The sequence below is a fragment of the Paraburkholderia sp. BL6669N2 genome (assembly GCF_003387275.1).
GTDB lineage: Bacteria > Pseudomonadota > Gammaproteobacteria > Burkholderiales > Burkholderiaceae > Paraburkholderia.
In genome coordinates this window covers 403,700-457,506 of sequence record NZ_QUNA01000001.1, presented here as the reverse complement: position 1 = coordinate 457,506, position 53,807 = coordinate 403,700, and the positions used below count along the sequence as shown (strand labels likewise).

Sequence of the window (53,807 nt, the reverse complement as noted above, 5' to 3'; positions counted from 1 at the left end):
TTTTTCCACACCCGCCACGGCAAAGAGCGCGAGGCCCGCCGCGTCGAGCATGGTGACGAGCGCAACGGGAAACTGCTGCGCCGTCGAATGGAACATAAAGGTCAGCAACCCGGTGACGAAGGTCAGCGCCGGATAGCGCCAGTCACGGATCGCGTTCGGCGGTGAATCGCCGATCAGCAGATCGCGAATCACGCCGCCGCCGAGCGCCGCGACAAACGAAATCACCATCACGCCCAACAGGTCGAGACCGCCGCGGATCGCGCTGAGCGCACCCTCGACCGCGAACACCACCGTACCCGCCAGGTCCGCTGCCAGCACCAGTGTTTCGACGTTCAGTCTGATTTTTCGTATCGACAATGTCGGCATCGACGCTTCACCCTTTCTGCTTTCGGTCTACGAGAAATCGAAACGGTATAGGGAAACGCCGCGCGCGGGGTGAAAAATCTGCGTGTACAGTCACGCGCTGCGTGGCGCGCGACGCTTCAGGACGAAGCGCGCTGGCCGCTTAGACGCCCCGTCGCGACCAGATGCGCAAGCAGGCGATCGACAGACTCGTCGATCGGCATCCGGTCGCTCTCGATCACGACATCCGACGCGAGCGGTGCTTCGAAAGGTCCGGAAATGCCTGTGAAATGCGGGATCTCGCCACACCGCGCGCGAGCGTAAAGCCCTTTGGCATCGCGCGCTTCGCAGACACTCAGCGGAGCATTCACGAACACTTCCACGAAACCGTCGCCGACGATTTCACGCGCCGAGCGCCGATGCCGATGCTCAGGCGAAATCACCGCGGCAATCACAACGAAGCCCTGCTGCATGAACAGCGCCGCGACATGCGCGACCCGCCGCAAGTTCTCGGTACGGTCCTCGGGCGCGTAGCCGAGGTCGGCGTTCAGCCCGCGCCGCAGCACGTCGCCATCGAGCACGATCGCGGCGTGCCCCGCTTCCTTCAGGCGGTCATGCAAGGCGTTGGCGAGCGTCGATTTGCCCGCGCCGGAAAGCCCCGTCATCCAGATCACGGCGCCACGCGATGCGCTCATGAGCGATGCTCCGTGACGCTTGTCCCGACCTCGCCGGCCCCTTGGCGATGCGCCGGCGCCAACACCGGTCCGAGGCCGTCGAACAACGGCTGCAGCAAGGCGTGACGCGGCTGCCAGCGTTGCAGCGAGGTCTTGTATAGCGGACGCCGCACCTGCGCGGAACTGGCCGTATTCACCTGGCGCGCGGTCTGATAAAACGACAGACAGCGTTCGTCCCAGTCGAGCCCGCAATGCGCGAGCAGGCGGCGCACATTGGCTTCGAAATCGGCGACCAGTTCCTCATACTTGACTTCGATCATCACACCTTCGGGGAGCATGCGTTGCCAGTGCGCCATTAACGCGTCGTACGCGCGATAGTAGCGGCCCAGTTCGCCGAGATCATAGCTGAACGGCACGTCGTGAAAGATCCGCGAGAAAATCGACAGACAGGTTGGCAACGGCGCGCGGCGGCTGTGAATGAAGCGGGCGTTCGGCATCGCGAGATGGATCAGGCCGAGGTTGATGAAGTTGAACGGATACTTGTCCGTGAAGTGCGTGTAATTCGCAGCCGGATTGCGTTCGTCGTTTGGAGTCGGGCTCTGAAGTTCCGGCAGCGCGTTGCGCATGCGACGCAGATAGTCCGCGCCGAGCGTGCGCAACGGCGCGGCGCCGACGTTTTCCAATGCTTCGATATCGATCCGCAACGGATCGCCCGGATCGCGGCGAATGCAGCCCACCAGCGCCTCGCCGAATTCCGTGCGCTCGCCCGCGCCGAACACCTGAGGATGGCTCGCGAGAATCTGCTCGATCAGGGTCGAGCCCGAGCGCGGCATGCCGACGATAAAAACCGGCGTCTGCCATACGTCGCCGAGACCGCGCTTTGCCGCCAGCAGACCGGAAGTCATCAACTCAGGCAAATGGGCGAACAGGCCTAGCGTTTCCGCTTCGTTGTAACGCACGCCGGCGCGGTGCAGCGCATTGCCCTTCAGGAAGTGATCGAACGACGCGTCGTTGCGGCCCACATCGGACAGCGCCTGGCCGTACGCGAAGTGAAGCTCCGCCTGATCGGCCGGCGTGAACGAAGCGGCGTCGCCGACGAGACGCTCCATCGCGAGGAACACCGGATCGTCGGCGGCGAGGCGCCTGGATTGCACGAAGTTGCGGTAGTACAGCGGCACTTGCGGCGCGGCTTCGATAGCGCGGCGATACGCTTCGTGCGCCTCGTCGAAGCGGCCGAGTGCCTGCAGGCAGTTGCCCATGTTGTTGTACGAGCCGTCGGCTTGCGGATTCACACGCGTCGCCTCGCGATAGGCATCCACCGCCTGTTCGAGCCGATGCATCTGCTCGAGCGTCCAGCCGAGGCCGTGGTGCGAATCTGTGTCGCGCGGATCGAGCGCGATCGCTTCGTGATAGCGGACCACGGCTTCGGGAAAACGGTTCAGCGCGGCGAGCGTGGCCGCGAGGCGCTGTTGGACGAGCGCGTCGGTGGGATCGAGCGCGCGGGCGGTTTCGTAATGTTGGAGCGCGCCGTCGAGTTCGCCGCGCGCAGCGCAGGCGTCGCCTTCGGCGCGCAATTCCGATGCGGCAGCCGGCTGTGGATCTTGCTTCATTGACGGCTGGATTCTTGCAGGCTGCGCATCGAGCGATCCTGACAGTGGCGAGTGCGATCTTTTCATCCAGCCCGGCATTGGCGCGGTCGGGAGTCGAAGGTAATTGTCTGAAGCAAACTTAACAGTCGCGCCCTACAGTTTCGTTTCGAAAATTTAACTAACTGTTACAGCGCGGTGTACAAGGAAAGTTCTAGAACGCTTGGCGCCGCGCCTCACTGCTACGGTCTTCGATCGCCATGCATCGCGAATCGGCACGCCATAGCATGCGCAAACCGTAATTTGCGGACACAAATGCCGCTGAACTCTTGAGCACGCGTTTTTTCTCAATCACATACGAAGGAGAAAATCGTGAGCAGGCTCATTGCATCAATGGCACTGTTGGCGGTGACGGCCGGTTTGACCGGATGCGCAGTCGCGCCGGGATACGACTACGGTTATGCACAACCTTATTACCCTGACTACGGCTATGCGTACGGGCCACCGTATGCGCCGGTTTATGGCAGCGTCGGCATTTATGGCGGCTGGGGTGGATCCTGCTGCTATCACGGCGGCTATTGGCACGGCGGCCATGGGTGGCACGGCGGCGGCGGTGGCTGGCATGGCGGCGGATATGGCGGATCTCACGGCGGCAGCAGCGCCAGCGGCGGGGGAAGTTCATGGAGCAGCAGCGGTGGCGGCCATGGGGGACATGGGCGTTGAACTCGCAAACCCGAAAACAAAAACGGCGCTGTGATTTCTCACAGCGCCTCAGACGCAAGAAGCGAAGTTTGATCGGATTAATGGATTCGGCTTGGATCAATCATGACATGTTTTATGTGAATCTTTTTCCATGTGTACGTGACGTGAACCAGCCCGTCCGGCGACTGGATAACCGCCGGATAAGAAAATTCCTGATTTGCCTCGTTCTCGAGATCCAGAACTTCGTGATAAGTCTGGTGATCAGATGAAATGAGGACCGTCAGTCTGTGGCGGTCCCAACGACCTTCGACATAAGGTAGCGGATTGGCGACGATCAGGTCACGCCCGTCGATCAGGGTCACGGCGTCCAAGCCCGAATTTGAGTTGGGAATATCCACCGGCGAGTGAGCAGTCCACGTCTTTCCCCAATCACTCGACCTGGTGCTGAATACAAAGCCGTTTTTTGTCCGGACTAGCGCCTGCAACTGGCCGTGACGATGGTCGAGAATTGTTGGCTGGATTGCCTGAATTGCACGCGGGCCGGCCGCCGGATATTCGACTTCCCAGGTAGCTGCCCCATCCGTGGACCGTTCGAAATGAACTTTCCATCCGTCATGTTCGGTACTACTCCCGGCTATTACAATTCCATTTGATAACTCGACGGGTTTATCTTTTGCCGGCCCGGATATACCAGGGCCAAGAGCAGCCGGCTTCGACCATGAGTTTCCCCCATCAAGCGAGGTCATCCGGAAAGGATGCCAATCCGCCGGCAATTTCCCGCGACTATAAAACAGCATCAACGGACCGTGCCTGGGAGAAAAAAGAATTGGATTAATTACCGTTAGAGTCTCACCGTCAGGCGAACGTCCGTCTGCGACCCGGACTGGCGCACCCCATTGTTTTCCGGAGTATTGCGCTACCCAAACACCAACGTCACTAGCGGCCTCTTTGCTGCCAGCCAGCCACGCCGCTACCAAATGCCCTTTCGAAAAGGCAATCGTCGAAGCATGACAAAACGCGATTTTCTGCGGAGGATTTATAATATCCGCTGAAAGGATTGCGTCAGAATTATTTTCACGGCCAGCGGTCGATTGAATTAGCGAAAAAGAAAGGATAACGAAAGTTATATGTCTGAAATATGACAACAGATGAAAATTCATACGATTAAACCGCTGGCATGGTTAGCAACTGGTATTTTGAGACGGCGAATGTAACCGATCCGAATATTTTTTTCGAAATAAGCTGGATTTATTTTCGGAAATTTATTTGTAATGTCGGCGGTTTAAACTGAAGTATTGCAGTGTCAGCGTGTTTCTCCACGCTGACGTTGTGGCGGCGTGGCCGTCGTCAAACAGCGTTTGCCGGATTTCGGGTGGCATTTTCGATCGAGTGGGCGCGCCTAGACGGCCTGCGAGCGAGTAACGGTTGCGCTGTTCTTCGGATCGAGGCCGACGTGCCGAATCGTTCGTAGCTGGTATCAGTTCGCTGATTGGTGGCGCCGGTGCGCGCAAGCTATGGGCGGTCGGGTGAAGCGCCGTGTCATTGGATACGGATAGATATCGCGGGCCTGCGGCATGTCGTCGACGGCGAGGTCGTCCTCGTACAGCGTCCCCATTCGGGTACACCCGTCTCGCACAAGATCCTCCGCATATCGACGCGGGAGGTTATTTGTAAAGCGTCACTTCAAGGTCCATGGGGCACGGTAGGCCGCAGTGCCGCGGTCGATGCCTCAACCAGTGGGCTTAGAACTAATATTTTCCCGCGCCCTTCAACGCTCCCGAGCAGACTTTTTTGCCGAAAACCGAGTGGGCTCGGCACGCCTCGAATACCGCTTTCCGCGAAGTTTTTAGTGGTTATACGCGGCATTTTCTTTCCGCCTATCCGGCGCCCGTTCCGAAAACAAAAAAGCCGTTCCGAATTTTTAATCCGGAACGGCTTTCAATCTTCAACTGCCTTATATCGCGAAACGATACTGCAAAATTCTTTGGGGTGGCTGATGGGGCTCGAACCCACGACAACAGGAATCACAATCCAGCCGTCAAAACCCTTCCGCGCCTTTTCTGGCAACGGATTGCCACTCCGACTTCGGAACGAAACAGGGTTTTCACCCCACGAGTTTATGCGGTTCTCAGGGCGATCGTTCCGAAATTGGTAGCGCTCACCCACGGCGGCTATACTGTTCATCCATACAGTGTTTTTGTGCTCGACCATGCGCCACCGTCCGCCCCTCACCGCCGCAGAATTGGTTGAGATTTACGATCGTGAGCCGACCCCGACCGTGCTTCGTTTGCTACAGGAGATTCACCGCCTGCGCTCGACTGTTCTTCGCGCCGACCAGATTCGGCGGATGATCGGCAAGCATGGCAGTGCGTACGTGGCTGGAACGGTGTGGGAGTGCTTCGAGAGGGAATTGGACGAAGAGCCGTGCCTGACAGATCCGCAGACGCCAAGGCAGGAAAAGAGGGTCGAGGCGACGATGCGCCGCCTCGATGAGTGGCGAAAGAACGGCCGGCGGGATTGATGCGCGCCGGCGGGCGCGGAGATGGGCGACGCGCAATACAAGACACAAGTTGTAAGTGGAAAATACAGACGATGGGCTGTTAAGCGACAACGCCGCCCCAATGTTTCCCACCACCGCCGATGCGTACGCCGACCCACATCAGCCAGCGGCGCCACGCCGGCACACCGGTGACCGCCGACGCCTCGCGCAGCACCGCATCGGCGATGTTGCGCGGTACCGGATGCGTCGAGTAGATGAAGTCGTGCACCACGCTGGCTTCGTTCGACGTACCGCCGGCGAGCAGATACGCAATCGGAATCCGTGGCACCGATGCCAGGTCTGTGACGAAACCAGCCGGCACCGTGAACGTCATCTTGGCGACGTCAGACTGATAGATGAGCGGCGCCGTGAGACGCCAAAGACCATCATCGCGCGGCGTGGCGTTCTCCATCTGCAGTTCAGTCAGGAATGCACTCACGATGGCGTCGCTCCGGACGCTGGCGCCGGCGCGGCCGTCGGCGTGCCGAACTGGGCGAGCGCCGCGGACAATGCGACCTGGAACGCCATCAGACCGATCTGCGCACTCGTCTTCGCTGCGTCATCGATCGGCAATAATCCCACCACCTGCACGGCTGCCGGTATTGACGTATTCACGAGATTCGATACGGTCGACGGGTCGATCGACGCGCTCGCGGCGCACAGCGCGGCGTTGTCCTTCACCAGCTCGCCGAGAATGAGTTGCTGGGCCGGATCCGATGCCGTCATTGCCTTGACCGACAACAGCGTGGGCTGAACGACCGCGCAGGCTTTCGTCACCTGCGTCTGAAAATCGGTCGCAACCGTCGTGGTGACGGCGCAGCCGGAGAAAAAGAGAGCGGACAGCACAAGGCCTGCCGCGAGCAGCATGATTCGTTTCATAGTGGTGATTTCCTGAGGGAGAGAGCCGCGACGCGCGGCGGGTTACTGCTGGACGGGTGCTGCGGGTTCAGGCGATGGTGCAGGGGCCGCGGGCGGCGGGACGAACTCGCTAAGTGTTCCGGCAACGAGCGTCGTTCTATTTGCAGCCGACGTCGCGACGTGCGTAGCGCCGAGCGCAGCGATCGCGCCGACGATGATCGTCAGCAGGCCGCCGAGCTGCGAGATGAAACCATCGACTGGCGTGCGGCCGTAGAAGGCGAAGAGGCCCCAGACGGCGATGATCAAAGCGCACGCCAGCGCGAGCGCCGCGTACGCGACGAATTTCGCGTTATTCGAGTTCATTGATGCTCCTGAGTGTCGGCGGCGGCAATGGCGCTGAGTTCGTCCGCCGTGAACACGAACCCAGCCTTACGCGGATAGCCCTGAAAAACGAACGTCGGCCACGGGCGGTGATGGACGCCGTGCGTCGGCGACCGATGGAACTTCGGATGCAGCGGCAGCATGTTTTGCATCGAGTCGACGAAGGTCTCCGGCTTGGCCGGGTCGAACGCCTTCCAGTCGAAACCGCGCAGCGCCGCGAGATTGCACACGATCCAGATCAGCGACTGCTCGACGGGAAAGGTTTCGCCGGTCGGCTGATCGGTGATCAGGTCGAGGATGGGAATCTCGGTGATCTCGCCAACGGCGATCGCCTTCACGATCATCCAGTCGACTGCGTCGGCGTCCGCCCACTCGCAAAACAGGTGGTGGTATTCAGGCGCTGGCTGGCCGCTGACTGCACAGCGCAGACCGGCCTTATGACCTTCCGCTTTGGTGTGGCGGAACGTGGACGTTTCACCGCGCGGCGCGGCGTGGTCGGGGTAGTACTCGCCTTGCACGATCGTCTCGACAACGAAGTGCTCGTGCGGGATAACGGGGGCTTTGTCGGTCATGTCCGTAAACGCAAAAAAGCCGCACGGCGGCGGCTTGTGGGGTGAGGGTGGATAGCGACAGGCGCTACGTTAAACCGTCCGGCGGCGACCACGCGGCCCCAATCACCGCGCTGGCTACGTCTCCGACCTGCAGACCTGAAAAGCTGGTCGGCGCCGCGCCAGGTGCATACATGAGCCCGTCGACAGTTCCGTCATCGTGAACGACCGCGACGACGCCCAATGCGACCGTGGTCTCGTCGACGCGAACTGCGATGCTCGAACCTTGCGTCGCTATGCTCATCTGAAGCCCCTGTGCGCGCGTTGCAGATCCGGCTGGATGATCACGCCCGCGCGCGCCCAACCAGCGTCATTCGGATGGTTGGTGTCGGTGGTATAGATCGGCAGGTACCGCTCAGGCCGCGCACCGTCGCCGAGCCCGGAGGGTCGGATCGTGAAGTACAGGTTGCTCTGGCCGTCGAGCGCCGCCATCCGTGCGTTCTGATCCTGCCGGTAAGCGTCGCCGGACACGGTCGGCACTGGATAGGTCGGCGTGATCGTGAGCGTACCCTGCTGCCAGTTGTCCGCGACCACCGAATGCGGCGCCCAGCCGCGCAGCAGCACGCGAATGCCAAGACTCCGGGCCAGGTCGGTTACCTGATCTATCAGGAAGCGGTTGGCGCGCTGCCCGGACAGTGACGGCACGCCATCATTGGGCGTGCCCACAGTCAGCACCAGCACATCCGGCTTGATGATCGGCAGCATGTAGAGCATGCGCGAAAGGTAGGTGGCTGAGTTCTGGCCACCCCAGCCTGCCGCGATATAGCCGACCGGCAGCGCCGGGTTCGTCAGGTTGATCGCCTGCATTGCGCGGTACACATCGGTCTTGCCGAGCAGCGTTTGGCCTGCGCCGGCCGCGATGCTGTCGCCGCCGAGCATGTCGCTGATACCGGGCTTCTCACATAGCGCCTCGATGCCCGCGATCGCGCCACGCGCCTGGACCGTAGAACTCGAAAACGTGCCCGGGTTGGTGGCCTGATCCCCCGCCTGATTGCGTTGAGCCCAATAGCCGCCGCTCGCCTTGGACTCCGACTCCATCCAACTCAGGTCGTAATTGTTGTTCGAGTAGTTTGGCTGCGACGGATCGAGATATGCATAGACCATCACGGGATACGTACCCGGATCGTCCACAGATTCCTGCGCGTAGACTTGGATCCACGGGCCATACACCATTGACGGCTGGTTTGTTCCCTGTGCGGCTGGGATCGTGACCGGACCGCCGGCAGTCCATTCAGACGAAGCAGCGGGGGAAAGGCTCGCGTTGTACGAGCGGCACGTGGCCGCGCCCGTCTGCGCAAACGTGACCGGGACCGCCTGGTTGTTAGAGAACACGAGCCGCACCTGTGTCGGCTTGCGCAGGAACGAATGCGCCGCACGGAACGTCAGGCCCGATGCATTGTTGGCCTGCGACACCGACTCCACTGCGGTGATGTACGAGTGCCGTCGCTGAGCCTTGGTGATCTGCACGAACGGCGCATCCAGGATGCCCATGTATTACCTCAAGCGATGGTGATGGCGGGCTGCGCCGTGACAGCGCCGTTAGCGTCGCGCGTGATGGCCGGTTGAGTGGCCGTCTTCGTGACTCGGGCGAGCACATGGGTTGCATGCCACGCATCGATAGCGCCCGGGAACGCACTCGATGCGACATCCGTTGTGAACGTCCCTGTCGCGCCATCCGGCCAGACAATCGAAGCCGTCACGATTGCTTCGTTCGCATCGCGCGTCGCGGAGACCAGCTGGAAGGCGCTCGTATATGCCCATTGCAAGAGTGCCGACTGCGCGATCGTGTTGATCGTCGTCTGCATTGACGCCAGTTGCGCTTGCGCCGCGCCGCTGAGCGATCCGACCTGCAGGACCTGCACCACGCCGTTGATGGTTATCGTCAGTGAGCTCATAGGGTCGCGCTCGGCTCAAGGTAGGCCGGTCCGGAAAACAGATAGTCGACGAGGCCGTTCGGATCGGTGTATTTCAGGTCATGCACACCGATCTGGAAGATCCCAGGTCCATTCAGGTTCGTGCCCGGCAACGGCAAGCCCGTCGGCGAGAGCGCCACCGTGTCCGCGTGCGCGAAAACCAGATCAATGACGCCGGATGTACCACCAAGAACGATGCGGCTGCCGGTTTGCGAACTGCTGTCCAATGTGAGCAGCGGCGTCGGGCCAAGTCCGATCGTCCGTATCTGCAGCCGCATCGAATAGCCCGTCAGGTTGATCGGGTTGCCGTTGTCGTCTGCCCAAACCATTGAGATCGTTTCATCGGCGCCCTGCTTCAACGGGATTGCGAAAAGAGCAACCCGGGAGGCGGCTGTGCTTGCCATTTGCGAGTCCAGTGAAAATATCCGCGAGACGAATAAACGTCAAATATTCGTGTGACAGCTAAACGAGGCCGATTGCTTTCTTCGCCGCGCCATAGAGCGCCAGCCTTGCGGAATAGCCATTCGGCGTCGCTTTCGATGTCGCACTGCCGAGGTTCACCGCGCGCGACACGCCGAGAAAATCGCCTGCGTCTGCGAGCGCATTCAGCTTGCGGTTGAACCAGTACCAGGCGGCCGACATTGCTGCGTTGTGCGGTTGCTCGAGCAACTCCGGGTGACTGAGCAGGTCGAGATCGAGGCCGACCGCTGCGAGCGTGTAATTGCGCCGGCCGGTGATTTGAATCAGGCCGCGACCGCAAAACCGAAGACCGTCGCCAGGCTGCGTGTTGCCCAGCTCGCTCGCCTTCTTCGATGGCGGCTCGTACGCGGTCTGCGCAAGCGTTGGCCCCCAGATCTCTTTCGTAAAAACTAGCCGGGCCGACTCAACGCCGACGGTCGCGAGGAATGCGGCGACGCTCAGCGGCGTACAGATCGCGTACTTGTCGCATGCTGCCTGAAGCGGCTGCACCCACTGCGATGCACGCATGACGGTCGAGCCGCACCCCGCGGCAACGATGGGAGCAGTCAGATTCATAGCACCGCCATCAGGAACTTGAAGCAGTCGGCCAGCCACGCGGGAAAGCGGTGGAATTGCGTGTAGAACCAGAGTCCGTAAAGCCCGATCACAGGCAAGACGATGGGAATGAATACCTGCTTCTGGAAGAAGCGCCACGCGGCCGCGAGACGACACATGAATCGCGCGCCGGCAGCGACGTCGCTCAGAATGCTGCGAATGAGTGCGGTGTCCTCGGCGACCTGATCGGCTGTCGCCTCTACCTTGCGAGTGACCTTGGTGTTCTCCGCAATCGCCGCATCGTGTGCAACGAGATATTCGACAACGTGCGCGCGGAACTCCGGATCGGGCATCGTCAACATGTCTTTGGCTTCCATGAATCCCCGGAAATAAAAAAGCCGCCCGAAGTGAACTGCACCCCAAAAGTTGGACATCGATCCAACCTTTGGGGTGTTTTTCATGACGAAGCACAGTGAGCAGCTAAAAGTAAAAATGGTGAAGCAGTACCTGGCCGGGGTTGCTGGGACCGGGGTGCTGGCACAACGATATGGAGTGGGTCGTTCTGTGTTGCGTCGCTGGATAGCGGCCTATGAGCAACACGGACGTGAGGGATTGCGCAAGAAGTTCAGTCATTACGATGCGCGGTTCAGGATGTCGGTTCTTGCTCACATGTGGAAGAAGGATTTGTCACATGAGCAGGTGGCAGCGGTGTTCGACATTCGCAGTCCGGCTTGCATAGCGAGGTGGGAACGCCAGTATCATATTGGCGGTATTGACGCATTGGCACCCCGCCCCCGAGGGCGACGCCCCAAGGTAATGACCCAACCCGATCACGACAAGCCGACCGAAGATGGTGCGCCGGATGAGCGCACGCGCGAGCAGTTGCTCAAGGAAAACGAATACCTGCGCGCGGAGGTGGCGTACCTAAAAAAGCTCGATGCCCTGCTTCAGGCGAAGAAGCAGGCCGCGCAAAAGAAAAAACGCAAATAGTGCAGGCACTTCGGCAGCACCACCCGGTGGCCGCCCTGCTCAAGGCCGCGGGTCTGGCGCGCAGCACGTTCTACTACCAATTGAACGTGCTGACTGCTGGCGACCGGCACGCAGATCTCAAGACCCGGATCAAGGCCGTGTATGAAAGTCATAAGGGTCGCTATGGCTACCGACGCATCACGGCATCGATCCGGCAAACCGGTCAGCGCGTGAACCACAAGACCGTGCAACGTCTGATGGGACAGCTGAAACTGAAATCGCTGGTGCGGGCGAAGAAATACCGCTCCTGGCGCGGCGAAGTCGGGCGTATTGCACCGAACCTGCTGAACCGCGAGTTCAGCGCGCAACAGCCGAACCAGAAGTGGGTCACGGATGTGACGGAGTTCAACGTGCTGGGACAGAAGTTGTATCTGTCGCCGGTCATGGATCTGTATAACGGCGAGATCGTCGCTTACCAGATGAGCGAGCGTCCAGTCTTTGAACTGGTGAGCAGCATGCTCAAAAAGGCGCTGGCAAAGCTGGGCAGGCAGGACGCACCGCTACTCCATTCAGATCAGGGCTGGCAGTATCAGATGTCTGCCTATCGAAGGTTGTTGCATCAACGCGGCCTGACCCAGAGCATGTCACGGCGGGCAAACTGTTATGACAATGCGGCAATGGAAAGCTTCTTTGGCACTCTCAAGTCGGAGTTCTTCCGGCTGAACAGATTTGAGAGCGTCGACGCACTGAAGGCCGGCATCAAACAGTACATTCATTACTACAACCACAAACGCATCAGGCTGAAGTTAAACGGCCTGAGTCCTGTGATGTACAGGACTCAGGCCTCCGCAACCTAGTACTACAGCCGTAGATCTGGGTAAACTGGAGGCACACATCCTCGTCTTCGGTAGTGGCACTGCTGGGCGCGGTACTGGTGTCGGCGCCGCCATGCCGAACAGGACAACACGTACGCGATAGAGTGGGCGCCGCGCCACAGGATGCGACAGAGCAGCCGGCGGATCTCCTGCACGCTGAGCGGCACCAAACCTTCAGGTGTTTTTTTTGCCGTGCACCCGCAGGGTGACGAGTACTGCATGGGCCAGCAGAGCCAGCGTGATGTGGCGATACCAGCCTTGCCATCGGCGCACCTCATACTGATCGAGTCCGCATTCGCCTTTGGTCGCCTCGAAGCCGGTCTCGATTTCCCACCTGCGGCCCGCGACGTTCACCAGGGTTTGCCGTGTGGCCTTGCTGCGCGGTGCGTATACGACGTAATACGCATGTTCGCGTTGCTCGTCCAGGCTGCGTCGCACCAGCAGGTAATGCCCGAAGCGGCGCTCCTCTTCGGTGATCTGCAAGCGCCACAGCGGAGTCAGCGCCCAGTCATACAGGCGCTCGCCCTTGGCGCCGGCACCCGCTGACAGGCGGCGCCATGCCCTTGCCGGCAGGGCCTCGGCGATCCGGTCTGCCCGTACGTACTCTGGACCTTTCCACCATAGGGGTTCGTTCTTCGCAACGGCCAGCACGAAAGACTGGCCGCGCGACTCGAGCCACAGCCGCAGGTGACGGTCACCGCCGTAGACTTCATCCCCCGTGACCCAGCCGCACGGCACCCCTGCGTCCAGCGCCCGCTCAAGCATACGACGCGCAAGCTGTGGCTTCGTTGCGAATTCCACCGACCCGGGAATGCCCGCTGCCTCGCAGCGCACCCGGTCATCGGTCCACACCTTGGGTACATACAGTTCGCGGTCGATGAACGCACTGCCGCCACGACCGGCATAGCAGAGGAACACGCCGATCTGGCTGTTCTCGATACGACCTGCCGTGCCACTGTACTGGCGTTGAACACCGGCCGAGTGCTGTCCCTTCTTGAGGAAGCCGGTCTCGTCCACAATCAGCACCGCGTCACGCTCGCCCAGTTCTTCCACTACATAGCTACGCAGCACATCGCGAGCGGCATCCGCGTCCCATTGCGCCCGCTCCAGCAGGTGCTGTACGCCATCGGGTGTCGCTTCGCCGATCCATTCGGCGAGTTGCCAGCCGTTCTTGCGCTCGACTGTACCCAGCAGGCCCTTCAGGTATGCGAGCGACCGCTGTCGGGGCTCCGGACGCCTGAACAGTTCCCCGAGCCGCTGGTGCAGTACCTCCAGTTCACGCTCCCACGCTTTTGCAGTCGAATGCATAGCCTTAACGTATAGTAATCCTTAATTATTTGAGTATAGTAAAAAAATCTACGGCTGTAGTACTAGCCGCAAACTGTCCAACTTTGCGGGGTCAGTTCAAAGGCGGCTGTTTGTCGAATTTTTGTTTTGCTGCTTGACACATAGGCCCAAACGTCCTACATTCCAAACCGTTGGAAGCGCAAACGCGCGGCCCGTCTATCCGAAAGGACACTGCCATGAAAGCCTGCTTTCGCATCCGCTTGGGTGCTGGACCCCGTCATGCTCTACACCCCGCCCTCTCCGCAGGACCTCGACCGACTGAAGAACGAACTGGGCCTGTCGGCATCGAAGATGGCATCCCTGTTCGGCGTATCGAGCGGGCGGCAATGGCGCAACTACACCGGTGGAGAGAAGCCGCGGGACATGAACCCGCACATGCTTTTCTTCGCCGCTGCCCGTCTCGAATTAGACGAGAAGACAATCGAGCGCGTGCTACAACGCATGCGCCGAGTCGGAGCTACGATCGACTTGAACGCAGACTCCCCGGCGCACGATGGAGAGCTGCATGCGTAGCATCAGCATTAATCCGAAAAAATCACATCACGCATAGCACGGCAGGGCCGTGCGTTAGAATTCCGCGATTCTTGTGAGGAGCAGGTTCCTTGTCCGTCTATAGCATCTGGCCATACTTTGTGACCGTGGCGGCAATCACGCTCTTTTTTGCCACTCCCGTTTTTAGGTTCCTTGACTCCGCGCCTTCGGATAGCGCCCATCGAACGTCCAACCTGGATGGCATACGTGGATTTCTTGCCCTAAGCGTCATGATTGACCATGCAATAGTGACGTATCTTTGGCTTAAGAGCGGACGATGGGTCGTGCCGCCCGTTGTTTTCTACGATCAACTGGGAACCTTGGCGGTAGCAGTATTTTTCATGATCACTGGCTTCCTCTTCTGGGGGAAGATGATCACCACTAGCGGCCGCCCCAATTTCATCTCGCTGTATATCAACCGCGTCTTTCGAATCGGCCCTGTTTACCTCTTCGCCATCGCCATGATGGCGCTGATCGTGCTGTACAGAACGGGTTTTGCGTTACACCAACCACTCCCCGACCTGATCGAGGCGATCGCAACATGGTCAGCACTCGGGTTGCTAGGCGGCCCGGATTTCAATGGATATTCGGGTGTTTGGATGATTCTCGCTGGCGTGACCTGGACTTTGAAATACGAGTGGTATTTTTATTTTTCGCTAGTTGCTACGGCTCGATTGGCGACAAAGCTACGCACAGTTTTCCCTGCAGTCGCCATAATTTTTTGCCTGGTGTGCGCGCAGATCTGGCCAGGGCGTGACTGGTATCTGGCCGCATTGTTCGGATTCGGTATGGTGGTCTCAGCGATAGGCCGCCCAGGAAGTTTTCCCATGTTCCGACAAGCCTTCAAATCTGCAGTAGCGCTGGGATTGCTGGCCTTGGTCTTCGCTGGCTGGTCCACGCCATTCGGCGTGATGCAGGTCGTGCTGTTGGGAGGCTTCTTCTACCTGATCTGTACGGGCACTACGATATTTGGCCTGCTCACGATGCGCGCGGCACAGCGTCTCGGGCACATCAGCTACAGCATTTATCTGCTTCAAGGTCTTGTCCTCACCCTCATCTACTCACGCCGGAAGATCGCAACATTTGCATTGACGTTGCCATCTCACTATTGGCTTGTCGTTTGCCTATGCGCTTTGATTCTCAGTGTCATGTCGTCGGCGACGTACGTCCTGATCGAGCAGCCCGGGATACGTGCCGGTAAGAACCTCGCCAAATTCCTTTCTCGGCGCGGCCCCGCCGCAGCGACGCAACAAAACGCATAACGGTCGGAGCACCGCCCCCGGTCCGATATTTCGAGACAGCGAGCCCCGTCTGGCGTAGATTTCCCGTGAGATAAAAATCCAGTGAAACCTCTTCCACAAATACGGAGCGCTGCAGATGGACCGTGCTGAAATCTATGAGTTTGTGAACAGATCCGTCGCAGAAGGCAAAAATCCTTATGCTGTGCTCCGCAATCTCCCTGTGGATGCGGTTGGAGACGTTCTGATGTACATACCGCCAGAATATGAAGCAGCACGTCGCGCGCTCCCGACGATGGCTCCAGACGCAATTCAGGACAGTTGGACGGGTACGCACGGCTACCCGCTGCTGCTTCAGAGTTCAGCTTTCGTTCGTGTTCTGGAAAATGGGTTCAGACGTTTTGCCGGGCGGGCGCTCGATGACACGAAAATCCTCGACTACGGTTGCGGGTGGGGACGTCTGATCAGACTCATGTACCGTTTCACTGATCCCGTCAACATATTCGCCTGTGACCCGTGGGACCGTTCCATTGAGTTGTGCCGGGAAAGCCGACTGGCCGGGACGTTCGCAATCTCGGAATACATCCCTACGAAGCCGCCATTCCCGGGTCAGAAGTTCGACCTCATCTATGCGTTCTCGGTCTTCACGCATCTGTCAGCAAGAAGCGGCAAGGCCGTGATGGACGTGTGTCGGCAGTCAATCGCGGATAACGGTCTGATGGCCGTCACCATCCGCCCACTGTCGTATTGGGTCTCGCATGACCAAAACCAGAACGTCGTGGACGTTGCCGCCATGCAGCGTGATCATGCCGAGAAGGGTTTCGCCTATACGCCTCACGGCCGCGCGCCGATTGATGGCGACATTACGTACGGCGATACATCGATGACACTTGACTACATCAAGCGCAACTGGAAGGGGTGGGACGTTGCAGGCGTCGAATTCAACCTGCAGGACCCCTTCCAGACTATCGTCTTCCTGCGGCCAACGCCATAACATTGAAGGTAAAATAGGAAGTTTTCCGTTCGAGACTCATAATGCGCACTCAGATCATGTACGCGCTTGGCGCATTCGTTCTCGTCGTGGTGCTCTGGAAAGCCATCGGCCCATCCAGCCAACCGCGCGAGCCCATCACGATTACAGGTCGCACTGACGCCGATGCGTACAACGGCGTCGTTTCTAACTGTCACTTTGGTTACGACGTCATCAAGGATAGCGGCTACACCGAGCCGGGCGTCTACTCCGTCACGGTGCGCTGCAAGTGAGCTACTTCATGACGTCTTACAGACCACCTCGTCCGGCAGATACTTTTTTCTGATCCGTACTGGCACAACGAAATTTTGCCTTCACAATGCGTGCCGCGCTCCGCATCGAGCATGTCGGCGGCGACGTATGCCTTCATCGAGCGCCCCGGGTAAATGTCGGTAAGAAACTCGCAGTTGCTTTCCCGGCGTGTCCCCGCGCCGGTCGCGCGACAGAGCGCTTGGCTGTGGGCGTGGCACGCACCCTTCCACAAGGTTTCCGTAGGTCGCAAAAACCACCTCACGTTGACGCTGGCCGTCAAGTCGGGTCGACGTTAGCCTCGATGAGGTAGAATGCGACCGCTCATTTCCGTGCTTTAAAATGGTGAACAATGAATATAGCCATTCTCTACACCATCTTCGCGGCCGTATCGACAGCGGCAAATATCGGCGCTCAAGATCTATCCACGCGCCTTTATAGCGGGCTTGGGGCCGTTCCATTCTCTGTTTTTATAGGGACAGGAATCGGCCTTGTCGTCAAGTATGTTCTTGACAAGAAATGGATTTTCAAGTTCAAGGTGGCGAACGCGAAGCATGACGCATCAACTTTTGCGCTCTACACCGTTATGGGAATCGTGACGACGGTCATATTTTGGGCCTTCGAATTCGGTTTCAATCATGCATTCCACACCAAAGAGGCGCGTTATATTGGCGCCGTGATCGGCCTCGCTATCGGTTACATCACGAAGTACCAACTTGACAAGCGATACGTGTTCGCAACACACCGCGCCAGCTAGAGCAATACCGATGACCTCTGAAAAACAAACCAGGCTCCCATTCCTTGCTCTATACCTGATGACCGCCGCTCTAACGGTGCTCTATGTACGTCACAACTGGGGATACGCGGTCGACGATTCATACATCACCTTCCGGTACGCGGACAACCTGCGATCTGGATACGGCCTGCGCTTCAATATTAGCGAGCAGTTTTACGGCACGACTGCGGCTGGCTATGCACTGCTGGTGTGCGGACTATCGTTTCTTGTAGACCCGTTTTTGCGCTTTTTCGGCTCCCCCGAATTCCTCGGCGCCGGTCATGCGAGTATCCCAGCCGCTGGGACGGTCCTGTCTGCCATCTCGGTGGGCGGGATCGCAACTATTCTGGTCCGCTTGGTTCAGTTGCGGGCATCGAACATCATCGGATGGGTATTTGCTCTGCTGAGCGTCATCGCGCTTTTCACGTGTAGCGCAGCCAATGCCGTTTCATCGCACGAGACGTATACCTTCCTATTTGTGGGACTGGCCTCAACCTATGCCTATCTGATCGCAAGGAAGCCCGTTCTCAGCGCGGTATTGATGGCTGTCGCATGCTCGGTTCGCCCTGATACCGCATTAATAGCCGGGATGCTGTTTGTCGTCGGCATCCTGAGAGCGCGCGCGGCCGCCCCCCGGTCACCACTTCTTGAACGTCTGCGTGATCCGATTCGCTATGCTGCCTGCCTCGGTATCTTGACGGTCTGCTGGCTGCTCTATGCCCGATGGAATTTCGGAGCATTCTCGCCAGAGACACTAATCGCCAAGAAAGCACAAATGCTGCTTCGCGACTTCCCAAGTTTCAACATTAAGAACCTTAAAACGCAAATGATCGCGTACGGGGCGCCCCACATCCTATTCATCGGCGCCCTTGCGGTAGTCGTGTCTGCGGTCACATTCGTGCATGCGAAGACGAAAGACAGTTTTGTTCGCAATGGCGATCTGCTACTGCTTGCTCTGATCTGGGCCGGCTATGCGATTGGCGACACGGCAGCATATCTAGCTTTTCACGTTAGCATCTGGGCGTGGTATGTGATCGCCATCATGTTCGCGGCCGCATTCGCGTTTTTTGCGCTCGCCATCGTCGCCATCGGAAGTGGATGGGCGCAGGGTATGTTCGGCAAGCTTACCGTATCGGTTGCTGGTGCTGTAGGCATAGCACTGGTTCTGCTCAGCGCGCCTTCATCGTCACTCACGCGCTGGTTATCCAGCCGGAATGTCAACGAACACATACTCAGCTACATCCCTGCCGCCGACTTCATTCGTGACGCAAATCCGAACGGGACGGTGATCATTACATGCGAGCCCGGCGCGTTCGCTTTCCGTCTTGGGCCGAAATACGAAGTCGTCGATGAGCTAGGCCTCGTTTCCCCAGGCGTTGCCCGCAAGATCGTACAGGGAGACATGGACTATCCATTCCGGCATTGGCAGCCTAAATACGTCATCGTTTCCTGGCATGGGTTGTACACGCCAGAGGGACGACCATGGCTTGACCGTGACTATGTTCCCGTCCTTTCTTTTACCGGTCCCTACTGGAAAGTTTTTGGCATCACAGTCCACGTATTCGAAAGAAAACCGGATGCGAATGTCGCACTCGACACTGCAAACAACAACTAACGCGATTCACTGCGTCACTAACGCCTCGCCGGTTGCAACCGACGGGGCGTTTTCCTTTTCTGAAGCCAACATTTCCTTCTCCAAAATCCGCATTGCCTCTACGCTGATCGTTCTATAGCCCTCGTGCGCGCGGGCATAGATCCAGCTCTTCAGGTCGGGGGTCACTTTCAGGCTGACAAGCTCAGACCGGCGCGCTCTCTGACCGACCATATATAACCCCTCCTATCTACCATCGTCCCCTGCGGCGTGCCGTTCACATATTCCAGGCCAAACATCGCTTAGCGGGCAGGGCTTCCCCTCGCAAATATTGATAGAATCTCCCGCTTGCTTACAGGGGAAAGAATGCACGAACGAAAGATTTCATTTGTGAAGGGTATTGGGATGGTGTTCGTGGTCGCCGGGCATTGTACCGGCGCATACGATTTCGCCCCTTTTGTCCCATACTCTTTTCATATGCCGCTTTTTTTCTTCATAAGCGGGTATCTAGTCTCAGAAAAATATCTTGATGCGCCGCTCAGTTTTGTTTGGCGCAGGGCGAAATCACTTATCATTCCGTATTACAAGTACTACATCGCGTTTGGCATTTTAACCACCCTGGCATCAAAATTATGTTCTATTGAATATTTCGGGACAGGATGGTACACGCCATCTGGTATCACGGAATCAATTATCAGTGGCGGAAACATCCAGATTTACACGTCGGGCTGGTTTTTGGTATCGCTCTTCATTTCGATGTGTTTATTCTCAATAATCGCATTTGCATCGAGAAAATTTGGGTTCCATTACGCGATCGTCCTCATCGCTCTCTTTCCGGCTGCAATACTGGCGATGTCATATGGACAACAAAAGCACGCGGACCACGTAATAAATTTGCTCGTGTATCGAAATATAGTTAGCCTGTTCTTTGTATGGGCTGGATTCGTCGTTCGCGCAGTTAGGATTCGCTTCCCTACTCCCTCATTCGCAGCACTAGCGTTGGCGTTTCTCGTGCAATTTTACGTCATGCACGCGTCTGCGAGCGGCATATCATTTGTGTCGGAATGGAACTCATACCCTAACTTGTGGTCGCCGTTCATTACTTCTGCTGCAGGCATCGTCTTCGTATTCGGCCTAGCAGATATTCTCTCGCGCGCGACGAAGCCCGGCGATCTTTTAGAGCGCATCGGCGAAAACAGCCTACATGTTATGGCAATGCATCTTGCGATATTTCAGGCGATCAATATAGTGGCTTGCATTTCAAACGGGTGGCCTGTCTCGACCGTAGGCAAAGACCCGTCAATGATTTATCAGTGGCCGAAATTATGGCCATTGTATGTCGGGACCGGACTCGTGCTCCCCGTACTTCTTGTAGAGAAATGGAGAAAATGGAGATCTATTTCCCTGATGTCAACTGTGAAGTTGGCGCGGCGTAATTCGTCCCGTCAAAGGTGAATCCGGTCGAAACCGATGATCCTGACGGTAGGAGATTTGCAATCGTCCCTTCTGGAGGGGACCATTCCGGGTTTCCATCCCAAAGAATCACATTAACTACGATGCCATTCTCGACGATTGCATATGTGCTCATTAGGCAAACTCCTCGATGATCATGTAGCCAGGCGCACCAGCGCCACCTTGAAAACCTGACGCGTTACTGGCCGCGCATGCCGCTCCCGAACCGCCCGCTCCGTAGCCTACAGCCGCGCCACCCACTCCCGGCGATGCCAGCGTACCCCCTGCTCCAAATTGGGACTGCGCACCCGAGCCAGAATAAAACGTTGAGAGTGCAAACGCTACGCCAATGCCTGGATAATTCCCAGGGGCATTAGTGAGAATTTGCCCAGTTCCAGTGACCACTGCTTGTCCGGTTGGGTAAGTGAGATAAGCGGGAAATGCGGAAATTGCGCCGCCCGCGCTTCCGCCCTTGCCACCGCCACAAACCATCAGAGCACCGAAGGACGTGGCTCCGCCGTTACCGCCAGCATTGAATCCCGCCGCCGCGGGCGCGCCTCCTGCGCCAATCGTCACGGTCTGCGAAGATAGCCCCGACCCGATGAACAACTCTCCATTGGCGCCGGCACTACCGCCGCCCGCGATCGCAACTTGAGACGAAGTCGTTCCTGACGAGCTACCGCCCGCCCCCCCCCCGCACCAATGGCTCGCACGCGGATTTTCGTCGCCGTCACTGAGCGGCCGCCAACCGTATAAACGCCCGGCGTGTAAGTACCGCTAGTCGTAAACACCTGAACACCAAGGAGGCGACCAGGACTCATCATGTTGGTAATCGCGTCACGAACCTGTGTGTACGTCGTCTTGCTAGGCGTCAGACCGGCAGCGACAACGATCGCGCGCAGCTCTTCCTGAATCATGTTGAACCACGAAGCGCGCTCGAGCGTCGCGGGCGTGCCGCTCGCCGGGTTGCCTTCGGTCCAATACCCTTCGGTACCTGCTGCTTCGGGAGTGGGAAGGCTCGTGGCCGCCGACGGATCGTCAATTCGAAACATAGAGCCTCTTAGGAGTAGGCAAAAATTAAAATCGTGTGCGCCGGAATCACTTCATTCAGCTCACACTGCAGGACTGTGTTGCCCCAACTCGCGAGCGGATCGCCAGCGCGCGCCGAGCCCACGCGCGACTGCGTAATCGTGTTGAGTGGTGCATTGATCTGCCAGACGAAGGACCATTGCGGCCCTAGCCGGAAGACTGGTTGTCCGACCCGGCTCTGCCCTACGCGCGCCGACACGTATTCAGTGACCGTCACGGTGTAGCCAAGCAACGCCGCGTAATGGATGAAGTACGGAACTGACTGGCCGCCCGATCCGGCGAACCGCGCTACCACTTGCGCCTGTCGCTGGGCAATCGTCGGAGCCGGTCCAGCGCATGGATCTGGAAGGCCCAACGCCGACTCCCATTCAGGCAACAATTCGACCGCCGTGGCGGGGAATGCATCGATCAGCAGGTTGTTGTTTCTGGCCGTGTGCGTAGCCCATGTGGGCGAAAGTCCGGACACTACCTGACCCATCACCGACGTTGGGTCGCGCGGCCACGCAAGCCCCCGCGGCATGAGGGCCTGAATCGCCTTCATGAAATCAGATGCCTGATAGTTCGGAGCAGCCATTTAGGGAAGCCATGTAATCGTTCCGAGCACTGGCAGCTGGCCAGTGGTCCCAACGATGTTTGCGGTTGGCGACGTAATGACGAAGCCCTGTGTGCCCGAGATCGCGGCGATCGCCGATTCGATATACGAAAGATCGATCACACCGTTCTGGCCCGCAACCGTACTGAGCGGCGAGCCGTACAGCACAAAAATTCCAGAGACGGCCGCCGAAATTGCGGACTTCATTGCCGTGGTGAAGCTGGCCGTCCCTGTGATCGTGAAATTGACAACCTGCTGGGTGGGCGCAACTGAGTACACAAGCGCTGTCGCCGGCCGCAGCGGATAAATCCAGTTCGCCACGGTGAGCAAATCGAGGGTTGCCGTCGGCGTGCTGCGCGTCTCAAGCGTTGCTACGCCACTGACGCCCTGAGGGAAGCCGTTGTTAGCTGACTCGGTGACATCGAACATCGTATACACGACGACGGTGCCCGCGCCGAAGCCGTTCGGGTTGCACCATGCTCGCGTCACGCCATTCACCTGCAACGCCCACGTGACGTAATCGCCTTGCGCCCCACCTTGCGGTGTGTTCTGGTACGCCTGCAGCATCCGCGCACGCAGACTGTCGTCCTGCTCGACGTCGGCGCCGCCAGTGAATGCGGCCGTTACTGAGCCGGTCGAGCTGATCCCGGCAATCGCGGTACCGAGCGTCATGACCGTGCCGATAGCGCAGTTTCCGAACGCGCCCGTCAGGCCAGACGGATCAGCATTGGCAACGGCATTCACGGTCACGTTGCTGCCGGACCAGACGCCTGCGGATGTCGTCGTGTAGCCGACTCCGTCTCCGCGCACGATCGGCGTACCGACCGGCAAAGGCGTCCCATTCGTGCCAACGAACGTGACCTGTCCGGGCACGACTGCGCCGGCTTGCGTCGCCGGCTCTTTAAACACGTTCTTAAGCGCTGCCCATGCCGCTAGAAATTCTTCCTCCGCCGTGAACGGATTCGACTGTTTCGACACCCAGTCCGTATATCCGTACTGGAGCTGGGCGAGCCCGGCGAGAGCCGTTCCGAGAACGTTCAGGCTGGAGAAACGAAGCAGCGGATCCGATCCTGGAAGACCGGACTGAATGTCAGCGGCGACCTGCGCGCGCAATTGCGTGAGTGTTGGTCGTGCGTACGGCATATCAGTGAATTCCTTCCCAAGCCCACGTGTAGCGGCCTGTCGTCAATAAAGTGCCGTCGGGTTTGTAAGCGGTGATCTGCGCACCGAGAACGCTGATGCGCACCCACTGCGCGCTGATGTCGAAGCGTCCGACAACTCCGTCATCGATTAACCACTGCAGAGACTCGGCGAGATAGTCGTAGGCCCTCTGAAGCGTTTCTTTGGTCTGCTTAGCGCGCCGCAGCAGCCAGATTCGCGAGCCAATCGGGACCGCGTCATCGGCCCACCAGCCGCGCGGATCGCCCGATCCATCGGGAATAACATCGCCGGGTTGCGCCATGCGGTCGGAAAAGATGCTGATGATGATTGCGGTCTGAAGATCGTCGCCCGTCGTCAGCAGCGAGCCCGACATGCTCCAGTCGCCGCGGCTGTTGGCTGTGTCCCATGAGATCGTTGCGTCGGCCATTTCGCTCGGGCGTAAAAAAGCCCGCGCGCGGCGGGCTGACTTGTTGAGCGCTGAGCGCTATTCGGGCTGCGTTGGCGGGTTCGAACTGATCGTGCTGCCACCGGTCTGAATGCTCACGATCGGGTGCGTGTGGCCGTTGTAAATGGACCGCATCTGCGCCATCGCGTGGGCATTCGTCGCCGTGTTGTCCTGCATGTCGCCAGTCGATTGCACACTCGGCGTCGTGAACTTTGAGCCGCCCGGCGCCACGACGTTAAATTTGCCGCCGCAGTGTTGATTTCCACTGGAAACTGACCCACTGGAGCTGCGGACGAAAACTTGGACTACCTGGAGGTAGTTCATGTACTCGTACGAAGACCGCATGCGAGCGGTCCGGCTTTATTTGAAGTTGGGTAAGCGCGTCGGGGCGACCATCCGACAGCTGGGTTATCCGACCAAGAATTCTCTGAAATCGTGGCATCTCGAATACGAGCGATGTCATGATTTGCGGACCGGCTATGTTCGTTCCAGGCCGGTATATTCGGCCGAACGGAAGAAGGTGGCCGTCGATCATTACTTAGGCCAGGGCCGTTGTGCTGCTGCAACCTTGAGGGCGTTGGGATATCCCAGTCGCGGGACGCTCGCCGCCTGGATCGAAGAACTGCATCCCGAAATCGGAAAACGCATTGTCGGCAGAGCAACTGGCAGCATTCCGAAATCGCCGGCGGTGAAGCAGGCGGCAGTCATCGAACTGTGCACCAGAGAGGAAAGCGCGCGCCTGCTTGCGCAGAAAGCAGGCGTGAGCAGGCCGACGCTTTACAATTGGAAGAACCAGCTACTCGGTCGTGAAGCCCCAGCATCCATGAAACGCCAGAAGAAGCCAGCGCCTGACAGTGAGCGTGCGAAACTGGAACAGCAGGTCGAATCGCTTCGACGCGACGTCCGGCAACTGCAGCTCGAGCACGACATCCTGAAGAAGGCGAACGAACTGATAAAAAAAGGAATGGGCATCGTCCCGCAACTCCTGAGCAACCGGGAGAAGACGATGCTGGTTGATGTCCTGAAAAACACCTACACGTTGTCAGAGCTTTTAGCCGTATTGGGGCTAGCTCGCAGTTCCTACTTCTATCATCGTGCGCGTCTGCTCGTGGCCGACAAGTATGCTGGCGCTCGCCGAGTCATCGCAGACATCTTTGAAGTCAATCACCGGTGTTATGGCTATCGCCGGATACGCGCTGCACTGGGCAGGCAGAAGGTCGTTATCTCGGAGAAAGTGGTGCGACGTTTGATGAGGCAGGATGGGCTGACCGCTGCCACAGCAAGACGACGTCGCTACCGCTCCTACGGCGGAGAAATAAGCCCTGCGCCGGAGAACATCATCAATCGTGACTTCCGCGCAGGAGCCCCGAACGAGAAGTGGCTCACCGACATTACCGAATTCCAGATCCCGGCCGGCAAGGTGTATCTGTCTCCGTTGATCGACTGCTTCGATGGACTGGTGGTGAGCTGGACAATCGGCACGCGGCCGGATGCCGAACTTGTAAATACCATGCTTGATGAGGGCATCAAGACGGTAGCCAACAGTAATAAACGGCCTGTGGTCCACTCTGATCGCGGGGCGCACTATCGCTGGCCTGGATGGCTCGCACGCATACGTGATGCCAAACTAGTTCGCTCGATGTCACGCAAAGGATGCTCACCCGATAACGCGGCCTGCGAAGGCTTCTTCGGGCGGCTCAAAACGGAGTGGTTCCATTCCCGTGATTGGCGGACTACGACCGTCGAGCAATTCATTGAGGTACTTGACTCCTACATACGCTGGTATAACGCGAAGCGGATCAAGGTCTCGCTAGGCGCTCTCAGCCCGCTCGAATACCGGGAGAGCCTGGGAATCGCAGCATAAACCAGTCCAAGTATTTAGCCGCACCCCCACTGTTTTCATCTAAAATTGACCCACCCCTGAAGCGCCAAAGCGCTACTCTTGTGCGTCGATTTCTGTCTTTTCTGCGGGTTTAGGTGAGGCTTTACGGGCGATGGCTCGTTTCGCCGGTTGCCCTGCGCTGCTGTTGCGGAAGCGCTACGAGTTGTTTCCTGTTTCTACAATATGGCAATGATGCGTTAAGCGGTCTAGGAGGGCTGTTGTCATCTTTGCATCACCGAATACGTTCGACCACTCCGTCAAGCTCAGGTTGGTCGTCAGAACGATGCTGGTGCGCTCGTAAAGCTTGTTGAACAGATGGAACAGCATTGCGCCTCCTGTCTGAGTAAAGGGCAAGTAGCCCAACTCATCAAGAATTACAGCATCCACATACATCAGTCGATTGGCGAGTTGTCCCGGTTTGCCCGCTGCCTTTTCAGCTTCTAGCAAGTTCACCAGTTCGACAGTAGAGTAGAACCGGACCCGCTTGCCGTACTGCTGAATTGCTTCGATACCAATAGCAGTTGCGAGATGCGTTTTGCCGGTGCCCGGCGAACCTGCAACACACTGCCCATCATCATTGCGACGATGTCGTTGTCCGCTATCCGTTTCACCCGCGCTTCGGCGAGCGCGTTAATGTCATTGGAATGAATCGCTATCGAGGCGAGTCGTACCTGATCATCATGCAACCCGATGGCACTCGCGCTCATCTTCCGCCGTGGATGACCGGCGAAGCAGCAACTCGCATGTCTATCGTTGTGCAGCCGGAATTACCGCACGGGGCGTTGATCGAACTTCAACGCCTGGTCAGCGCCGCTTTATCTTCTTCAGTGTTGTCAACGCACAGGGGATACGGTGATGCGCAAACAGGTGATGGTGCAGCACGATCTGTTCGAGGGGAGCAGCGAGGAAGGACCTCTGCCCGCAGAGGTGTTAGCGGACGTAGTGGCGCAGTTGACACTGTTGATGCAGTCGGTGATCGATGCAATCGAGATGGAGGTGCGCGATGAACAAGATCCGCGCTGAGCATCTCTCGCGCCTCGCCTATGTCTACGTTCGTCAGTCGACGCTGGACCAGGTGCAGCATAATCGTGAGAGCCAGTTACGTCAGTATGGACTCGCCGATCGTGCCCGCGTGCTCGGCTGGCCTGAGGTGACGGTCATCGATGACGACCTGGGCCGCTCGGGCTCGGGTATCCATCGGCCCGGCTTCGAGCGCTTGCTGGCCGCCCTTTGTAGCGGCGCGGTGGGCGCAGTATTCTGTATCGAAGCGTCCCGGCTCGCGCGCAACGGGCGTGACTGGCACACGTTGCTCGAATTCTGTCGGCTCGTCGGAACGATCCTGGTGGATGAAGATGGTGTATATGATCCGCGCGAGCCTAACGACCGCCTGCTGCTGGGCATGAAGGGCACGTTATCCGAGATGGAACTCTCGACGTTTCGTCAACGCTCCCAAGCCGCGCTGGATCAGAAGGCCAAGCGCGGGGAGTTGTTCATGACCGCACCGATTGGCTACATGCGTGTTCCGAACAACCGCATCGAGAAGGATCCGGATCTACGTATTCGTGAAGCGCTCGATCTGGTGTTTCGGAAGTTTCGCGAGTTTGGTAGTGTGAGGCAGGTTTTAATCTGGTTTCGACAGGAGCGCATTGAGCTACCGGCGGCAAGCTATGGCCCGGAGGGCCGTTATATTGTCTGGAAACTACCGGTCTATAACACCCTGTGGCATGTCCTGACGAATCCCACCTACGGCGGGGCATACGCATTCGGCAAGACCAAGACGATTGTGCGCATTGAGAGCGGTCGCAAGCGGCTGTACAGCGGCACCCACGTCAATCGCGAAGAATGGCAGGTCTTGATCGTCGAACACCACGCGGGATACATTAGCTGGGACGAGTACGAGAGCAATCGCAAATTGATCACCGACAACGCCAACATGAAGGGCAACATGGTTCGGGGTGCGGTCAAACGCGGCGGTTTGCTGTTGGCCGGTCTCATCCGCTGCGGCCATTGCGGTCGCAAACTGCACGTCGCGTATTCAGGCACCAAGGGCGACATCGGCCGCTATAGCTGTCAGGGCAGCATGATCAATCATGGCGGCCCACGCTGCATCTCGTTCGGTGCGGTGCGCGTAGACCAACGCGTCGCTGAGGAAGTTCTACACCGACTTGAACCATTGGGCATTCGCGCATCGCTGGACGCCATTGAGCGCAAGCGCCTGAGTGAGGATGAGCGAGTCCGGCACAAGGAACTGGCGCTCGAACAGGCACGTTATGAAGCTGCTCGGGCGCGTCGGCAGTACGATGCGATCGATCCCGATAACCGGCTGGTAGCCTCCGAGCTTGAGCGTCGGTGGAACGACGCGTTGGCAACACAAGCGCAGCGGCAGTGCGAACTGGATGCGCTGCGCGAGCAGCCTGCAGACTCACTCAGCGCCACCGCGCGCGACGAGCTCATGAGATTAGGAACTGACCTGCCCAGGTTGTGGAATCACCCTGCCAGTGCCATCGAGATCAAGAAACGTATCTTGCGCACCGTGCTCAAAGAGATTGTCGTCACCAAGCAGGACCACACCATCCGGGCGCTCCTACACTGGCAAGGGGGCGATCACACCGAGCTCGAATTTGAAACGAACCGGACCGGTCAACATCGCTGGGCCACTGACGTCGAAACGATCGACATCGTTCGAGCCTTGGCGAGAACGCTTGCAGACCAAGGCATCGCTGCTGTCGTTAATCGTTTAGGCAAACGCACGGCGAAAGGGCTTTCATGGACAGCGGCGCGAATTTGTATCTTGCGCAAAGACCATGCGATAGCCGCTTATCGCGAGGGAGAGCGGCAAGAGCGCAATGAGCTGAATGTGACGGAAGTCGCGGCGCTATTAGGCATCAGTACACCGACCGTCTTCCGGCTGATCCGCATCAAGCGATTGCCTGCCACGCAGGCGTGTCTTGGCGCACCGTGGATTTTACGGCGCGTCGATGTCGAAACGTTTATCACAGCAAGAAGTGCCATCGAGGGTCCGCAATCAGCTGACCCGAATCAACTATCCATTGATCTTCAATAACATAGGGAGGTGAGCATTATGTCTCGTGTCCGGGGCCGCCGATAAAGACGATGTTTTGAGCAGACTCGCTGAACTTGAGTGTGTGAAGCTCCCGAACCAGGTTCTCATCGACGCTGGCTTCCGCAAACTCGAAGCCAGCCAAGTCCCGATGCGCGGGGAAGCGTGCCGCAGTCATTTGATACGCAATGGACCGGACCGCTCGCTCCGCCGTCTCAGCCTTCAGAAGCTGGCGCATGAAGTCCTCCGGGTCAAACTCGTTGTGACGCGCCTGAGCCAGCAATTCAGGCCAGGTTTGCGCCATGCCGTGCAGCTTCAGCGCTTTCAATTGTGTGGCGGTTTCAATCGACATGACCTTTCTCCTCTGGCGGCAAGTAACGAAGTTGCTCATAGCGGTGAACGTCTGCGAGCGGCTCGACCTTCAGTCGCAATGCGGTCTGAACGACTTCTCCGCCAGACGACTGAGTAGTGCTTTTTAGACGCGCGAGAATGTTCAGCACATGGTCGCCGCTTGGGCGGCCTGATTCCAACGCTAATTCCACAGCAACCAAGACTGCTTCGAGGCCATGAACCGGCGTCGCCGACAGCACCTGCACCATCACGCGGTCCCCACCTTCCTGCCGAAGCAGGTGACGCTGTAGTCTTTGCATGGGTTCCGGCATCGTCAGGAACGGTGCGCCGTTACGCAGTGCACCCGGTTTCATCGCGACCAATGCGACGTAGTGCTGCCAGTCGTAGAAGGTCTGGTAACGGTCGAAGCTGCGTGGGTGGCGTGCAACTTCCTCGCCGTCTGCGACGACGCTCAGGTAGGTTGGATAGATGCGCAGACTCACCACCTGATTAGCGTGCTTCGTGGGCACGCTGTAGCGGTTGCGCTGGAAGTGAATCAGGCTGGTAGAGGAAACACGAACGGGCTGCTCGATGTAGCCATCGAACGGTTTCGGATTGGCCATGAGTTGCGGCCGTTCCTCTTGCAGCACGTCGGCGACAGTCAGCTCCGGCCATTGGGGATGACGCAGCTCCTGCCAGGCCGCTTTGCAGCGTTCGCCAAGCCAGATGTTCAGAACGTCGAGTGACTCCCAGCGCTGACGAATTGCTTCATGCCAGATTTGCCGTCGCCGGTCCTGGACGTTCTTTTCGACGATGCCTTTCTCCCAACCGGCAGCTCGATTACAGAACTCCGGCTCGAACAGGTAGTGGCCGCACATCGTGTGGAAACGCGCATTGATTGCCCGCTCCTTGCCCGGGCCCACCTTGTCGACGGCGGTCTTCATGTTGTCGTATATGCCTCGACGCGGAACGCCACCCAACGCTTGGAACGAACGTGCGTGCGCGTCGAACAACATCTCGTGACTCTGCGTGTAATAGGCAACAAGCCAGAAGGCGCGGCTGGCGGCCAACTTCAAGTGCGCGACCTCAAGCCGCTTGCGCAAGCCCCCGACGAAGACGTATTCGCAGCTCCAGTCAAACTGGAATGCTTCGCCATATTCAAACGCCATCGGGACAAACGCACCGCGCGGAGATTGTTCCTTTGCCTCGCTCCAGGCCCGAATGAAAGCGCAGATACGCCCATAGCTGCCGTCGTAACCCCCGGATGGTCACTTCAAACTCCCCCACTTGTGGTCGCGCAAACTCCTCCACCCGGCAGCAGGACAAGATTGTTTTTTAGCTCGCTTTGGTTTTGCGCGCAAGAGTTTCAGCAGCCTCCTTCAGCCGGTAACTTCGGCCGTCGAATTCAAGCGAGTGACAGTGGTGCATGAGTCGGTCGAGAATGGTGCTGCTCATGGTGTTATCGCCGAGGTAGGCGCCCCAGTCCTGAACGACGCGGTTGGACGTGACCATGGTGCTGCGGCGTAGTTTGTATCGTTGATGGACGAGGGTCTGCAGCAGCGCACCAGCGGCATCTGGAATCGATCGCGACAGGAACAGGTCGTCCAGAACTAGCAGATCGCAGTCGAGAATGGTGCGCAGGCGTTTCTCCTGCTGCTCGGGCTCGCTGAGATTGAAGCGGGCGAAGAAGTCGTCGGTTTCGAGATACTGTACTTTGTAGCCTTGCATCACCGCCTGATTCGCGACGGCCTTCGCGATGTGCGATTTGCCAGTGCCGGGTTTGCCGATGAGAAGTGCGTTCTCGCCAGCAGAAACGAACTTCAGCGTTCGCAACTCCAGACAGGCCTGCCGAGGGAGTTTTGGATTGAATGTCCAGTCAAACTCGGCGAACGTGAGCTTCTCGTCGAGGCCCGACTGTTTATGCCGACGATCGATCAGCCGGGACTGACGACGATCCAGTTCGTCCTGCAGAATGATCGAGAAGGTTTCGATGAACGGTTGATTTGCCGCCTGTGCCTGCAGTATGCGGGTCTCCAGCGTGTCGCGCACGCCGGACAGGTGGAGCTGTTTGAGCGAACGCTCGATTTCTGGCATCGACATGGTCATTCGTTGGTCTCTCCGTTGTTCAACGACAATGGGTTGAGTTGCTGTCGTGCGCCGAGGCTGAACAGCTCACCGTATTCGGCAGCTGGACGGATTAGCGCGTGATTCTGGGTAAGAGGCAAAGCGACCTGGGGCGCCTGATCAAGCTGTTCCAGTGCCTGCTCGAACAGTCGCTCGACCAGCTTGCGAACCTGTTTGTAGGATTGGAGGCGGTACTGCAGTGCCTGGCTGCAGGCTTGCTCAACGATGCGGGCCGGGTATCTCTTTGCCAGACCGACGATGCCCCACATGCCCCGCTGGCCAACGCGTCCCTGGGCTTCAAACATTCGCTGGCAAAGTGCCTTCGTTTGCGGACCGATGTCGCCTGCGGCTGAGAGCAGGAAGGCGGTTTGCCGGGACGGATTGAACGGACGCTCGTCCTCGGGCAGTAGCAATTGACCGGGCTCCGTGAAACGCGGGTGGATGCGTAACAGCGCTTGTGTCTGTCGATCCCGAACTTCAATGGTTGAATCGAAGACGCGCACCAGCACCGTGCTGCCGATTGCGGCGGGACGGGCTGCGTACCAGCTATGGTCGATCCGGACGGTCGTATCGTCGGAGACAGTGCGAACGACCTGCTTGAAGTAACGGAATGCAGTCAGCGGCAATGCTCGGAGGTGCGGCTTCTCCTCCTCGAACATCGACTCGACCTGGCGGCGAGCGCGCCCATGCAGGCGCTTTGACGCCCAGTTCGCCTCCCAGCGCACAAGGAACGCGTTCTGCTCTTCGATAGAATCGAAACTCCGGCCGCGCAGCGCGGTGCCTTGCGTATGCTGGATCGCGTTCTCAACCGTACCCTTCCGGTTCGGATCGCGGACGCGTGCAGGATCGGCGATCACGCCATAGTGATCGAGCATCGCAGCGTAAAGATGATTGATCTCCGGCTCGTACAGGTCCGGTGTGATAACCCCTTCCTTGAGGTTATCGAGGACGACGTAATGAACACAACCACCGAAATAGCGGAACGCTTCTTCGTGCAGTCGCGCCCACACCTCCTGCCCGGATTTCCAGACAACCCGCCGGAAACTGTGGCGCGAATAACGCAACGTCATCACAAATAGCCGCGGTCGCCGATAACGTCCAGTCTTTGGATCGCGGGTCGGAGCGCCCTCGCCATAGTCGACCTGGGCCTCCTCGCCGGGCAGGAAATCGAGCCGGTCGAATTGCTCGGGATCGACGTGTCGCAGCGCGCGCACGAACCGTTTGACGCTCTCGTAACTCGCAGCGAACGAAAACTCGTCGACCAGATCCTGGTAAATTGCCTGAGCGTTTCGCTGCAGGCGGACCTGCTCTTCGATCCATTGCCGGTGAGGCTCGCACAACGAGCGGGCAAAATCGAAGTTATGTGTCCCGGCCGGTGCGACCTCAAAAGCCGGTGGTCGCGGGGGTGGAGGAGTTTGATCTGGTGGCCTCGAGCCGATGGTCACCGCAGTGGGGGAATTTGCGGACGCGCTTGCGCGTGCAGCGAAGATCGCCATGTAACGGCGGATCGTCTTGCGGTCGATTCCAGTGATCCGATGAATCTCGCGCTGGCTCTTGTTGAGTTCCAGCAACGTGAACACCGTACTTTGCTGATGCGGCTTCAAGACGTTCAACTCCCACCTCCCGGGCTGGCCAAGGAGGTAAAAATAACGTCCGGCTACGCGGTGCGATCGGCGACGTCGGTCTGCTCAGATCGGACCGCAAGGTGGGGGAGTTTGAAGTGACCACGCCCGGAGGAATTTGGGTGACCGCCCGGGCCACCAAAGTGGCAGCAGGGCTCTCTCAGAGATTGGTTACTAGACGCGCATGCTCTCCACGACGAAGCTTTTAAGCGCAATGAAAGGACGTCAATACGGGCTCGACAAGATATCACCGATCAAACCCTGCAACTTGCTCCTCTGACATTGATCGACGGAGCCTGGCTTCAAGGTTTTAGCGAGGTGACCTATGCTGTTGATGGCCACGCAAAACTGACCCACTGGGGGTGCGGCTAAATACTTGGACTGGTTTATGCTGCGATTCCCAGGCTCTCCCGGTATTCGAGCGGGCTGAGAGCGCCTAGCGAGACCTTGATCCGCTTCGCGTTATACCAGCGTATGTAGGAGTCAAGTACCTCAATGAATTGCTCGACGGTCGTAGTCCGCCAATCACGGGAATGGAACCACTCCGTTTTGAGCCGCCCGAAGAAGCCTTCGCAGGCCGCGTTATCGGGTGAGCATCCTTTGCGTGACATCGAGCGAACTAGTTTGGCATCACGTATGCGTGCGAGCCATCCAGGCCAGCGATAGTGCGCCCCGCGATCAGAGTGGACCACAGGCCGTTTATTACTGTTGGCTACCGTCTTGATGCCCTCATCAAGCATGGTATTTACAAGTTCGGCATCCGGCCGCGTGCCGATTGTCCAGCTCACCACCAGTCCATCGAAGCAGTCGATCAACGGAGACAGATACACCTTGCCGGCCGGGATCTGGAATTCGGTAATGTCGGTGAGCCACTTCTCGTTCGGGGCTCCTGCGCGGAAGTCACGATTGATGATGTTCTCCGGCGCAGGGCTTATTTCTCCGCCGTAGGAGCGGTAGCGACGTCGTCTTGCTGTGGCAGCGGTCAGCCCATCCTGCCTCATCAAACGTCGCACCACTTTCTCCGAGATAACGACCTTCTGCCTGCCCAGTGCAGCGCGTATCCGGCGATAGCCATAACACCGGTGATTGACTTCAAAGATGTCTGCGATGACTCGGCGAGCGCCAGCATACTTGTCGGCCACGAGCAGACGCGCACGATGATAGAAGTAGGAACTGCGAGCTAGCCCCAATACGGCTAAAAGCTCTGACAACGTGTAGGTGTTTTTCAGGACATCAACCAGCATCGTCTTCTCCCGGTTGCTCAGGAGTTGCGGGACGATGCCCATTCCTTTTTTTATCAGTTCGTTCGCCTTCTTCAGGATGTCGTGCTCGAGCTGCAGTTGCCGGACGTCGCGTCGAAGCGATTCGACCTGCTGTTCCAGTTTCGCACGCTCACTGTCAGGCGCTGGCTTCTTCTGGCGTTTCATGGATGCTGGGGCTTCACGACCGAGTAGCTGGTTCTTCCAATTGTAAAGCGTCGGCCTGCTCACGCCTGCTTTCTGCGCAAGCAGGCGCGCGCTTTCCTCTCTGGTGCACAGTTCGATGACTGCCGCCTGCTTCACCGCCGGCGATTTCGGAATGCTGCCAGTTGCTCTGCCGACAATGCGTTTTCCGATTTCGGGATGCAGTTCTTCGATCCAGGCGGCGAGCGTCCCGCGACTGGGATATCCCAACGCCCTCAAGGTTGCAGCAGCACAACGGCCCTGGCCTAAGTAATGATCGACGGCCACCTTCTTCCGTTCGGCCGAATATACCGGCCTGGAACGAACATAGCCGGTCCGCAAATCATGACATCGCTCGTATTCGAGATGCCACGATTTCAGAGAATTCTTGGTCGGATAACCCAGCTGTCGGATGGTCGCCCCGACGCGCTTACCCAACTTCAAATAAAGCCGGACCGCTCGCATGCGGTCTTCGTACGAGTACATGAACTACCTCCAGGTAGTCCAAGTTTTCGTCCGCAGCTCCAGTGGGTCAGTTTTGCGTGGCCATCAACAACGGAGGAAGAAGTGAGCGAACGGCCAGTTATGCACGTGGTGTCGATGTCCGGCGGAAAGGACAGCACTGCAACCGCACTGATGGCGCTGGAGTTGCACGGCCGCGAGAACTGCCGATTTGTGTTTGCTGACACGGGCAATGAGCACCACCTGACATACGAATACATTGACTACCTCCAGAAAACTCTCGCGATCGAGATAGTTCGATTGAAGCGAGACTTTTCGGACGACTGGTGGCATCGCCGCGACTACGTGCGCGACGCGTGGCCCTTGAAAGGTGTGTCAGAGCAAGCGATTCGGCGTGCGCTAGCGGTGTTCGAGCGCGGGCCAACCGGAATCCCTTTCCTAGACCTGTGCATTATCAAAGGCCGGTTCCCGAGTCGGATGGCTCAGTTCTGCACGCATTTTCTCAAGACTGAGCCGCTAACCGAGCATGCACTGTCAATCATCGACGAGACAGGCTCGGCAGTGTGGTCATGGCAGGGCGTACGAATCGAAGAGAGCGAGGCGCGGCGCAGCCGACTGCAAGGAACCGGTGCATGCGTTAAGTCGTTCGAGGTCATCGGTGGCGGTCTCTTCATCAACCGTCCCATCTTGCGCTGGTCAGCCGATTCAGTGTTTGAAGCCCACCGCGCCGGTGGCATCGAACCTAACCCTCTGTATCTCCAGGGCAGGAAACGCGTCGGATGCCTGTGCGTCAATTCCGGCAAAAGCGAAATCAGGCAGTGGAACTTGCGCGACCGAGAGCATCTTGAAATGTTGGCCGATTGGGAGGACATCGTCTCAGATGCTTCAAAGCGCGGTCAGTCGACTTTCTTCCCTGCTCCAGGCGACACCGATACGGCTCGCGAGCGCGGCGGCATTTGGCAGGTGGTCGAATGGTCGAAGACAACCCGCGGGGGCCGTCAATACGATCTGCTTGAATCCACCGACGACGCAAAGGCCTGCTCGTCTGCCTACGGGCTTTGCGAATGAGGTTTTTCACCGGCCTTCACCAGCCGTCTGATGCGCAGCACTTTGATGCCGCGTTCATTAGCAAGAACCGGCTGTTGAAGCGCAAATCGGCGTTCTCGGTCGGTGACTGGATCTTGGATAGCGGCGCATTCACCACGATCCTGACGCATGGCGATTATCCGGAAAGCGTCGAGGTGTACGCGGCGGAAATCAAGCGTTGGTCGAAGAACGGGAATTTGCTGGCGGCAGTTGCGCAGGATTACATGTGCGAGGCCCACATGCTGAAGATCACCGGCAAGACGGTCCTCGAGCATCAGCAGCTCACGATCGAGCGTTACGACGCGCTGATGAAGTGTGACGTCGGTGGCGTCTACATCATGCCGGTGTTGCAAGGCTACGCGCCGTCCAACTATGTGCGCCACATCGAGATGTATGGCGACAGGCTGAAACACGGCGCGTGGGTTGGTGTCGGGTCCGTCTGCAAGCGGAATGGAGATCCGCGCGCAATCGAAGCGGTGCTGATGGCAATCAAGGCTGTACGGCCGGACCTTAGTCTGCACGGCTTTGGCCTGAAGTCCACAGCGCTGTCGTCGTGGATCGTGAAAGACCTGCTGTACACCGCCGATTCGATGGCGTGGAGCTTCGCAGCTCGCAAGCAGGGGCGCAATGCAAACGACTGGCGCGAGGCCAAAGCATGGACCGAGAGAATCAACAGCCGGCCGCCGCCGGCACAGAAAGGGCTATTTACAGCGGAGGAACTATGCGCGATGTGAACGAAACCATCGGCGCTCGCATCCGGCGGTTGCGCAAGGAAAAGAACATGACGCTCTCTTCGGTCGGCGCGCGAATCCGGATGCACACCAGTTACGTCGGCCAGGTTGAAAGAAACGAACATGAGCCCGGCCTGATGATGGCAGCGGAATTGTCGAAGCTGTTTGGCGTGAGCCTTGACTACATCGCCGGCCTCACGGACCGAGAACAAAACCCATACGTAAAGCGGTCATCTGCCTAAAGGCCCCCCGCCATGAAAACCAACCGACCCGAAGCGGAAATGCGCGCGAAGTTTGAAGCGGCGTGGAGCAACGAATATCCGCTTCACGGCACTACGACATTCAAGCGCAGTGGGATCAATCCGGACGCATACGTCAACACACGTGTCCAAGACGGATGGCTCATGTATCGCACTGCCCTCGCCACCATCGCAGACCAGAGCGCGAGTGGGGGTGCGCCTGAAGGCTGGAAGTTGGTGCCGGTCGAGCGCTCATATGATATGCGCGTAAAGGCTCTCATCGCCTTCAATACCACCGAGCAATCAGGCAAGGATCGGGACGACGCTCTTGACGCGGCACACCGCGCCACGCTTGCCGCCGCTCCCGCGCCAGTAGCGCCGACAGACGAGCGGGTAGACCAATGGCAGTCTCGCGTTCGCAATGTTGCCAGCGCCGAGTGGATCAACATCACCGAAGAAGGCGCGGCAACGATCCGCGAAAAGTACTCGGACAGCTATGAACTACGGGCGCTGTACGACCGCGCCGCATCCACGCAAGCCACGGCGACGCTGACGGATGAGCACGCGGAGACTCTTTACCGACTCGCACGCATGACCGACTTTACAGGATGGGTTGCCGAGTTCCGGCAGTCCGCCGCCCCCCTCCCGCGCGCCAGCGAGCCAGTCGAGGGCGAGGCGGTGACGCAAGACGCGGAGCGGTATCGAGCGTTTTTCGACGCCGGCTTGCCGATCTGCTTCTGCGGTGCTGAATATCACGATAAGGCGAGCTTGGACGCTGCCATTGACGCCGCCCGCGCGAAGGACCGCTCATGAGTTCGCGAGCGATTTGCCCGGTTACACGAGACTCGTGCATCGAAGGGTGCTTGCGCGCCGGATGCATTCGACAGAAGGAAGTGACCATGACCCCAAAATCCAGCGCTCAGGGTAGCGAGGAACTGAAGCCGACGAGTGGCTCATCTGCTCTTGAGCTCAGCACGATAGTTGAAGCGTACGCGAAGGCAGTTGGATTCGCTCCAGCCAATATGCCTTACTGGATACACGCCTTCGCCGATAACCTTCTCGCCGCTGCCGGCGCTCAGGCACCCGAGCAACCGTGTTGCCAAGCGTGCGGCGACGGCATCACCGCGCATGATCCGGGTGTCTGTGGCAACTGCTTTGCGATGAAGTATCGCGCCACCGCCCCCACTGCGCAGGGTGGAGCGCAGGACAGGGATGCGGAGCCGCGCCCGCTTGACGAGTATCACGAGGATTACGGAAACGTAGTCTGGTGGTGCTGGGAAGATGGCGAATGGCTTGGCGAGCCAGCGTGGATCGGAACGCCGAATGACAGCGATTGGCCTGACTATCACACGCACTGGACGCCGCATCCGAAGTTTCCGGCCGCCCTGTCTCAACAGCCAGCAAGCGGAGACACAAAATGATCGGCTACCTAATGGAAAAAATCGGGCTGGTGGCCACCATTGCTTCATCTGTTTCGGATCTGGCGGCGGCGGTCATTGGGGCCACGCTCTCGACCTCAAGAAATGGCAGACCGGGCGCTCTGAAGGGTGACTCTGACAATCTTGAGCACCTCGCTGATGGCTTTGCGTTCGCACATGCCAAATTGAAGAAAAGGTTCCAAGCTCACCCATTGGGGCTGACTAGTGGTTCCCTCCGGCCGCTTGATAACAACCGAGACTTCAGTCTTGCCGGCGGGGAGGCGTACGTGAACCAAAAAACCAGCGATGAGTTCTTGCACGCCCATCTCGACCATGGTTTTCCTCCACTTTATTTATCGAGCGATCGTAGCACGAGGTGCGGTCGCTACAACACAGCGTCGTCCGCGCTGCCAGGAAACGGAGGTGGCGAATGAGCACCGTTATCAGCCCGTGCGGCACTTATCGCTATCGTCTAACGCGAGCTGCCGATTCAATGGCGCCGATGAAGTCGACCGCCTTGTTCGTCATGCTCAATCCGAGCACTGCCGACGCGCAGCTCGACGATCCGACCATTCGCCGATGCCGCGGCTTCGCGAAACTGTGGGATTGCAATGGCTTGGCCGTGGCCAACATCTATGCGCTGCGCTCGACGAATCCGGTCGCTCTGTGGTCGCATCCTGACCCGGTCGGTCCCGACAACGACGATTACCTGTGGAAGTTCGCTAGAGAGTGCGGCGATGTTGTGTGCGCATGGGGCTCGAATGCAAAGCCTGACCGGGCCGCTCGCGTCGCCAGCATCCTGAGAGACGCTGGCGCGCGCCTCTGGTGCCTAGGCACGACGAAAGACGGCTCTCCGCGCCACCCGCTTTATGTGCGCGCCGATCAACCGCTGATCGAATGGAGTCCCACAGCTATCGCGGCGTCCGCAGAGAATGGAGATAAGGCATGAACGGCAGCAAACGCTCGCTCTGCGGGGCTACCGGGGTCGCCCCAGCACCGAGGCAAGTACCGCCTCCCTCGATGCACGATCAAGAGGCCTGCGCTCAGGGACTTGCCGGACAGGAACGCTCGACCCGCAGTCCCACCAAATGCCGGTCGGTAATCCATGGGATGTGTTTTGCTTCATCCAGCAACCGCAAGATGTGCATTGGTAAAGCACGTAGCGTGTTATCGGCGTTTTTGGCGAACCAAAAACACCCGATCCAGAGCACCGGAGTTTTTCGTGTGGGGGGACGGTTGAAGCCCTCCCCATCAACGTCTCGCAGGCACGGCACCGTTCCATTTGGCCCTCCCTCTCGGACACAACCGACCTATTCAATAAGCATAGGTCATCCAGATAGGGGCGAAGCAGAACTCATCATCACGCGCAAACACAGGGGTGTGAATTGAGCGATTATTTATCAGCTCACGAGCTGGCCGATCTGGTCGGCTGCAAACCGAACCAGCGCGCAGCAATGATCCACTGGCTAACCGACAACCACTGGCGATTCGTCGTCGACAAGAACGGCTTGCCGAAGGTCGCGCGCGAGTACCGCGACCGTAAGCTCGGCGTCTCAACAGAAAAACAGTCAACAAAATACGATGCCGGCCCGAACCTCCAAGCCTTCGCGTAACGTTCACGCTGCGACGAACGAATCTACGGGCATCGATCGCCTGTACAAGCGGTACGGCGCGCGCAAAATCTCATTTTGGTACAAGTACCCGGACGGCCGCAGCGAGACGCTGACGTCTGCAAAACTCGGTGACCGCGCCGCCATCGCCACCGCCGAGCGCAGCGCGAAGCGCAAGGCTCTCGACATTCAGGCCGGTCAGATCCTCGCGGGTTCGGTCGCCGATATGATCGACCGTTTCAAAACGGACGTTGCGCCGACACACTTTCGCGACCAGTCGAAAGACGGGCTGGCGGTGCGCGCCGGCGCATACGATCGCCTCACTAAGTTTTTCGGGCGCATGGATCCGAAGAAGCTCGAAACCTTCCACGGTTACCAGTATCTCGACCAACGCGCGAAGGCCGGAGCGCCGATTGGCGCGAACAAAGACATGGCGCTGATGCAAACCATCTGCAACTACGCGGTGCGTTGGGGCGTCATCAAGCAAAATCCGTTCGTTGGGATGATGCAGAACCAGGCGGAGAAGGATGTTCGAACCGTCGAACGCTCACAGGTCGTCCGGTTCTATCTCTGGTCGCTGCGGCAGGATCAGGCCTATCGAACGATGGGCCTCGCCGCGATGTTCTGCTATCTCACCGGCTTCCGCGCCGCCGAGATCCGGCCGTTTCACATGTCCGGGCTCACTGACGCCGGCGTGCGTGTCGTGAATGCGAAGCGCAAAAAGGGCGAGGCCGAAGTTCAGAAGCTGCGCTACTGGTCGACGCGCTTGCGCGTGGTCGTCGAACGCGCGAAACGCGATCGCAAAGTGCAGAGTCTGTTCCTCTTTCCGAACCGACGTGGCCAGCCCTATTCGAAGAGCGGCTGGGGCTCGGTGTGGCAGGACGCGATGTATGCGTACATCGGCGCATTCGAGCCGGCGATCGCAAAAGAGTTTGAAGAGAAGAAGAAGCGCGAGGCAGCGCAACGCATCGCGAAGCGTCGCGACAATCCGATCAGCAACAGCGTCGAGCTACAACTCACGAATCACGCGGCCTACTTTTCGATGCTCGATATACGGCCCGCAGCGATCACTGCGAAGCTCGAAAATCGCGACGACGATGCATACGATTTTGCAGCCCACGCGAACCCTGGAACGACGCATCGACACTACGATCGACGCAAGGCAAAGGCCGCGAAAGCGACAGAGTAGATTCCGAAAACAAAAAAGCCGTTCCGAATTTCACATTCTGGAACGGCTTCGATGCTTCAACTGTTTGAATCTATTGAATTCTTTGGGGTGGCTGATGGGGCTCGAACCCACGACAACAGGAATCACAATCCTGGACTCTACCAACTGAGCTACAGCCACCACTGACATCTGCTTGACTTGCCGTAAAACCTGGCTCGTCGATGAAGAAACGAGATTATACGAACAAGAATCTCGTTTGCCTAGTCCTTTATTCAAAAATTTCGATCGGCTCGCGCAGATGCTGTCTTGCCTCATCGAAGATAGTCAGATCGCGCGCGGCGAGACGCTTGCTATCCGACAACACACGACGCCAGCCACGCGCGCCCGCTTCCCCACGATAGAGCCCAAGCGCATGGCGCGTGATGGCGCCGAGATACGTGCCGCGCGCCATCTCAGCGGCGCAATACTCGATCAACTTCGCTTCGACCTGCTCGCGCGTGAGTGGTGTTTGCGTCGACCCATAGAAGCGTGCATCGACATCGGCTAGCACGTACGGATTGTGATAAGCCTCGCGCCCGAGCATCACACCGTCCACGTGTTGAAGATGCGTCTCGACTTCGTCGAGCGTCTTGATGCCGCCGTTGATGATGATCTCCAGATGCGGAAAATCGCGCTTCAACTGATACGCGTACTCGTATTTGAGCGGCGGAATCTCGCGATTTTCCTTCGGGCTCAAGCCCTTGAGAATCGCGTTGCGCGCGTGAACGATGAACACGTTGCAACCGGCGTCCGCAATCGTGCCGACGAAATCGCGCACGAATCCATACTCTTCCACGGCATCCACGCCGATGCGGTGCTTCACGGTGACCGGCACCGACACCGCATCGCGCATGGCCTTCACGCAATCGGCAACGAGTTGCGGCTCGTTCATCAGGCACGCACCGAATGCGCCGCGCTGCACGCGTTCGGACGGGCAACCGCAGTTCAGATTGATTTCATCGTAGCCCCATTGCTCGCCCAGCTTCGCCGAACGCGCGAGGTCGTCGGGTTCGCTGCCGCCGAGTTGCAAAGCGACCGGCGCTTCTTCGGGCGTGAAGGCGAGATGGCGCGGCACATCGCCGTGCAAGAGCGCGCCGGTCGTCACCATTTCCGTGTAAAGCCACGTATGGCGAGAGATCACGCGATGCAGGGAACGGCAATGACGATCGGTCCAGTCCATCATCGGGGCGACCGATACGCGGCGTGGGCTGGGAGTGTGCGGTGAAGACATGGGGCGGCCAGACGGCTTGATTCAAAACACCGATTTTACCGCAAGGCGCAAATCCGCCGGCGCGGGGGGCGCGATACTCGTCGCCCACGCTTCAGTTGTTTTAACACCAAACCGGCGAGCTTTAACGAGTCGCCCCCGAGACGTTTGTTCCGCCCTCATCCGTTTTAGCCTTCAGCAAGCCGGTATTGAGCATGGCGGAAAGCACGTCCTCGATACGCGCGTCTTCGAGCAGGCGTCGGCCGGCGCGCAGGCGTCGCGCGTTGGTCAAATCGATGGCGCGCTGCAGATCGGAAGTCTCGGCGGCGATATACACAGCCATCCCATAGCCGTATCGATCGGCGAGCCTGGAGTCGAAGAAGTATTTCATGCTCCCGTTTTCGGCAGCCGCGCCGAAAACTTTACAGCGGATTCACGAGAGCACGTGAAACGGCTGCCCCTCGCACGACGGTCAGGCCATCAATGCTGCCCAGCGTTCAACAGCAGCCATACCTGCTGTCGAGGCTCACCGGCAACGACGCGCGCGAACGCCGCTCGACAACGCACGCACGTGTAATGCTCCTCCGCGCGCCCGCCTTTCACCGCCCCGCGACTGTTCAACGTCAGGTTGTCATGCGGGAGATGCGCGGAAGGCAAGCCATAGAGCTCGAAGCAGTCCGCGCACGGCTGAATCCACAGGTCCATCGAGGTGTTCTCCAAGGCGACGAATCCAAACGAAATTCGATCCGCGCCATGCTATCCATGGCGATTAACCCCCACCGCTACCCGGGTCTTTGACGTCCCAAACCGCTTGGCCCGTGGGGTCGAACCACTGCGGACGCTTGCTCCGCCTGCTTCTAGCCGATTATTTCAAATCCAAGAACAGTACTTTCAGATTATCGATACAAATTTTCGATAGTAGGGGTATACACTGCCTTCCATCGACGTTGCAGACACATCTCACTGCCCCCTGCGACGCCTTCCTGAATTGAAGTCGAAACGTTATCGGAGTCACACCATGAAGACCAAGCTCATCGCCGCCCTGCTGGTTGCTGTTTCTGCCTCGATCGCCGCTCCCGCTTTTGCTAGCGGCTACGGCCCGGCGCCGTCGTATCGTCCGTCGGTCGGCGCACCGGCTTCGCAACAAGGCCAGAACGCACAAACCGTGGCGGCTGAACGTGCCAACGCTGAATCGAATGCCTACGGCGGCGTGAACAACGTGTCGTCGCAATCGGGTGCCAAAGAGCCGGTTTCGGGCCCGCAATCGGTTTTCTTCGGCCACTAAGCAGTTGCCGTTGAACCGGCTGCCTCACGAGGGCAACCGGTAAACTGGGCGCCGCGCATGCAGTATGGATGCCGGCGCCCAGTTGCGTTTACATCATTGCAACCGCATCGGGACAGCCGGCTTGATGGGACGCGTGGGCACTTTCACCCAAGTGTGGAAGGCATGTGCGACGCGGCGTCGAGGCCGCCCGCGTCGATCACTTCGCGCGCCGCGCGGAAGCCCGCCTCGGCCGCCGCATGCTCGGTGCACCATAAGGTGTCGATATGCACGAGCCGCCAGTCGACCACCACCGCCTCACCCCGCAACACCCGAAAATGCGCTTTGACGCCCGTCAGCACCTGTTCGACGGCGACCTCGATGTCGTAGTCCTGATAGCGCTCCTGGTAGTCCCCCATGTCGAGACCCTTCGGCTCCATCTTCGCCTCCATAGTGGCGCCGCCAATACGGCGGCCAGACTTGTCCGGCGAGCACGCTCGACGGCTCGCGGATCGATCCGGCCCGAACCTCAGGCCGCCTCTCGCGCTGGCGATTAATCGCAATCGCCCGAAAGATATTGCCGGCCGTTGCAGGTGATTTCGACGTCGCCGCCGCTCGCCTCGGCGACCAGGCCGCCGGCCAGCAATTCGGCTGTCACCGACTGCGCCAGCTTCGGCGCATCCTGTCCGACACCGACGTCGTTCAGACGCCGCAAGGCTTCCACCGCTTCGGGACTCAATGACTTTGACATGGCCGTCTCCGTCTGCATGCTCAATTCATCCTAGCAAGTTTCGGGGACGTATGCAGGGGCGCGTCACGGCACGCGAAATGCGTGGCAAACATGATTCCACCGGCGCGCGGCGGCGCCGAAACCGTAAGGCGATATCGCACGGGAGGACGGATATGAAGAGAAGCAGATGGGCGGTATGGGTAACGGGTGTCGCGCTGGCGACAGGCCTCGGCATAAACGGCACCATGACGCCATTCGCACAGACGGCGAAACCGGCACAAACGCAGCAAAAACCGCCGCAGACAGCGCCGCAAAACGACAACTCGTCGATGGCCAGGCCGCCCGAGGCCGCTTCCGGCTCAGGCGGCTCGAGCAATCCCGACAACATGCCGATCAAGCGCCCGAGCAAGCCGACCAACGACAAAATGACGCACGAGCCGCCGGCCAGCGGCGCGAACGCGAAATAACGCGAGGCTGAATTGCGCGAACCTCAGAGGCGCGCGATCGACACCTCCGTCGACTTGACCAGCGCGATTACCTCCGAGCCGACCGCAAGCTCGAGTTCGTCGATGGAGCGCGTGGTGATCACCGAGGTGACGATACCGAACGGCGTATCCACATCGACTTCGGACACGACCGGTCCGCGGATGATTTCCTTGACCTTGCCTTTGAACTGATTGCGTACGTTGATTGCGGAAATGCCCATATCGAGTGACTCCAGAAAAGCGATTTAGAAACAGTCAGTCAAGCAATGTCAGACGGCCCAACGGACCTCTGTTGGCCGCCTGAGACGGCCTTCGTCACGTGCGTCGTACGCGTGATGGGACAGCGCGTCGTCATTCGGCGCTGTCTTCAGCACGCGTTGCAACACATGTTCTTCGAGCGCGGCGAAACCGGCCGACGCGCGCGCCCGCGGACGCGTGAGCGGCACCGGCTGATCGAGCGCAATGCGCCCTTCTTCGATCAGCAGAATCCGGTCGCCGAGCGCCACGGCTTCATGCACGTCGTGCGTGACCAGCAGCGCGGTGAATCGATGCTCGCGCCAAAGGCGCTCGATCAGCGCGTGCATTTCGATGCGCGTCAACGCATCGAGCGCGCCGAGCGGTTCGTCGAGCAACAACAATTGCGGCCGATGCACGAGCGCCCGCGCCAGCGCCACCCGCTGACGCTGACCGCCGGAAAGCTGCGCGGGCCAATCGTTGGCGCGCTCCAGCAAGCCGACTTCGGCGAGCACGGCACGCGCGTCCTCACGCGCGCCGCGGCCGAGGCCGAGCATCACGTTTTGCAGCACGCTCTTCCAGGGCAGCAGGCGCGCGTCCTGGAACATGATGCGCGTGTCGACCGGGCCGCCGTCTTCGGTGCGCTTTTCGAGCACACCCGAGCTAGTCTTTTCCAGTCCGGCGACGAGGCGCAGCAAGGTCGATTTCCCGCAGCCGCTGCGGCCGACGATCGCCACGAAACTGCCGCGCTCGATCGACAGATTGAAGTCCGACAGCACCTGGCGTTCGCCGTAGCTTTTGCCCACGCCGCGCAACTCCACCGAATAATCCGCGGCACGGCGTGCGCCGTTGCGTGACAGCGCGCCGGCCGATAGTCCCGCATCGACACGCGGTCGATGATGATGCACCGCATCGGCATATTCGAAAGCAGCCGCTTCGTACGCGTCGTGATCGACGTTACGAGCGTGCGCCAACTCGGCTTCGAGATCGCTGCCCGCAATCCCGCCGAACGACGCGGACAAGATCGTGGCGCTCATGATTTCGCTCCTCGTTGATAAGCCGGATGCCAGCGCAGCGAGACGCGTTCGAGGCTTTTCGCCAGCACATCGGCGAGTTTGCCGAGCGCCGCGTAGAGCAGAATGCCGACCACCACCACATCGGTTTGCAGGAATTCGCGGGCATTCATGGTCATGTAGCCGATGCCCGATTGCGCGGAAATGGTCTCGGCGACGATCAGCGTGACCCACATCAGCCCGAACGCGAAACGCACGCCGACCAGGATCGACGGCAACGCGCCCGGCAGCACCACGTGCCGGTACAGCGCGAAACCCTTCACGCCATAACTGCGCGCCATCTCGATCAGATTGGCGTCCACCGAGCGGATGCCGTGAAAGGTGTTCACGTAGATCGGGAAAAACACGCCCAGCGCGACGAGAAACACCTTCGCCTCCTCCTCGATGCCGAACCACAGAATCACCAGCGGAATCATCGCCAGCGCCGGGATGTTGCGGATCATCTGCACGGTCGAGTCGAGCGCGATCTCGGCGGGCTTGAACAAGCCGGTCGCGAGTCCGAGCACGAGGCCGATGCCGCCGCCGATCGCAAAACCCGACACCGCGCGCCACGTGCTGACCTTCACGTCCGCCCACATTTCGCCGGACTGAATCAGCGACCACGCGGCCTTGACGACCGCGAGCGGTTCAGGGAGCACACGCGTCGACAGCACGCCGCTTCTCGCGGCGAATTCCCACGCCAGCAGAATCGCGAGCGGCGCGAGCCACGGCGCGAAATGCGCGCGGATCCGGCGCCACGTGTGCAAAGCCGCGCCGGCCTCGGCGCCTTCGTGCCGCGCGGCGCTCACAGTGGATTCAGCCATGTTTCCCGTTCCTCATTGCTTGTCGACGATCGAACGTGCCTGGCGCGGCACGTGCACCAGGTTCGAGATTCAGCTCGAACTGGCCGCCTTCGGCAGATAGTTGTTGCCGACAATCTCGCCAAACGGACCCGACAGCGGTCCATTCGACACCTTGTTGCGACGATTCGGCAGCAACGGAAACACGAGTTCGGCAAAGCGATACGACTCTTCCAGATGCGGATAGCCCGACAGAATGAAGGTGTCGATGCCGAGTTCGGCGTACTCCTTCATGCGCGCCGCCACCCGCTCCGGATTGCCGACCAGCGCCGTGCCCGCGCCGCCGCGCACGAGGCCCACGCCCGCCCACAGATTCGGATAGACCTCGAGTTCCGCGCGGCCGCCACGCTTGCCGCCGTGCAGCGCGGCCATGCGGCGCTGGCCTTCGGAGTCCATCTTCGAGAACGAGGCCTGGGCACGCGAGATGGTCTCGTCGTCGAGCTTGCTGATCAGCTTGTCGGCGGCGGCCCACGCTTCTTCTTCGGTCTCGCGCACGATCACGTGCAGACGGATCCCGAACTTGATCTGGCGGCCATGCGCCGCGGCGCGCGCGCGAATGTCGGCGACCTTCTTCGCCACGGCTTCGGGCGGCTCACCCCACGTCAGATAGGTATCGATATGCTCGCCCGCCATCTCGTGCGCGGCCGGCGACGAACCGCCGAACCACAGCGGCGGATGCGGGTTCTGCACGGGCGGATACAACGCCTTGCCGCCCTTCGAGCTCAGATGCTTGCCCTCGAAATCGATCGCGTCGTTGGTATGCGCGGCGCTCAGCAGCTTGCGCCAGATGTGCAGGAATTCGTCGGTGATTTCATAGCGCGTGTCGTGGTCGACGAACACGCCGTCGCCTTCCAGTTCCGCCGCATCGCCGCCGGTCACGACATTGATCAGCAGACGCCCGTTCGACAGCCGGTCGAAGGTCGCCGCCATGCGCGCGGCCAGACCCGGCGACGAGATGCCCGGGCGGATCGCCACCAGAAACTTCAGGCGTTTGGTCGCGGCGATCAGGCTCGACGCGACGACCCACGCGTCCTCGCACGAGCGCCCCGTCGGCAGCAGCACGCCCTCGTAGCCGAGCGTATCGGCCGCGACGGCGATCTGCTGGAAATAGTCGTAATCGGCTGCGCGTGCGCCTTGGGACGTACCGAGATAGCGGCTGTCGCCGTGAGTCGGAATGAACCAGAACACATTCATTTGCTGCTCCTGCATGGACGAAACTGGATTGAATGAAGACGATGCGTCGAGCGTTCGCGCACACGCCGGCCGCGCGCATCCCTCCGGCACACAGCCAGACGGTGCAGCGCAAAGAGACGGAAAAATGCGGTGTCGTTGCGCGCTAGCGGCGACAACGGACCGGCTGGCGCGCGTGCGCCATGCGGCGGATGAAGATCGGCATCAGGCCGGACATCGCGACGGCTTCCCTCGACCAAACGTGCGCGTCATGCGCTCGATTAAACGGCGACAGCGGCAAACGCCGTCTGCATGGAGAAACAGTCTATGGATCGGGCTGCGGCTTTTGAACGATTTTTTTTAGCTTAGGTTTTCCACTTTCGTGATTAGCCCGACGCTAAAGCATACGGATGTTGCGCGGCGTGTACGCTGGAAAAGGGGTACGTCTAGATATAATGGCGCACGTTTTCCGAATAATCCGGTACAGGCCATGCGAACCACGCCGCCTGTATCCTGGCGGTGCAATGCATGCAAAAACTCATCCTGCCGTTCGTCGCCGGTTTTCTGGCTTCCCTGTTCTTCCACGAATCGACGCTGGCGCTGCTGCACGCAGCCGGGATGATCGAGCCGACCGGTTTTTCGACTGCGCCGTTTTTACCGCTCGGTTTGCCTGAGTTCATTGCCAACGCGATCTGGAGCGCGTTCTGGGCCGTGCTGATGGCGTGGCTGTTGCGCGTCGCGCCGCATCGGCGTGCGCCGTGGGTGCCGGCTTTCGTGTTCGGCGGCATTGCGTTGACGGCGGCGAGCGTGTTCGTGATCGACCCGCTGCGCGGAATCTGGCCGAGCGGCAACATGCTGCCGCGCCTCTCCGTGGGGTTCGCTGCGAATGCGATGTGGGGCTGGGGCGCGCTCGTGTTCATGCGCGCCTTCATGGCGAGCGAAGACGAGGAATAAACGGTTTGGGCGGTTTGGCCGCTGGCCGTTGGCAAACGGCGCTATGCCGCGCGTTACGCGCGTCATAGCTTCCCGCCCGGCTTCAATTCTTCGGCTTTAACCGCGCAAATCCCGCAGCGGATGTTCGTTCGCCGGCCACGGGCTCTCGAACATCTTCTCGACGTCGGCGGCAATCACGTCCTCGATGCGCGCGAAGCGCCAGCGCGGCGCGTTGTCCTTGTCGATGATCCGCGCGCGAATGCCTTCGATCGTGTCGCCGTGCAGAAAGCTCGAGCGCGTCAGATCGAGGTCGCCACGCAGCACGTCGGCCATCGAACCCTCGGCGCGTGTCACCACTTCCAGCGACACCGCCATCGACAGCGGCGAGCGTTCGCGCAAGACCGCGATCATCTGTTCGGCCCAATCGGCGGCTTCGCGCTCGCTTTGGAGCGAAGCAAGAATCCGCGCGACGTCGGGCAAGGCGAAGTGACGATCGATCAACGCCCGCCCATTCGCCAGCGACGACGCCTCCGGCCGCGGCACGACCTGATGCGCGAGCGCCGCGCGTTCGATGCACGCCGCCACGTCCGCGCCGCGCTCGAAGCGCTCGCTGCGCAAGGTGTCGACCAGCCCGGGCAAGGCCGCGTCGTCGATGTAGGTGTCGGCGAGACCCGCGTAAAGCGCGTCGGCCGCGCCGATCGTTTCGCCAGTCACTGCCAGATAGCGGCCGATCGCGCCAAGCGTGCGGGCCAGAAACCAACCCGCGCCGACGTCCGGAAACAGGCCGATGCGAGTTTCCGGCATCGCCATCTTCGTCGAATTCGTGACGACTCGCAGACCGCCGGTGCGATGCGCGCCCTGCGAAATGCCCATGCCGCCGCCCATCACAACGCCGTTCATCAACGCGATATACGGCTTCGGAAAGGTGAAGATGGCGTGATTGAGCCGGTATTCCTCGATGAAAAACGTGTCGCGCACATCCTGTTCGCCGCGCTGCGCCGACTCATAGAGAAAGCGGATGTCGCCGCCCGCGCAGAACGCGCGCGGGTGCCGGCTGCGCACCACGACGGCGAGCACGTCCGGATCTTCGCGCCACTGATCGAGCGCCGCGTGCATCGCGCGAATCATGCCGGTCGACAGCGCATTGAGCGCCTTTGGCCTGTCCAGTTCGATGAAACCGATACGGTTGACTACGAAAGTCGCGACTTCGTCGCTGACGGCGGGCGAGGCGGAAATGGACATGGCGAGCTAAGCGCAACCGCGCAAATTGGGGTGGAATTGAACGTTATCACGCAGTTGTGCTTTTGCGCCTCGCGGCCGACGCGGCGACACCGCTCGCTGTGGCTTTGGCCGGTTTTTTAGCTAAAGGCTGCGCGGCGGGATCGTTGTCCGGTTGCGCCGGCGACCCGCTACACGTTTCAGGGGATTTTTTCTTGCGCGTACCGGCGTCGGCCGCGGCGCCCGGCGCCTGCATTGCGTGCGACGCCCCCAACCAGGCGTCGAGCGCGATGCCCACCACGGTGTCGAGCGGCGCGGTCGGGAACACGGGACACGTCAGGTTCAGTGCGACGATGCCGTGCAAATTCGCCCAGAACGCCTCGGCCCACACCGCCACGTCCATCGACGCCGACAGACGCCCCGCCGCTTTGAGTTCCTCGAGCGCGGAAATCATGATGTGCAACGCGGCCTCGCCGGGATCGTCTCCGGTAGCGGGCGTGTCGCCGATCGCTTCGTCAGCCGCCGTGGCTTCGGTATCCGCGCTCTGCACCGCGGCGCTCGCCGCCGCACCGCCCGACGCCGCGCCGGCATTGGCCGGATCCGCCACCGCCTTGCCCTTCGCCGCGCCGCGCAGCGCCGCGCCGGTGTAGCTCGGATCTTCCATGAAGATCAGCCGGTACGTTTCCGGATGCGCGACACCGAACGCCACGTAGGCCCGGCCGAGCGCCTTCAGCCGCTCGGCCGGATCGGCAATGCCCGCCAGCGGCACGAATGTCTGCAGCAGTTGCGCGTAGCCTTCCGCGCACAACGCTTGCGCGATCTCGTCGCGGCTTGCGAAATGCAGGTACAGCGTGGCCGGCGAATATTCGATGGCGTCGGCGATTTTGCGCATGGACAGCGCGGCAAAACCTTCGCGCATCACGATGCGCCGCGCGGCATCGAGGATGCGTTCGCGCAGTGCCTGTTTCTGGCGGTTCTTTCGTTCAGCGATTCCCATGACGAACATTCTCGGGTTGACAAACTGAAAAGTCAAATTAAACTGAACACTGTTCACTGAACGGTGTTCATTAAATTTTATATCATCAGTCACAATCCATGCGGACGCGATGCGGCGCCGCTTCAAGGAGTCGTCATGCAAGTCACGGGCAAGGTGGGTTTATTCGGCGCCGCGGGCGCGGCTGGTCAGATCATCGCAGCGGCGCTTAGCGCGGCGGGCCGCGATTACCGGGTGGTCGGCCGCTCGCGTCAGCCTCTCGAGGCCGCGTTCGGCCACGATCCGCACGCGGAGATCGTCACGTGGAATCCGGACGACCCCGCTTCGATCCGCGCGGCGTCGCAGGATCTGCAGACGGTGATCTATCTGGTCGGCGTGCCCTACGATCAGTTCGCCGCGCATCCGCCGCTCATGGAGAGAACGCTGGGGGGCGTGACGGCGGCGGGCGTCGAACGCTTCATTCTGATCGGCACGGTGTATCCGTACGGCCGCGCGCGCGGCAATCCGATCCGCGAAAATCATCCGCGCGAGCCGCACACGTTCAAGGGCCAAATGCGGCTCGCGCAGGAAAATCTGGTGCTGGCGGCACATGGACGCGATGGTCTCTCGACGCTCGTGCTGCGCCTGCCCGACTTCTACGGCCCGAAGATCGAGCGCAGTCTGCTGAACGGCGTGTTCGAAGCCGCGGCGACCGGCAAGCGCGCGCAGGTGATCGGCCCGGTGGATGTGCCGCATGAATTCATCTATCTGCCGGATATCGGGCCGGTGGTCGAAAAGCTCACGCGCACGCCCGAGGCGTATGGGCGCTGGTGGCACCTCGCCGGCGCGGGCACGATCACGCAGCGCGAAGTGGCGCGGCAGGCCTATGCGCTAGCCGGTCGCCAACCAAAGCTGATGGTCGCCGGCAAGACCCTGCTGCGCGTGTTCGGTCTGTTCAACCCGTTAATGCGGGAGCTGGTGGAAATGAATTACCTGATGACCGAACCGCTCGTGCTCGACGACTCGGCGTTGACCGAACTGATCGGCCCGATCGCCAGAACGTCGTACGAAGAAGGCATTCGCCATGCATTCGATGCCGCGCGCGAGGCGGCATCGGCAAATGCGGGAGCAAACGGAAGCGCCGCGAGCGCGGCTTGAACGAGAGCGCGAAGGTCGTCGGGATTGCGCGCGTGGCGTTTGCGAGTTGCGCGGCGAATTGCGCGATGTTGTGCAGCCTCCGGTACATCGGGTCGGCGCATGCGAACTCGCCATGGCTCGCACGGCCCGCGCTGTGGCGGATTGCTCACCGCCACAGAGCGTCTGCCCCGCCAATCCGCTGCCGTTGCGATGGAGTCCGCATGGCCGCATGCTCACTCGCGCAGCGCGACTACGCCGCTACGTTGCCTGGCGGAAAGTGGCCACTCTTCAGCAGCACAGGCGTGCCGTTGCTGATTTGCAAGTGCTCGCGCGCGACCGCTTCGATGCGCGGACGTCCGGCGTCGAAAGCGCGCATCCAGCCTTCCAGGTCCTCGGAGTAGGCGCCGAAGTGATCTTCGAGCGCTTCGACCGAGATCGCGCACGGCACCGGTTCGCCGTCCACCAGCGCGGGAAAGACAACGGTCAGGTTCGAGTCGCGGTAGGCAGGCGCGTCCGCGGGAAACCGAATTTCCATGGCTGCCTCATGAGAAAGATCCGACGGGAGACCGGCGCAGGCGATAACCGGCCGGCCCCGGAGAACGTCGTTATGGTACTCGCGCGGCCGGACCGAGGTCCAGCCTGCCGCAGCGCTTTCCTCAGCGGTTTTGCCGACAGACCCGGCGACGCTTTTCTTCACCTTGCGCAGCGCCATCAAGCGCTTCCCAGCAGGCGGTCGATGTAATCGCGCGCCGCCTGCTCGACGAAGACGAGCGCCTCCTCTTCGCTGGCGAAGCGCTGGCCGTCGCCGAGTTCGAGCAAGGTTTCCATGCGGTGAGGATCGTCCGGACCGTGTTCAGCCAGACTCACCGAGCCGACGTAGGTCCCGCTCGCGTTGCCCGCGGTCGCGGCCGGTGCGTCGGCCGCCGGCACGAGGCGCGCGGTGGCGCTGATGTAATAACCGCGGTAAGGGCCGCTGACCCGTTCAGCCATATTCGTTCTCCTCGTTGCAATTCATGGGTGGGCGCCGCGTCGAACCGCGTGCGATACGTCTGCCCGTGCGTCGACCTGCATATCGCCGGCTGCGTCCGTGCGTGCCAGAGCAGCACGCGCGCCGGCGCGCGGCCAACCAGTATGTAAGGCGCGTCGCGAGCCGATTAGTTCTGCGGCGCGACCCGGCGATGCAGCCGATCGCACTTGTTCGGTCCGCTCCGGTCGAACCGGATCATCGGCACGGTCCGTGCTGCCACGACGACGCCTTTTCGAGTTCAGTGAGCGCAATATGGGAAAATATTTTCTGCAAAGCCACGAATTGCCCGAAACGGATGCGGCGAACACTTGGTTTGCGTACGCCGAAAGCCACGGCATCGACATT

63 protein-coding genes, 1 tRNA gene and 4 pseudogenes (2 of these 68 running past the window's edge) are annotated in these 53,807 nt (G+C 59.7%); 27 read left to right on the top strand and 41 right to left on the bottom strand.

Going from position 1 to position 53,807, the window contains the following annotated elements:
• From B0G80_RS02045 to B0G80_RS02035, 3 genes are all read right to left on the bottom strand, one after another.
• Window positions 1-366: the 5' portion of a trimeric intracellular cation channel family protein gene (locus B0G80_RS02045; RefSeq protein ID WP_181919893.1), read on the bottom strand. 285 nt of this gene lie to the left of the window's left edge; the window shows 366 of its 651 coding nt (coding positions 1-366); its start codon is at window positions 364-366; its stop codon lies beyond the left edge, outside the window.
• A 116-nt stretch (window positions 367-482) separates the two neighbouring features.
• Complete coding sequence (cysC, locus tag B0G80_RS02040; RefSeq protein ID WP_116116807.1) at window positions 483-1,037, bottom strand: adenylyl-sulfate kinase; 555 nt, start codon at window positions 1,035-1,037, stop codon at window positions 483-485.
• A complete protein-coding gene (locus B0G80_RS02035) occupies window positions 1,034-2,626 on the bottom strand; it encodes a sulfotransferase (protein ID WP_116116806.1) in 1,593 nt (530 codons plus the stop codon). The genes cysC and B0G80_RS02035 overlap by 4 nt, the downstream gene beginning before the upstream one ends.
• Before the next feature lie 348 nt (window positions 2,627-2,974).
• Here B0G80_RS02035 and B0G80_RS02030 point away from each other — a divergent pair, with 348 nt between their 5' ends.
• Entirely contained in the window at window positions 2,975-3,325 is a 351-nt protein-coding gene (locus B0G80_RS02030; protein ID WP_116116805.1) for a hypothetical protein, read from the top strand.
• Between the two features lie 77 nt (window positions 3,326-3,402).
• Here B0G80_RS02030 and B0G80_RS02025 read toward each other — a convergent pair whose 3' ends face one another.
• Window positions 3,403-4,464, bottom strand: a complete 1,062-nt coding sequence (locus B0G80_RS02025) for an exo-alpha-sialidase (protein ID WP_116116804.1) — start codon at window positions 4,462-4,464, stop codon at window positions 3,403-3,405.
• A gap of 1,049 nt (window positions 4,465-5,513) precedes the next feature.
• Between B0G80_RS02025 and B0G80_RS02020 the strand changes: the two genes are divergently transcribed.
• Window positions 5,514-5,825, top strand: a complete 312-nt coding sequence (locus B0G80_RS02020) for a hypothetical protein (protein WP_116116803.1) — start codon at window positions 5,514-5,516, stop codon at window positions 5,823-5,825.
• 79 nt (window positions 5,826-5,904) lie between these two features.
• On the opposite strand, the gene B0G80_RS02015 is transcribed toward B0G80_RS02020, so the two are convergent.
• The 10 genes from B0G80_RS02015 to B0G80_RS01970 form a co-directional block, all read right to left on the bottom strand.
• Entirely contained in the window at window positions 5,905-6,282 is a 378-nt protein-coding gene (locus B0G80_RS02015; protein WP_220377438.1) for a DUF1353 domain-containing protein, read from the bottom strand.
• Window positions 6,279-6,722, bottom strand: coding sequence for a hypothetical protein (locus tag B0G80_RS02010; protein ID WP_116116801.1), 444 nt, complete (start codon window positions 6,720-6,722; stop codon window positions 6,279-6,281). The genes B0G80_RS02015 and B0G80_RS02010 overlap by 4 nt, the downstream gene beginning before the upstream one ends.
• Before the next feature lie 42 nt (window positions 6,723-6,764).
• Window positions 6,765-7,064, bottom strand: coding sequence for a hypothetical protein (locus B0G80_RS02005; protein ID WP_116116800.1), 300 nt, complete (start codon window positions 7,062-7,064; stop codon window positions 6,765-6,767).
• The gene (locus B0G80_RS02000; protein ID WP_116116799.1) at window positions 7,061-7,654 is read right to left on the bottom strand and encodes a hypothetical protein; all 594 of its coding nucleotides are present in this window, start codon (window positions 7,652-7,654) and stop codon (window positions 7,061-7,063) included. Before B0G80_RS02000 ends, B0G80_RS02005 begins: the two co-directional genes overlap by 4 nt.
• A 64-nt stretch (window positions 7,655-7,718) precedes the next feature.
• Window positions 7,719-7,934, bottom strand: a complete 216-nt coding sequence (locus B0G80_RS01995) for a hypothetical protein (protein WP_116116798.1) — start codon at window positions 7,932-7,934, stop codon at window positions 7,719-7,721.
• Window positions 7,931-9,181, bottom strand: a complete 1,251-nt coding sequence (locus B0G80_RS01990) for an SGNH/GDSL hydrolase family protein (protein WP_116116797.1) — start codon at window positions 9,179-9,181, stop codon at window positions 7,931-7,933. Before B0G80_RS01990 ends, B0G80_RS01995 begins: the two co-directional genes overlap by 4 nt.
• Before the next feature lie 8 nt (window positions 9,182-9,189).
• Window positions 9,190-9,585, bottom strand: coding sequence for a hypothetical protein (locus B0G80_RS01985; protein WP_116116796.1), 396 nt, complete (start codon window positions 9,583-9,585; stop codon window positions 9,190-9,192).
• Complete coding sequence (locus tag B0G80_RS01980; RefSeq protein WP_116116795.1) at window positions 9,582-10,007, bottom strand: hypothetical protein; 426 nt, start codon at window positions 10,005-10,007, stop codon at window positions 9,582-9,584. Before B0G80_RS01980 ends, B0G80_RS01985 begins: the two co-directional genes overlap by 4 nt.
• A 58-nt stretch (window positions 10,008-10,065) precedes the next feature.
• Window positions 10,066-10,638: a glycoside hydrolase family 19 protein gene (locus tag B0G80_RS01975; protein ID WP_116116794.1), complete on the bottom strand. Its 573-nt coding sequence runs from the start codon at window positions 10,636-10,638 to the stop codon at window positions 10,066-10,068.
• Window positions 10,635-10,994, bottom strand: coding sequence for a hypothetical protein (locus B0G80_RS01970; protein ID WP_147309825.1), 360 nt, complete (start codon window positions 10,992-10,994; stop codon window positions 10,635-10,637). The genes B0G80_RS01975 and B0G80_RS01970 overlap by 4 nt, the downstream gene beginning before the upstream one ends.
• A gap of 82 nt (window positions 10,995-11,076) precedes the next feature.
• Between B0G80_RS01970 and B0G80_RS01965 the strand changes: the two genes are divergently transcribed.
• Window positions 11,077-12,443, top strand: a protein-coding gene (locus B0G80_RS01965) for an IS3 family transposase (protein WP_116119473.1) whose coding sequence is annotated in 2 segments (ribosomal slippage) — window positions 11,077-11,542 and window positions 11,542-12,443 — 1,368 coding nt in all. Because the reading frame shifts where the segments join, the coding sequence is not laid out codon by codon here.
• A gap of 201 nt (window positions 12,444-12,644) precedes the next feature.
• On the opposite strand, the pseudogene B0G80_RS01960 reads toward B0G80_RS01965, so the two are convergent.
• Window positions 12,645-13,769: pseudogene (locus B0G80_RS01960) on the bottom strand (IS701 family transposase); the annotation flags it as partial.
• Window positions 13,770-14,027: 258 nt separating this feature from the next.
• Here B0G80_RS01960 and B0G80_RS01955 point away from each other — a divergent pair.
• The 6 genes from B0G80_RS01955 (at window position 14,028) to B0G80_RS01930 (ending at window position 19,246) form a co-directional block, all read left to right on the top strand.
• Window positions 14,028-14,321: an XRE family transcriptional regulator gene (locus B0G80_RS01955; RefSeq protein WP_116116791.1), complete on the top strand. Its 294-nt coding sequence runs from the start codon at window positions 14,028-14,030 to the stop codon at window positions 14,319-14,321.
• Window positions 14,322-14,410: 89 nt separating this feature from the next.
• Complete coding sequence (locus B0G80_RS01950; RefSeq protein WP_116116790.1) at window positions 14,411-15,601, top strand: acyltransferase; 1,191 nt, start codon at window positions 14,411-14,413, stop codon at window positions 15,599-15,601.
• Window positions 15,602-15,716: 115 nt separating this feature from the next.
• Window positions 15,717-16,571 carry a class I SAM-dependent methyltransferase gene (locus B0G80_RS01945; protein ID WP_116116789.1) on the top strand — a complete coding sequence of 285 codons (855 nt, stop codon included), beginning with the start codon at window positions 15,717-15,719 and terminating at the stop codon, window positions 16,569-16,571.
• Between the two features lie 41 nt (window positions 16,572-16,612).
• The gene (locus tag B0G80_RS01940; protein WP_116116788.1) at window positions 16,613-16,840 is read left to right on the top strand and encodes a hypothetical protein; all 228 of its coding nucleotides are present in this window, start codon (window positions 16,613-16,615) and stop codon (window positions 16,838-16,840) included.
• Between the two features lie 368 nt (window positions 16,841-17,208).
• Window positions 17,209-17,613 carry a GtrA family protein gene (locus B0G80_RS01935; protein WP_116116787.1) on the top strand — a complete coding sequence of 135 codons (405 nt, stop codon included), beginning with the start codon at window positions 17,209-17,211 and terminating at the stop codon, window positions 17,611-17,613.
• A 10-nt stretch (window positions 17,614-17,623) separates the two neighbouring features.
• Window positions 17,624-19,246 (top strand): hypothetical protein, encoded by a 1,623-nt coding sequence (locus tag B0G80_RS01930; RefSeq protein WP_116116786.1) that lies wholly within the window; start codon window positions 17,624-17,626, stop codon window positions 19,244-19,246.
• Between the two features lie 6 nt (window positions 19,247-19,252).
• On the opposite strand, the gene B0G80_RS01925 is transcribed toward B0G80_RS01930, so the two are convergent.
• Window positions 19,253-19,456, bottom strand: a complete 204-nt coding sequence (locus B0G80_RS01925) for a hypothetical protein (protein WP_116116785.1) — start codon at window positions 19,454-19,456, stop codon at window positions 19,253-19,255.
• A 132-nt stretch (window positions 19,457-19,588) separates the two neighbouring features.
• On the opposite strand from B0G80_RS01925, the gene B0G80_RS01920 reads away from it, so the two are divergent.
• Window positions 19,589-20,677 carry an acyltransferase family protein gene (locus B0G80_RS01920; RefSeq protein WP_116116784.1) on the top strand — a complete coding sequence of 363 codons (1,089 nt, stop codon included), beginning with the start codon at window positions 19,589-19,591 and terminating at the stop codon, window positions 20,675-20,677.
• Between the two features lie 569 nt (window positions 20,678-21,246).
• On the opposite strand, the gene B0G80_RS45150 is transcribed toward B0G80_RS01920, so the two are convergent.
• Genes B0G80_RS45150 through B0G80_RS01900 form a run of 5 tightly spaced genes read right to left on the bottom strand, consistent with a single transcriptional unit; the run spans window position 21,247 to window position 24,285 of the window.
• Window positions 21,247-21,726, bottom strand: coding sequence for a hypothetical protein (locus B0G80_RS45150; RefSeq protein WP_147309824.1), 480 nt, complete (start codon window positions 21,724-21,726; stop codon window positions 21,247-21,249).
• 8 nt (window positions 21,727-21,734) lie between these two features.
• Window positions 21,735-22,337: a YmfQ family protein gene (locus B0G80_RS01915; RefSeq protein WP_116116783.1), complete on the bottom strand. Its 603-nt coding sequence runs from the start codon at window positions 22,335-22,337 to the stop codon at window positions 21,735-21,737.
• Window positions 22,338-23,498, bottom strand: coding sequence for a baseplate J/gp47 family protein (locus B0G80_RS01910; protein ID WP_116116782.1), 1,161 nt, complete (start codon window positions 23,496-23,498; stop codon window positions 22,338-22,340).
• 1 nt (window position 23,499) lies between these two features.
• Window positions 23,500-23,943, bottom strand: coding sequence for a phage GP46 family protein (locus B0G80_RS01905; RefSeq protein ID WP_116116781.1), 444 nt, complete (start codon window positions 23,941-23,943; stop codon window positions 23,500-23,502).
• Window positions 23,944-24,000: 57 nt separating this feature from the next.
• Complete coding sequence (locus tag B0G80_RS01900) at window positions 24,001-24,285, bottom strand: hypothetical protein (protein ID WP_147309823.1); 285 nt, start codon at window positions 24,283-24,285, stop codon at window positions 24,001-24,003.
• On the opposite strand from B0G80_RS01900, the gene B0G80_RS01895 reads away from it, so the two are divergent.
• Complete coding sequence (locus tag B0G80_RS01895; protein WP_116116775.1) at window positions 24,284-25,825, top strand: IS3 family transposase; 1,542 nt, start codon at window positions 24,284-24,286, stop codon at window positions 25,823-25,825. The genes B0G80_RS01900 and B0G80_RS01895 overlap by 2 nt on opposite strands.
• A 72-nt stretch (window positions 25,826-25,897) precedes the next feature.
• Here B0G80_RS01895 and B0G80_RS01890 read toward each other — a convergent pair.
• Together B0G80_RS01890 and B0G80_RS01885 are read right to left on the bottom strand one after the other, a co-directional pair.
• Window positions 25,898-26,404: pseudogene (locus tag B0G80_RS01890) on the bottom strand (ATP-binding protein); the annotation flags it as partial.
• Window positions 26,293-26,550, bottom strand: a complete 258-nt coding sequence (locus tag B0G80_RS01885) for a hypothetical protein (RefSeq protein ID WP_116116779.1) — start codon at window positions 26,548-26,550, stop codon at window positions 26,293-26,295. The gene B0G80_RS01885 and the pseudogene B0G80_RS01890, both read right to left, overlap by 112 nt.
• A gap of 148 nt (window positions 26,551-26,698) precedes the next feature.
• On the opposite strand from B0G80_RS01885, the gene B0G80_RS45635 reads away from it, so the two are divergent.
• Window positions 26,699-26,866 (top strand): hypothetical protein, encoded by a 168-nt coding sequence (locus B0G80_RS45635; RefSeq protein WP_181919892.1) that lies wholly within the window; start codon window positions 26,699-26,701, stop codon window positions 26,864-26,866.
• Complete coding sequence (locus B0G80_RS01880) at window positions 26,847-28,907, top strand: recombinase family protein (RefSeq protein ID WP_116116778.1); 2,061 nt, start codon at window positions 26,847-26,849, stop codon at window positions 28,905-28,907. The genes B0G80_RS45635 and B0G80_RS01880 overlap by 20 nt, the downstream gene beginning before the upstream one ends.
• A gap of 28 nt (window positions 28,908-28,935) precedes the next feature.
• On the opposite strand, the pseudogene B0G80_RS01875 reads toward B0G80_RS01880, so the two are convergent.
• From B0G80_RS01875 to B0G80_RS01855, 5 genes and pseudogenes are all read right to left on the bottom strand, one after another.
• Window positions 28,936-29,256 (bottom strand): annotated as a pseudogene (locus B0G80_RS01875) (ATP-binding protein); the annotation flags it as partial.
• Window positions 29,246-30,493: pseudogene (istA, locus tag B0G80_RS01870) on the bottom strand (IS21 family transposase); the annotation flags it as partial. The pseudogenes B0G80_RS01875 and istA (B0G80_RS01870), both read right to left, overlap by 11 nt.
• Before the next feature lie 76 nt (window positions 30,494-30,569).
• On the bottom strand, window positions 30,570-31,340 hold the full coding sequence (gene istB, locus B0G80_RS01865) for an IS21-like element helper ATPase IstB (RefSeq protein ID WP_116116777.1): 771 nt from the start codon (window positions 31,338-31,340) through the stop codon (window positions 30,570-30,572).
• Entirely contained in the window at window positions 31,337-32,971 is a 1,635-nt protein-coding gene (istA, locus tag B0G80_RS01860; protein WP_116116776.1) for an IS21 family transposase, read from the bottom strand. Before istA (B0G80_RS01860) ends, istB begins: the two co-directional genes overlap by 4 nt.
• A gap of 395 nt (window positions 32,972-33,366) precedes the next feature.
• Window positions 33,367-34,908, bottom strand: a complete 1,542-nt coding sequence (locus B0G80_RS01855) for an IS3 family transposase (protein WP_116116775.1) — start codon at window positions 34,906-34,908, stop codon at window positions 33,367-33,369.
• 81 nt (window positions 34,909-34,989) lie between these two features.
• Between B0G80_RS01855 and B0G80_RS01850 the strand changes: the two genes are divergently transcribed.
• From B0G80_RS01850 to B0G80_RS01810, 9 genes are all read left to right on the top strand, one after another.
• Window positions 34,990-35,952: a phosphoadenosine phosphosulfate reductase family protein gene (locus tag B0G80_RS01850; RefSeq protein ID WP_116116774.1), complete on the top strand. Its 963-nt coding sequence runs from the start codon at window positions 34,990-34,992 to the stop codon at window positions 35,950-35,952.
• Window positions 35,949-36,704, top strand: coding sequence for a hypothetical protein (locus tag B0G80_RS01845; RefSeq protein ID WP_116116773.1), 756 nt, complete (start codon window positions 35,949-35,951; stop codon window positions 36,702-36,704). Before B0G80_RS01850 ends, B0G80_RS01845 begins: the two co-directional genes overlap by 4 nt.
• Complete coding sequence (locus tag B0G80_RS01840) at window positions 36,692-36,943, top strand: helix-turn-helix domain-containing protein (RefSeq protein WP_181919891.1); 252 nt, start codon at window positions 36,692-36,694, stop codon at window positions 36,941-36,943. Before B0G80_RS01845 ends, B0G80_RS01840 begins: the two co-directional genes overlap by 13 nt.
• A 12-nt stretch (window positions 36,944-36,955) precedes the next feature.
• A complete protein-coding gene (locus B0G80_RS01835) occupies window positions 36,956-37,753 on the top strand; it encodes a hypothetical protein (protein ID WP_147309822.1) in 798 nt (265 codons plus the stop codon).
• 86 nt (window positions 37,754-37,839) lie between these two features.
• Window positions 37,840-38,361 carry a hypothetical protein gene (locus B0G80_RS01830; protein ID WP_116116770.1) on the top strand — a complete coding sequence of 174 codons (522 nt, stop codon included), beginning with the start codon at window positions 37,840-37,842 and terminating at the stop codon, window positions 38,359-38,361.
• Complete coding sequence (locus tag B0G80_RS45145) at window positions 38,358-38,792, top strand: hypothetical protein (RefSeq protein WP_147309821.1); 435 nt, start codon at window positions 38,358-38,360, stop codon at window positions 38,790-38,792. Before B0G80_RS01830 ends, B0G80_RS45145 begins: the two co-directional genes overlap by 4 nt.
• Entirely contained in the window at window positions 38,789-39,307 is a 519-nt protein-coding gene (locus B0G80_RS01820; protein ID WP_116116768.1) for a DUF1643 domain-containing protein, read from the top strand. The genes B0G80_RS45145 and B0G80_RS01820 overlap by 4 nt, the downstream gene beginning before the upstream one ends.
• Window positions 39,308-39,743: 436 nt before the next feature.
• Window positions 39,744-39,971: a DUF4224 domain-containing protein gene (locus B0G80_RS01815; protein WP_116116767.1), complete on the top strand. Its 228-nt coding sequence runs from the start codon at window positions 39,744-39,746 to the stop codon at window positions 39,969-39,971.
• Window positions 39,940-41,157: a hypothetical protein gene (locus B0G80_RS01810; RefSeq protein WP_116116766.1), complete on the top strand. Its 1,218-nt coding sequence runs from the start codon at window positions 39,940-39,942 to the stop codon at window positions 41,155-41,157. The genes B0G80_RS01815 and B0G80_RS01810 overlap by 32 nt, the downstream gene beginning before the upstream one ends.
• Window positions 41,158-41,240: 83 nt before the next feature.
• On the opposite strand, the gene B0G80_RS01805 is transcribed toward B0G80_RS01810, so the two are convergent.
• The 3 genes from B0G80_RS01805 to B0G80_RS01795 form a co-directional block, all read right to left on the bottom strand.
• A tRNA-His gene (locus B0G80_RS01805) sits at window positions 41,241-41,316 on the bottom strand.
• An 88-nt stretch (window positions 41,317-41,404) separates the two neighbouring features.
• On the bottom strand, window positions 41,405-42,406 hold the full coding sequence (dusA, locus tag B0G80_RS01800; RefSeq protein ID WP_106283602.1) for a tRNA dihydrouridine(20/20a) synthase DusA: 1,002 nt from the start codon (window positions 42,404-42,406) through the stop codon (window positions 41,405-41,407).
• 121 nt (window positions 42,407-42,527) lie between these two features.
• Window positions 42,528-42,773 (bottom strand): hypothetical protein, encoded by a 246-nt coding sequence (locus B0G80_RS01795; protein WP_106283603.1) that lies wholly within the window; start codon window positions 42,771-42,773, stop codon window positions 42,528-42,530.
• Between the two features lie 627 nt (window positions 42,774-43,400).
• On the opposite strand from B0G80_RS01795, the gene B0G80_RS01785 reads away from it, so the two are divergent.
• Window positions 43,401-43,667: a hypothetical protein gene (locus B0G80_RS01785; RefSeq protein ID WP_106283605.1), complete on the top strand. Its 267-nt coding sequence runs from the start codon at window positions 43,401-43,403 to the stop codon at window positions 43,665-43,667.
• Between the two features lie 143 nt (window positions 43,668-43,810).
• Here the strand turns inward: B0G80_RS01785 and B0G80_RS01780 are convergent, their stop codons facing one another.
• Window positions 43,811-44,083 carry a DUF6566 family protein gene (locus B0G80_RS01780; protein WP_116116764.1) on the bottom strand — a complete coding sequence of 91 codons (273 nt, stop codon included), beginning with the start codon at window positions 44,081-44,083 and terminating at the stop codon, window positions 43,811-43,813.
• A gap of 113 nt (window positions 44,084-44,196) precedes the next feature.
• Entirely contained in the window at window positions 44,197-44,394 is a 198-nt protein-coding gene (locus tag B0G80_RS01775) for a hypothetical protein (protein ID WP_041758893.1), read from the bottom strand.
• A gap of 152 nt (window positions 44,395-44,546) precedes the next feature.
• On the opposite strand from B0G80_RS01775, the gene B0G80_RS01770 reads away from it, so the two are divergent.
• The gene (locus B0G80_RS01770) at window positions 44,547-44,840 is read left to right on the top strand and encodes a hypothetical protein (protein WP_116116763.1); all 294 of its coding nucleotides are present in this window, start codon (window positions 44,547-44,549) and stop codon (window positions 44,838-44,840) included.
• Window positions 44,841-44,863: 23 nt separating this feature from the next.
• On the opposite strand, the gene B0G80_RS01765 is transcribed toward B0G80_RS01770, so the two are convergent.
• The 4 genes from B0G80_RS01765 to ssuD form a co-directional block, all read right to left on the bottom strand.
• Window positions 44,864-45,079, bottom strand: coding sequence for a molybdopterin-binding protein (locus B0G80_RS01765; RefSeq protein ID WP_116116762.1), 216 nt, complete (start codon window positions 45,077-45,079; stop codon window positions 44,864-44,866).
• 48 nt (window positions 45,080-45,127) lie between these two features.
• Window positions 45,128-46,129, bottom strand: a complete 1,002-nt coding sequence (locus B0G80_RS01760) for an ATP-binding cassette domain-containing protein (protein WP_116116761.1) — start codon at window positions 46,127-46,129, stop codon at window positions 45,128-45,130.
• Window positions 46,126-46,968: an aliphatic sulfonate ABC transporter permease SsuC gene (gene ssuC, locus B0G80_RS01755; RefSeq protein ID WP_116116760.1), complete on the bottom strand. Its 843-nt coding sequence runs from the start codon at window positions 46,966-46,968 to the stop codon at window positions 46,126-46,128. Before ssuC ends, B0G80_RS01760 begins: the two co-directional genes overlap by 4 nt.
• Before the next feature lie 69 nt (window positions 46,969-47,037).
• Window positions 47,038-48,198: an FMNH2-dependent alkanesulfonate monooxygenase gene (ssuD, locus tag B0G80_RS01750; protein ID WP_116116759.1), complete on the bottom strand. Its 1,161-nt coding sequence runs from the start codon at window positions 48,196-48,198 to the stop codon at window positions 47,038-47,040.
• Window positions 48,199-48,702: 504 nt separating this feature from the next.
• Between ssuD and B0G80_RS01745 the strand changes: the two genes are divergently transcribed.
• Window positions 48,703-49,128, top strand: a complete 426-nt coding sequence (locus B0G80_RS01745) for a hypothetical protein (protein WP_106307847.1) — start codon at window positions 48,703-48,705, stop codon at window positions 49,126-49,128.
• 96 nt (window positions 49,129-49,224) lie between these two features.
• On the opposite strand, the gene B0G80_RS01740 is transcribed toward B0G80_RS01745, so the two are convergent.
• Both B0G80_RS01740 and B0G80_RS01735 read right to left on the bottom strand, forming a co-directional pair.
• Window positions 49,225-50,349, bottom strand: coding sequence for an enoyl-CoA hydratase/isomerase family protein (locus B0G80_RS01740; RefSeq protein ID WP_116116758.1), 1,125 nt, complete (start codon window positions 50,347-50,349; stop codon window positions 49,225-49,227).
• A gap of 46 nt (window positions 50,350-50,395) precedes the next feature.
• The gene (locus B0G80_RS01735) at window positions 50,396-51,322 is read right to left on the bottom strand and encodes a TetR/AcrR family transcriptional regulator (protein WP_116119472.1); all 927 of its coding nucleotides are present in this window, start codon (window positions 51,320-51,322) and stop codon (window positions 50,396-50,398) included.
• A gap of 135 nt (window positions 51,323-51,457) precedes the next feature.
• Between B0G80_RS01735 and B0G80_RS01730 the strand changes: the two genes are divergently transcribed.
• Window positions 51,458-52,456: an NAD-dependent epimerase/dehydratase family protein gene (locus B0G80_RS01730; RefSeq protein ID WP_116116757.1), complete on the top strand. Its 999-nt coding sequence runs from the start codon at window positions 51,458-51,460 to the stop codon at window positions 52,454-52,456.
• Between the two features lie 229 nt (window positions 52,457-52,685).
• Here B0G80_RS01730 and B0G80_RS46600 read toward each other — a convergent pair whose 3' ends face one another.
• Together B0G80_RS46600 and B0G80_RS01720 are read right to left on the bottom strand one after the other, a co-directional pair.
• Window positions 52,686-53,147, bottom strand: a complete 462-nt coding sequence (locus B0G80_RS46600; protein ID WP_258878792.1) for a DUF1488 domain-containing protein — start codon at window positions 53,145-53,147, stop codon at window positions 52,686-52,688.
• Window positions 53,147-53,425 carry a hypothetical protein gene (locus B0G80_RS01720; protein WP_116116756.1) on the bottom strand — a complete coding sequence of 93 codons (279 nt, stop codon included), beginning with the start codon at window positions 53,423-53,425 and terminating at the stop codon, window positions 53,147-53,149. The genes B0G80_RS46600 and B0G80_RS01720 overlap by 1 nt, the downstream gene beginning before the upstream one ends.
• Window positions 53,426-53,714: 289 nt before the next feature.
• On the opposite strand from B0G80_RS01720, the gene B0G80_RS01715 reads away from it, so the two are divergent.
• Window positions 53,715-53,807 carry the 5' portion of a hypothetical protein gene (locus B0G80_RS01715; protein WP_116116755.1) on the top strand. 99 nt of this gene lie beyond the right edge of the window, so 93 of the gene's 192 nt are visible here — the first part of the coding sequence; its start codon is at window positions 53,715-53,717; its stop codon lies off the right edge, out of view.

Coding starts and splice junctions, on each gene's coding strand:
- B0G80_RS01745 (WP_106307847.1), top strand. CDS start 48,703: ATGCAAAAACTCATCCTGCCGTTCGTCGCCGGTTTTCTGGCTTCCCTG.
- B0G80_RS01770 (WP_116116763.1), top strand. CDS start 44,547: ATGAAGAGAAGCAGATGGGCGGTATGGGTAACGGGTGTCGCGCTGGCG.
- istB (WP_116116777.1), bottom strand. CDS start 31,340: ATGACCATGTCGATGCCAGAAATCGAGCGTTCGCTCAAACAGCTCCAC.
- B0G80_RS02025 (WP_116116804.1), bottom strand. CDS start 4,464: ATGAATTTTCATCTGTTGTCATATTTCAGACATATAACTTTCGTTATC.
- B0G80_RS01980 (WP_116116795.1), bottom strand. CDS start 10,007: ATGGCAAGCACAGCCGCCTCCCGGGTTGCTCTTTTCGCAATCCCGTTG.
- B0G80_RS01840 (WP_181919891.1), top strand. CDS start 36,692: ATGCGCGATGTGAACGAAACCATCGGCGCTCGCATCCGGCGGTTGCGC.
- B0G80_RS02035 (WP_116116806.1), bottom strand. CDS start 2,626: ATGAAGCAAGATCCACAGCCGGCTGCCGCATCGGAATTGCGCGCCGAA.
- cysC (WP_116116807.1), bottom strand. CDS start 1,037: ATGAGCGCATCGCGTGGCGCCGTGATCTGGATGACGGGGCTTTCCGGC.
- B0G80_RS01930 (WP_116116786.1), top strand. CDS start 17,624: ATGACCTCTGAAAAACAAACCAGGCTCCCATTCCTTGCTCTATACCTG.
- B0G80_RS02020 (WP_116116803.1), top strand. CDS start 5,514: ATGCGCCACCGTCCGCCCCTCACCGCCGCAGAATTGGTTGAGATTTAC.
- B0G80_RS01935 (WP_116116787.1), top strand. CDS start 17,209: ATGAATATAGCCATTCTCTACACCATCTTCGCGGCCGTATCGACAGCG.
- B0G80_RS01945 (WP_116116789.1), top strand. CDS start 15,717: ATGGACCGTGCTGAAATCTATGAGTTTGTGAACAGATCCGTCGCAGAA.
- B0G80_RS01940 (WP_116116788.1), top strand. CDS start 16,613: ATGCGCACTCAGATCATGTACGCGCTTGGCGCATTCGTTCTCGTCGTG.
- ssuD (WP_116116759.1), bottom strand. CDS start 48,198: ATGAATGTGTTCTGGTTCATTCCGACTCACGGCGACAGCCGCTATCTC.
- B0G80_RS01915 (WP_116116783.1), bottom strand. CDS start 22,337: ATGGCTGCTCCGAACTATCAGGCATCTGATTTCATGAAGGCGATTCAG.
- B0G80_RS01905 (WP_116116781.1), bottom strand. CDS start 23,943: ATGGCCGACGCAACGATCTCATGGGACACAGCCAACAGCCGCGGCGAC.
- B0G80_RS01785 (WP_106283605.1), top strand. CDS start 43,401: ATGAAGACCAAGCTCATCGCCGCCCTGCTGGTTGCTGTTTCTGCCTCG.
- B0G80_RS01730 (WP_116116757.1), top strand. CDS start 51,458: ATGCAAGTCACGGGCAAGGTGGGTTTATTCGGCGCCGCGGGCGCGGCT.
- B0G80_RS02010 (WP_116116801.1), bottom strand. CDS start 6,722: ATGAAACGAATCATGCTGCTCGCGGCAGGCCTTGTGCTGTCCGCTCTC.
- B0G80_RS01720 (WP_116116756.1), bottom strand. CDS start 53,425: ATGGCTGAACGGGTCAGCGGCCCTTACCGCGGTTATTACATCAGCGCC.
- B0G80_RS01880 (WP_116116778.1), top strand. CDS start 26,847: ATGAACAAGATCCGCGCTGAGCATCTCTCGCGCCTCGCCTATGTCTAC.
- B0G80_RS45145 (WP_147309821.1), top strand. CDS start 38,358: ATGATCGGCTACCTAATGGAAAAAATCGGGCTGGTGGCCACCATTGCT.
- B0G80_RS45635 (WP_181919892.1), top strand. CDS start 26,699: ATGCGCAAACAGGTGATGGTGCAGCACGATCTGTTCGAGGGGAGCAGC.
- B0G80_RS01830 (WP_116116770.1), top strand. CDS start 37,840: ATGACCCCAAAATCCAGCGCTCAGGGTAGCGAGGAACTGAAGCCGACG.
- B0G80_RS01845 (WP_116116773.1), top strand. CDS start 35,949: ATGAGGTTTTTCACCGGCCTTCACCAGCCGTCTGATGCGCAGCACTTT.
- B0G80_RS01900 (WP_147309823.1), bottom strand. CDS start 24,285: ATGAACTACCTCCAGGTAGTCCAAGTTTTCGTCCGCAGCTCCAGTGGG.
- B0G80_RS01990 (WP_116116797.1), bottom strand. CDS start 9,181: ATGGGCATCCTGGATGCGCCGTTCGTGCAGATCACCAAGGCTCAGCGA.
- B0G80_RS01835 (WP_147309822.1), top strand. CDS start 36,956: ATGAAAACCAACCGACCCGAAGCGGAAATGCGCGCGAAGTTTGAAGCG.
- B0G80_RS01855 (WP_116116775.1), bottom strand. CDS start 34,908: ATGTACTCGTACGAAGACCGCATGCGAGCGGTCCGGCTTTATTTGAAG.
- B0G80_RS02000 (WP_116116799.1), bottom strand. CDS start 7,654: ATGACCGACAAAGCCCCCGTTATCCCGCACGAGCACTTCGTTGTCGAG.
- B0G80_RS02005 (WP_116116800.1), bottom strand. CDS start 7,064: ATGAACTCGAATAACGCGAAATTCGTCGCGTACGCGGCGCTCGCGCTG.
- B0G80_RS01995 (WP_116116798.1), bottom strand. CDS start 7,934: ATGAGCATAGCGACGCAAGGTTCGAGCATCGCAGTTCGCGTCGACGAG.
- B0G80_RS01735 (WP_116119472.1), bottom strand. CDS start 51,322: ATGGGAATCGCTGAACGAAAGAACCGCCAGAAACAGGCACTGCGCGAA.
- B0G80_RS01810 (WP_116116766.1), top strand. CDS start 39,940: ATGCCGGCCCGAACCTCCAAGCCTTCGCGTAACGTTCACGCTGCGACG.
- B0G80_RS01895 (WP_116116775.1), top strand. CDS start 24,284: ATGTACTCGTACGAAGACCGCATGCGAGCGGTCCGGCTTTATTTGAAG.
- dusA (WP_106283602.1), bottom strand. CDS start 42,406: ATGTCTTCACCGCACACTCCCAGCCCACGCCGCGTATCGGTCGCCCCG.
- B0G80_RS01775 (WP_041758893.1), bottom strand. CDS start 44,394: ATGTCAAAGTCATTGAGTCCCGAAGCGGTGGAAGCCTTGCGGCGTCTG.
- B0G80_RS45150 (WP_147309824.1), bottom strand. CDS start 21,726: ATGTTTCGAATTGACGATCCGTCGGCGGCCACGAGCCTTCCCACTCCC.
- B0G80_RS01820 (WP_116116768.1), top strand. CDS start 38,789: ATGAGCACCGTTATCAGCCCGTGCGGCACTTATCGCTATCGTCTAACG.
- B0G80_RS01955 (WP_116116791.1), top strand. CDS start 14,028: ATGCTCTACACCCCGCCCTCTCCGCAGGACCTCGACCGACTGAAGAAC.
- B0G80_RS01780 (WP_116116764.1), bottom strand. CDS start 44,083: ATGGAGCCGAAGGGTCTCGACATGGGGGACTACCAGGAGCGCTATCAG.
- ssuC (WP_116116760.1), bottom strand. CDS start 46,968: ATGGCTGAATCCACTGTGAGCGCCGCGCGGCACGAAGGCGCCGAGGCC.
- B0G80_RS01925 (WP_116116785.1), bottom strand. CDS start 19,456: ATGGTCGGTCAGAGAGCGCGCCGGTCTGAGCTTGTCAGCCTGAAAGTG.
- B0G80_RS01795 (WP_106283603.1), bottom strand. CDS start 42,773: ATGAAATACTTCTTCGACTCCAGGCTCGCCGATCGATACGGCTATGGG.
- B0G80_RS01920 (WP_116116784.1), top strand. CDS start 19,589: ATGCACGAACGAAAGATTTCATTTGTGAAGGGTATTGGGATGGTGTTC.
- B0G80_RS01910 (WP_116116782.1), bottom strand. CDS start 23,498: ATGCCGTACGCACGACCAACACTCACGCAATTGCGCGCGCAGGTCGCC.
- B0G80_RS01885 (WP_116116779.1), bottom strand. CDS start 26,550: ATGAGCGCGAGTGCCATCGGGTTGCATGATGATCAGGTACGACTCGCC.
- B0G80_RS01975 (WP_116116794.1), bottom strand. CDS start 10,638: ATGAATCTGACTGCTCCCATCGTTGCCGCGGGGTGCGGCTCGACCGTC.
- B0G80_RS01765 (WP_116116762.1), bottom strand. CDS start 45,079: ATGGGCATTTCCGCAATCAACGTACGCAATCAGTTCAAAGGCAAGGTC.
- B0G80_RS01970 (WP_147309825.1), bottom strand. CDS start 10,994: ATGGAAGCCAAAGACATGTTGACGATGCCCGATCCGGAGTTCCGCGCG.
- B0G80_RS01985 (WP_116116796.1), bottom strand. CDS start 9,585: ATGAGCTCACTGACGATAACCATCAACGGCGTGGTGCAGGTCCTGCAG.
- B0G80_RS46600 (WP_258878792.1), bottom strand. CDS start 53,147: ATGGCGCTGCGCAAGGTGAAGAAAAGCGTCGCCGGGTCTGTCGGCAAA.
- B0G80_RS01760 (WP_116116761.1), bottom strand. CDS start 46,129: ATGAGCGCCACGATCTTGTCCGCGTCGTTCGGCGGGATTGCGGGCAGC.
- B0G80_RS01740 (WP_116116758.1), bottom strand. CDS start 50,349: ATGTCCATTTCCGCCTCGCCCGCCGTCAGCGACGAAGTCGCGACTTTC.